Origin of the sequence: Plantibacter sp. CFBP 13570 (assembly GCF_014841395.1) — a bacterium.
Classification (GTDB): domain Bacteria; phylum Actinomycetota; class Actinomycetes; order Actinomycetales; family Microbacteriaceae; genus Plantibacter; species Plantibacter auratus.
Genome location: NZ_JACYTW010000002.1, coordinates 55,928 through 111,544, shown reverse-complemented (window position 1 = coordinate 111,544; position 55,617 = coordinate 55,928). Strand labels below are relative to the sequence as shown.

General features: G+C 69.0%; 56 protein-coding genes, 1 tRNA gene and 1 riboswitch (2 of these 58 only partly in view). Of the genes, 29 read left to right on the top strand and 28 right to left on the bottom strand.

Going from position 1 to position 55,617, the window contains the following annotated elements; translation table 11 throughout:
- Nucleotides 1–788, top strand: partial view of a sensor histidine kinase gene (locus IFT89_RS01570; RefSeq protein ID WP_202938024.1) — the 3' end only. 991 nt of this gene lie to the left of the window's left edge; 788 of the gene's 1,779 nt are visible here — the last part of the coding sequence; its start codon lies off the left edge, out of view; its stop codon occupies nt 786–788.
- Nucleotides 789–804: 16 nt separating this feature from the next.
- Here the strand turns inward: IFT89_RS01570 and IFT89_RS01565 are convergent, their stop codons facing one another.
- Both IFT89_RS01565 and IFT89_RS01560 read right to left on the bottom strand, forming a co-directional pair.
- On the bottom strand, nt 805–1,125 hold the full coding sequence (locus tag IFT89_RS01565; RefSeq protein ID WP_064296644.1) for an MGMT family protein: 321 nt from the start codon (nt 1,123–1,125) through the stop codon (nt 805–807).
- 4 nt (nt 1,126–1,129) lie between these two features.
- A complete protein-coding gene (locus IFT89_RS01560) occupies nt 1,130–1,582 on the bottom strand; it encodes a GNAT family N-acetyltransferase (protein WP_079705295.1) in 453 nt (150 codons plus the stop codon).
- Nucleotides 1,583–1,863: 281 nt separating this feature from the next.
- On the opposite strand from IFT89_RS01560, the gene IFT89_RS01555 reads away from it, so the two are divergent.
- The 4 genes from IFT89_RS01555 (at nt 1,864) to IFT89_RS01540 (ending at nt 6,429) form a co-directional block, all read left to right on the top strand.
- Nucleotides 1,864–3,078 carry an NADP-dependent isocitrate dehydrogenase gene (locus tag IFT89_RS01555; RefSeq protein ID WP_079705296.1) on the top strand — a complete coding sequence of 405 codons (1,215 nt, stop codon included), beginning with the start codon at nt 1,864–1,866 and terminating at the stop codon, nt 3,076–3,078.
- A gap of 149 nt (nt 3,079–3,227) precedes the next feature.
- Nucleotides 3,228–4,565: an ABC transporter substrate-binding protein gene (locus tag IFT89_RS01550; protein ID WP_202938022.1), complete on the top strand. Its 1,338-nt coding sequence runs from the start codon at nt 3,228–3,230 to the stop codon at nt 4,563–4,565.
- Nucleotides 4,562–5,515 (top strand): carbohydrate ABC transporter permease, encoded by a 954-nt coding sequence (locus tag IFT89_RS01545; protein ID WP_371742722.1) that lies wholly within the window; start codon nt 4,562–4,564, stop codon nt 5,513–5,515. The genes IFT89_RS01550 and IFT89_RS01545 overlap by 4 nt, the downstream gene beginning before the upstream one ends.
- 89 nt (nt 5,516–5,604) lie before the next feature.
- Nucleotides 5,605–6,429 (top strand): carbohydrate ABC transporter permease, encoded by an 825-nt coding sequence (locus IFT89_RS01540; protein ID WP_244650533.1) that lies wholly within the window; start codon nt 5,605–5,607, stop codon nt 6,427–6,429.
- 68 nt (nt 6,430–6,497) lie between these two features.
- On the opposite strand, the gene IFT89_RS01535 is transcribed toward IFT89_RS01540, so the two are convergent.
- Nucleotides 6,498–6,911, bottom strand: coding sequence for a hypothetical protein (locus IFT89_RS01535; protein WP_191940654.1), 414 nt, complete (start codon nt 6,909–6,911; stop codon nt 6,498–6,500).
- A 259-nt stretch (nt 6,912–7,170) separates the two neighbouring features.
- On the opposite strand from IFT89_RS01535, the gene IFT89_RS01530 reads away from it, so the two are divergent.
- Together IFT89_RS01530 and IFT89_RS01525 are read left to right on the top strand one after the other, a co-directional pair.
- On the top strand, nt 7,171–8,082 hold the full coding sequence (locus IFT89_RS01530) for an ROK family protein (RefSeq protein WP_202938020.1): 912 nt from the start codon (nt 7,171–7,173) through the stop codon (nt 8,080–8,082).
- Entirely contained in the window at nt 8,075–8,854 is a 780-nt protein-coding gene (locus IFT89_RS01525) for a glucosamine-6-phosphate deaminase (RefSeq protein WP_202938019.1), read from the top strand. The genes IFT89_RS01530 and IFT89_RS01525 overlap by 8 nt, the downstream gene beginning before the upstream one ends.
- Before the next feature lie 4 nt (nt 8,855–8,858).
- On the opposite strand, the gene IFT89_RS01520 is transcribed toward IFT89_RS01525, so the two are convergent.
- Both IFT89_RS01520 and IFT89_RS01515 read right to left on the bottom strand, forming a co-directional pair.
- Entirely contained in the window at nt 8,859–9,182 is a 324-nt protein-coding gene (locus IFT89_RS01520; RefSeq protein WP_202938018.1) for an AzlD domain-containing protein, read from the bottom strand.
- Nucleotides 9,179–9,868 (bottom strand): AzlC family ABC transporter permease, encoded by a 690-nt coding sequence (locus tag IFT89_RS01515; RefSeq protein ID WP_202938017.1) that lies wholly within the window; start codon nt 9,866–9,868, stop codon nt 9,179–9,181. The genes IFT89_RS01520 and IFT89_RS01515 overlap by 4 nt, the downstream gene beginning before the upstream one ends.
- A gap of 66 nt (nt 9,869–9,934) precedes the next feature.
- On the opposite strand from IFT89_RS01515, the gene IFT89_RS01510 reads away from it, so the two are divergent.
- Nucleotides 9,935–10,507 carry a helix-turn-helix domain-containing protein gene (locus IFT89_RS01510; protein ID WP_071259444.1) on the top strand — a complete coding sequence of 191 codons (573 nt, stop codon included), beginning with the start codon at nt 9,935–9,937 and terminating at the stop codon, nt 10,505–10,507.
- A gap of 26 nt (nt 10,508–10,533) precedes the next feature.
- On the opposite strand, the gene IFT89_RS01505 is transcribed toward IFT89_RS01510, so the two are convergent.
- Nucleotides 10,534–11,316 carry a hypothetical protein gene (locus IFT89_RS01505; RefSeq protein ID WP_202938016.1) on the bottom strand — a complete coding sequence of 261 codons (783 nt, stop codon included), beginning with the start codon at nt 11,314–11,316 and terminating at the stop codon, nt 10,534–10,536.
- 79 nt (nt 11,317–11,395) lie between these two features.
- Nucleotides 11,396–13,318, bottom strand: coding sequence for a BglG family transcription antiterminator (locus IFT89_RS01500; protein ID WP_307783375.1), 1,923 nt, complete (start codon nt 13,316–13,318; stop codon nt 11,396–11,398).
- Nucleotides 13,319–13,505: 187 nt separating this feature from the next.
- On the opposite strand from IFT89_RS01500, the gene IFT89_RS01495 reads away from it, so the two are divergent.
- The 6 genes from IFT89_RS01495 (at nt 13,506) to IFT89_RS01470 (ending at nt 19,083) form a co-directional block, all read left to right on the top strand.
- Nucleotides 13,506–13,829: a PTS sugar transporter subunit IIB gene (locus IFT89_RS01495; RefSeq protein WP_202938015.1), complete on the top strand. Its 324-nt coding sequence runs from the start codon at nt 13,506–13,508 to the stop codon at nt 13,827–13,829.
- A 4-nt stretch (nt 13,830–13,833) separates the two neighbouring features.
- Nucleotides 13,834–14,109 (top strand): HPr family phosphocarrier protein, encoded by a 276-nt coding sequence (locus tag IFT89_RS01490; protein WP_064296634.1) that lies wholly within the window; start codon nt 13,834–13,836, stop codon nt 14,107–14,109.
- A 4-nt stretch (nt 14,110–14,113) separates the two neighbouring features.
- On the top strand, nt 14,114–15,793 hold the full coding sequence (gene ptsP / locus IFT89_RS01485; RefSeq protein ID WP_202938014.1) for a phosphoenolpyruvate--protein phosphotransferase: 1,680 nt from the start codon (nt 14,114–14,116) through the stop codon (nt 15,791–15,793).
- On the top strand, nt 15,790–17,376 hold the full coding sequence (locus tag IFT89_RS01480) for a PTS mannitol transporter subunit IICB (RefSeq protein WP_137242126.1): 1,587 nt from the start codon (nt 15,790–15,792) through the stop codon (nt 17,374–17,376). Before ptsP ends, IFT89_RS01480 begins: the two co-directional genes overlap by 4 nt.
- A 118-nt stretch (nt 17,377–17,494) precedes the next feature.
- On the top strand, nt 17,495–17,929 hold the full coding sequence (locus IFT89_RS01475; protein ID WP_064296632.1) for a PTS sugar transporter subunit IIA: 435 nt from the start codon (nt 17,495–17,497) through the stop codon (nt 17,927–17,929).
- On the top strand, nt 17,929–19,083 hold the full coding sequence (locus tag IFT89_RS01470) for a mannitol-1-phosphate 5-dehydrogenase (RefSeq protein ID WP_202938013.1): 1,155 nt from the start codon (nt 17,929–17,931) through the stop codon (nt 19,081–19,083). Before IFT89_RS01475 ends, IFT89_RS01470 begins: the two co-directional genes overlap by 1 nt.
- 132 nt (nt 19,084–19,215) lie before the next feature.
- Here the strand turns inward: IFT89_RS01470 and IFT89_RS01465 are convergent, their stop codons facing one another.
- The 5 genes from IFT89_RS01465 to IFT89_RS01445 are packed head-to-tail and all read right to left on the bottom strand — an operon-like array spanning nt 19,216 to nt 23,438.
- On the bottom strand, nt 19,216–20,577 hold the full coding sequence (locus IFT89_RS01465) for an FAD-binding oxidoreductase (protein ID WP_192018315.1): 1,362 nt from the start codon (nt 20,575–20,577) through the stop codon (nt 19,216–19,218).
- Entirely contained in the window at nt 20,574–21,728 is a 1,155-nt protein-coding gene (nagA, locus tag IFT89_RS01460) for an N-acetylglucosamine-6-phosphate deacetylase (protein ID WP_202938012.1), read from the bottom strand. The genes IFT89_RS01465 and nagA overlap by 4 nt, the downstream gene beginning before the upstream one ends.
- Nucleotides 21,725–22,081 (bottom strand): YrdB family protein, encoded by a 357-nt coding sequence (locus IFT89_RS01455; RefSeq protein WP_234993927.1) that lies wholly within the window; start codon nt 22,079–22,081, stop codon nt 21,725–21,727. The genes nagA and IFT89_RS01455 overlap by 4 nt, the downstream gene beginning before the upstream one ends.
- A 40-nt stretch (nt 22,082–22,121) precedes the next feature.
- Nucleotides 22,122–23,018, bottom strand: a complete 897-nt coding sequence (gene purU / locus IFT89_RS01450) for a formyltetrahydrofolate deformylase (protein ID WP_370582583.1) — start codon at nt 23,016–23,018, stop codon at nt 22,122–22,124.
- Nucleotides 23,019–23,045: 27 nt separating this feature from the next.
- Nucleotides 23,046–23,438 (bottom strand): MerR family transcriptional regulator, encoded by a 393-nt coding sequence (locus tag IFT89_RS01445; protein WP_191940665.1) that lies wholly within the window; start codon nt 23,436–23,438, stop codon nt 23,046–23,048.
- Between the two features lie 184 nt (nt 23,439–23,622).
- On the opposite strand from IFT89_RS01445, the gene IFT89_RS01440 reads away from it, so the two are divergent.
- Nucleotides 23,623–24,849, top strand: a complete 1,227-nt coding sequence (locus tag IFT89_RS01440) for an MFS transporter (protein ID WP_202938011.1) — start codon at nt 23,623–23,625, stop codon at nt 24,847–24,849.
- Nucleotides 24,850–24,888: 39 nt separating this feature from the next.
- On the opposite strand, the gene IFT89_RS01435 is transcribed toward IFT89_RS01440, so the two are convergent.
- Complete coding sequence (locus IFT89_RS01435) at nt 24,889–27,126, bottom strand: sigma-70 family RNA polymerase sigma factor (protein ID WP_202938010.1); 2,238 nt, start codon at nt 27,124–27,126, stop codon at nt 24,889–24,891.
- 404 nt (nt 27,127–27,530) lie between these two features.
- The gene (locus IFT89_RS01430; RefSeq protein WP_202938009.1) at nt 27,531–29,033 is read right to left on the bottom strand and encodes a family 20 glycosylhydrolase; all 1,503 of its coding nucleotides are present in this window, start codon (nt 29,031–29,033) and stop codon (nt 27,531–27,533) included.
- A 158-nt stretch (nt 29,034–29,191) separates the two neighbouring features.
- Nucleotides 29,192–29,310, top strand: a riboswitch (ZMP/ZTP riboswitch).
- 42 nt (nt 29,311–29,352) lie between these two features.
- On the opposite strand from IFT89_RS01430, the gene glyA reads away from it, so the two are divergent.
- The gene (glyA, locus tag IFT89_RS01425) at nt 29,353–30,624 is read left to right on the top strand and encodes a serine hydroxymethyltransferase (protein WP_064296623.1); all 1,272 of its coding nucleotides are present in this window, start codon (nt 29,353–29,355) and stop codon (nt 30,622–30,624) included.
- An 11-nt stretch (nt 30,625–30,635) separates the two neighbouring features.
- Entirely contained in the window at nt 30,636–31,508 is an 873-nt protein-coding gene (locus tag IFT89_RS01420; RefSeq protein WP_071259424.1) for a bifunctional methylenetetrahydrofolate dehydrogenase/methenyltetrahydrofolate cyclohydrolase, read from the top strand.
- A gap of 46 nt (nt 31,509–31,554) precedes the next feature.
- Here the strand turns inward: IFT89_RS01420 and IFT89_RS01415 are convergent, their stop codons facing one another.
- The 3 genes from IFT89_RS01415 to galT all read right to left on the bottom strand — a co-directional run bounded on the left by IFT89_RS01415 (nt 31,555) and on the right by galT (nt 34,906).
- On the bottom strand, nt 31,555–32,295 hold the full coding sequence (locus IFT89_RS01415; protein ID WP_202938008.1) for an endonuclease domain-containing protein: 741 nt from the start codon (nt 32,293–32,295) through the stop codon (nt 31,555–31,557).
- Between the two features lie 302 nt (nt 32,296–32,597).
- On the bottom strand, nt 32,598–33,758 hold the full coding sequence (gene galK / locus IFT89_RS01410; protein ID WP_202938007.1) for a galactokinase: 1,161 nt from the start codon (nt 33,756–33,758) through the stop codon (nt 32,598–32,600).
- Entirely contained in the window at nt 33,755–34,906 is a 1,152-nt protein-coding gene (gene galT, locus IFT89_RS01405; protein ID WP_202938006.1) for a galactose-1-phosphate uridylyltransferase, read from the bottom strand. Before galT ends, galK begins: the two co-directional genes overlap by 4 nt.
- Before the next feature lie 83 nt (nt 34,907–34,989).
- Between galT and IFT89_RS01400 the strand changes: the two genes are divergently transcribed.
- Both IFT89_RS01400 and IFT89_RS01395 read left to right on the top strand, forming a co-directional pair.
- Entirely contained in the window at nt 34,990–35,802 is an 813-nt protein-coding gene (locus IFT89_RS01400) for a DeoR/GlpR family DNA-binding transcription regulator (protein ID WP_192018307.1), read from the top strand.
- A 67-nt stretch (nt 35,803–35,869) separates the two neighbouring features.
- Nucleotides 35,870–36,385 carry a YbaK/EbsC family protein gene (locus tag IFT89_RS01395; RefSeq protein ID WP_202938005.1) on the top strand — a complete coding sequence of 172 codons (516 nt, stop codon included), beginning with the start codon at nt 35,870–35,872 and terminating at the stop codon, nt 36,383–36,385.
- On the opposite strand, the gene IFT89_RS01390 is transcribed toward IFT89_RS01395, so the two are convergent.
- Complete coding sequence (locus IFT89_RS01390; protein WP_202938004.1) at nt 36,327–37,445, bottom strand: CPBP family intramembrane glutamic endopeptidase; 1,119 nt, start codon at nt 37,443–37,445, stop codon at nt 36,327–36,329. The two genes, IFT89_RS01395 and IFT89_RS01390, sit on opposite strands and share 59 nt — an antisense overlap.
- Before the next feature lie 117 nt (nt 37,446–37,562).
- Between IFT89_RS01390 and IFT89_RS01385 the strand changes: the two genes are divergently transcribed.
- Entirely contained in the window at nt 37,563–37,919 is a 357-nt protein-coding gene (locus IFT89_RS01385) for a DUF2200 domain-containing protein (RefSeq protein ID WP_202938003.1), read from the top strand.
- 81 nt (nt 37,920–38,000) lie between these two features.
- On the opposite strand, the gene IFT89_RS01380 is transcribed toward IFT89_RS01385, so the two are convergent.
- The gene (locus IFT89_RS01380) at nt 38,001–39,497 is read right to left on the bottom strand and encodes an MFS transporter (RefSeq protein ID WP_244650529.1); all 1,497 of its coding nucleotides are present in this window, start codon (nt 39,495–39,497) and stop codon (nt 38,001–38,003) included.
- A 106-nt stretch (nt 39,498–39,603) separates the two neighbouring features.
- On the opposite strand from IFT89_RS01380, the gene IFT89_RS01375 reads away from it, so the two are divergent.
- The 3 genes from IFT89_RS01375 to IFT89_RS01365 all read left to right on the top strand — a co-directional run bounded on the left by IFT89_RS01375 (nt 39,604) and on the right by IFT89_RS01365 (nt 42,017).
- Nucleotides 39,604–40,215, top strand: coding sequence for a TetR/AcrR family transcriptional regulator (locus IFT89_RS01375; protein WP_202938001.1), 612 nt, complete (start codon nt 39,604–39,606; stop codon nt 40,213–40,215).
- Nucleotides 40,216–40,219: 4 nt separating this feature from the next.
- Entirely contained in the window at nt 40,220–41,023 is an 804-nt protein-coding gene (locus IFT89_RS01370) for a hypothetical protein (RefSeq protein ID WP_202938000.1), read from the top strand.
- A gap of 301 nt (nt 41,024–41,324) precedes the next feature.
- A complete protein-coding gene (locus tag IFT89_RS01365; protein ID WP_202937999.1) occupies nt 41,325–42,017 on the top strand; it encodes a ScbR family autoregulator-binding transcription factor in 693 nt (230 codons plus the stop codon).
- Nucleotides 42,018–42,087: 70 nt separating this feature from the next.
- Here IFT89_RS01365 and IFT89_RS01360 read toward each other — a convergent pair.
- A tRNA-Lys gene (locus tag IFT89_RS01360) sits at nt 42,088–42,163 on the bottom strand.
- 130 nt (nt 42,164–42,293) lie between these two features.
- Between IFT89_RS01360 and IFT89_RS01355 the strand changes: the two genes are divergently transcribed.
- The 3 genes from IFT89_RS01355 (at nt 42,294) to IFT89_RS01345 (ending at nt 44,707) form a co-directional block, all read left to right on the top strand.
- On the top strand, nt 42,294–42,923 hold the full coding sequence (locus tag IFT89_RS01355) for a DNA-directed RNA polymerase subunit beta (protein ID WP_086474394.1): 630 nt from the start codon (nt 42,294–42,296) through the stop codon (nt 42,921–42,923).
- A gap of 348 nt (nt 42,924–43,271) precedes the next feature.
- On the top strand, nt 43,272–43,862 hold the full coding sequence (sigK, locus tag IFT89_RS01350; protein ID WP_229940357.1) for an ECF RNA polymerase sigma factor SigK: 591 nt from the start codon (nt 43,272–43,274) through the stop codon (nt 43,860–43,862).
- Nucleotides 43,859–44,707, top strand: a complete 849-nt coding sequence (locus tag IFT89_RS01345) for an anti-sigma factor (protein ID WP_137242106.1) — start codon at nt 43,859–43,861, stop codon at nt 44,705–44,707. The genes sigK and IFT89_RS01345 overlap by 4 nt, the downstream gene beginning before the upstream one ends.
- Before the next feature lie 128 nt (nt 44,708–44,835).
- Here IFT89_RS01345 and pstB read toward each other — a convergent pair whose 3' ends face one another.
- The 8 genes from pstB to IFT89_RS01305 all read right to left on the bottom strand — a co-directional run bounded on the left by pstB (nt 44,836) and on the right by IFT89_RS01305 (nt 53,939).
- Nucleotides 44,836–45,615, bottom strand: coding sequence for a phosphate ABC transporter ATP-binding protein PstB (gene pstB / locus IFT89_RS01340; protein ID WP_056007815.1), 780 nt, complete (start codon nt 45,613–45,615; stop codon nt 44,836–44,838).
- 20 nt (nt 45,616–45,635) lie between these two features.
- Nucleotides 45,636–46,736, bottom strand: a complete 1,101-nt coding sequence (pstA, locus tag IFT89_RS01335) for a phosphate ABC transporter permease PstA (protein WP_086474391.1) — start codon at nt 46,734–46,736, stop codon at nt 45,636–45,638.
- Nucleotides 46,736–47,680, bottom strand: a complete 945-nt coding sequence (pstC, locus tag IFT89_RS01330) for a phosphate ABC transporter permease subunit PstC (RefSeq protein WP_079705344.1) — start codon at nt 47,678–47,680, stop codon at nt 46,736–46,738. The genes pstA and pstC overlap by 1 nt, the downstream gene beginning before the upstream one ends.
- 130 nt (nt 47,681–47,810) lie before the next feature.
- Complete coding sequence (pstS, locus tag IFT89_RS01325; protein WP_079706246.1) at nt 47,811–48,902, bottom strand: phosphate ABC transporter substrate-binding protein PstS; 1,092 nt, start codon at nt 48,900–48,902, stop codon at nt 47,811–47,813.
- 193 nt (nt 48,903–49,095) lie between these two features.
- Nucleotides 49,096–50,034, bottom strand: coding sequence for an NUDIX hydrolase (locus IFT89_RS01320; protein WP_202937998.1), 939 nt, complete (start codon nt 50,032–50,034; stop codon nt 49,096–49,098).
- A gap of 52 nt (nt 50,035–50,086) precedes the next feature.
- Nucleotides 50,087–52,282, bottom strand: coding sequence for an RNA degradosome polyphosphate kinase (locus IFT89_RS01315; RefSeq protein WP_079705346.1), 2,196 nt, complete (start codon nt 52,280–52,282; stop codon nt 50,087–50,089).
- A gap of 90 nt (nt 52,283–52,372) precedes the next feature.
- Nucleotides 52,373–53,278 (bottom strand): mycothiol synthase, encoded by a 906-nt coding sequence (gene mshD / locus IFT89_RS01310; RefSeq protein WP_202937997.1) that lies wholly within the window; start codon nt 53,276–53,278, stop codon nt 52,373–52,375.
- Entirely contained in the window at nt 53,250–53,939 is a 690-nt protein-coding gene (locus IFT89_RS01305; protein WP_175116223.1) for a response regulator transcription factor, read from the bottom strand. The genes mshD and IFT89_RS01305 overlap by 29 nt, the downstream gene beginning before the upstream one ends.
- Before the next feature lie 110 nt (nt 53,940–54,049).
- On the opposite strand from IFT89_RS01305, the gene IFT89_RS01300 reads away from it, so the two are divergent.
- The 3 genes from IFT89_RS01300 to ygfZ form a co-directional block, all read left to right on the top strand.
- The gene (locus IFT89_RS01300) at nt 54,050–54,340 is read left to right on the top strand and encodes a hypothetical protein (protein ID WP_064296602.1); all 291 of its coding nucleotides are present in this window, start codon (nt 54,050–54,052) and stop codon (nt 54,338–54,340) included.
- A 133-nt stretch (nt 54,341–54,473) separates the two neighbouring features.
- Nucleotides 54,474–55,178, top strand: coding sequence for an FABP family protein (locus IFT89_RS01295; protein WP_194644225.1), 705 nt, complete (start codon nt 54,474–54,476; stop codon nt 55,176–55,178).
- A 1-nt stretch (nt 55,179) separates the two neighbouring features.
- Nucleotides 55,180–55,617, top strand: the 5' portion of a protein-coding gene (ygfZ, locus tag IFT89_RS01290) for a CAF17-like 4Fe-4S cluster assembly/insertion protein YgfZ (protein WP_370582587.1). It continues 729 nt past the right edge of the window; the window shows 438 of its 1,167 coding nt (coding positions 1–438); it begins with the start codon at nt 55,180–55,182; the stop codon falls past the right edge of the window.

Below are 55,617 nucleotides of genomic sequence, written 5' to 3'. Positions count from 1 at the left end.
GCGGTCGGGCGATGTCGAGCGTCGGCGATGCGGACGCGCCGCTCGTGTACATCGAGCACGACGCGGCACTGCTCGACAACCCGCAGTTGCTCCGGTCGGTGTCGGCGTCGCTGCGCATCATGATCGACAACGAACGACTCACCGCTGAACTCCGCCACTCGTTGCGGGAGGTGAGCCGATCGCGGTTGCGCATCGTGCAGGCGGCCGACGAAGCGCGACGGCGGGCGGAGCGAGACTTGCACGACGGCTCGCAGCAGCAGCTGTTCTCCGTCGCCCTGCGACTCCGGATGGCGAGCGACGCGGCACGCGCCGACGGCCAACTCGCCCTGGCCGACGGCCTCGAGACCACCATCGATCAGCTCGCGAGCGCCATCAAGGAGCTCCGCGAGCTCGCCCGAGGACTGCATCCGGCGCTCCTGGCCGAGGGGGGACTGGTGCCGGCGATCGCCGAACTCGGGCGCCGGTGCACCGTCGTCACCAGGGTCACCGTCGAGCTGCGCGAGCGGCCCGGGCAACTCATCGAGGCGACCGTCTACTACGTCGTCTCGGAGTGCCTGGCCAACGTCACGAAGTACTCCGGGGCGTCCAGCTGCGAGGTGGTCGTCTCCGACGACCCCGACGGCGGGCTCCGGGTCGTCGTTGCGGACGACGGGGTCGGCGGTGCCGATCCTGCGCGGGGGAGTGGGTTGCGCGGCCTCGCGGACCGGGTCGACGCCGTGGGCGGGACGATGCGCGTCGAGAGCCCGGTCGGTGCCGGGACGGTCGTCTCGATCCACCTTCCCGGCTGATCGGACGCGAATCCGGTCAGTACAGCAGCGCCTCGCGGCCCAGGCGGTATCGCCCGCCGCTCATCGGGACGATCGGTGTGCCTTCGGCCTCGTAGTGCTCGAGCGCGCGATCCTCGTGCCCCGTCGGAGGGAGACCGCCCGACCGGACGACTCGCCACCAGGGCACGGCATGCCCGTACTGCGCCATCACGCGACCGACGCCACGAGCCGACTTCGACCCGATGATCGACGCGACCTGGCCGTAGCTCAAGGCGCAACCCTCGGGGATGTCGGCGACGACGGCCAGTACGGCCTCGGCGAACGCCTCAGCCGAGTCCGTCGGTGACGACCCGCTCACGGCCTCAGAGACTGATGCTGCCGATGGTCTCGCCATACTGGGTCTCGCCGACGGGGGTGAACCCGACGCGGAGGAAGAACGCCTCGGGACCGAGATCACCGGGCTCGTAGATGACGTTGACGTGGTCGAAGTCACGCTGCTTGGCCTCCTCGATGAGCGAGGCCACCGCGAACCGGCCGACGCCCCGGCCCTGGTCGTCGGCGTCGACGTTGATGCGCCACAGGGCGGAGCGGAACTCCTCCTGCGTCGACTCGTGGTCGAAGTTGGCGGAGATGAAGCCGACGACCTCGTCGCCGTCGAGGATGACGCGCTGCCAGGAGGTGGCGGGGTTCACGACCGCGGCGGCGACCGCGTAGGACACCGGGGCGATGAACTGCTCCTGCCCGGGTTTCATGGTGAGCGCGTTGACCGCCACGATCGTCGATGCGGACAGTTCTTCCAGACGCAGCTCAGCCATGTCCTTAGGCTAACCGGTCGAGCCGACCGCGGATAGTCCGGCCCCCGGGCGACACGCGGTGACCGCCGACTTCCACGGCCGACCCACAGCTGGGGTCGGGGACGGAACCAGGCCATCCGCAACTGTCTCGATGTCAAGAGACCTGGCGGGTCTTGTAAGCTAGGGCGTGGCCGTGCCGTCCACCTTTCGGATGCGGTCTCCTCCATGCCATGCGGAGCACTCCACCGCGTGCGCACCTCCGTAGGCCGCTCGGCTCAGGGCGGCATCAGAAAGGACAACCAGTGTCGAAGATCAAGGTCGAAGGCACCGTCGTCGAACTCGACGGCGATGAGATGACTCGCATCATCTGGCAGTTCATCAAGGACTCGCTCATCCACCCCTACCTCGATGTGAACCTCGAGTACTACGACCTCGGCATCGAGAAGCGTGACGAGACGGACGACCAGATCACGATCGACGCCGCACACGCCATCCAGAAGCACGGCGTCGGCGTCAAGTGCGCGACCATCACCCCCGACGAGGCCCGTGTCGAGGAGTTCGGTCTCAAGAAGATGTGGCGGAGCCCGAACGGCACCATCCGCAACATCCTCGGCGGCGTCATCTTCCGCGAGCCCATCATCATCTCGAACATCCCGCGTCTCGTGCCCGGATGGAACAAGCCGATCATCATCGGCCGCCACGCCTTCGGCGACCAGTACCGCGCGACCGACTTCCTGTTCAAGGGCGAGGGCAAGCTCACGGTCGAGTTCACGCCCGACGACGGCTCGGAGCCGCAGAAGTTCGAGGTCTTCCAGTCGCCCGGCGACGGCATCGCACAGGTGCAGTACAACCTCGACGCCTCGATCCGCGACTTCGCGCGTGCCAGCCTCAACTACGGCCTGAACCGCAACTACCCGGTGTACCTCTCCACGAAGAACACCATTCTCAAGGCCTACGACGGCCGGTTCAAGGACATCTTCCAGGAGATCTTCGACGCGGAGTTCAAGGAGCAGTTCGAGGCTGCCGGCATCACCTACGAGCACCGACTCATCGACGACATGGTCGCCTCGGCCATGAAGTGGGAGGGCGGTTACGTCTGGGCCTGCAAGAACTACGACGGCGACGTGCAGTCCGACACCGTGGCGCAGGGCTTCGGCTCGCTCGGTCTCATGACGAGCGTGCTGGCCACGCCCGACGGCAAGATCGTCGAGGCTGAGGCCGCACACGGCACCGTCACGCGCCACTACCGCCAGCACCAGCAGGGCAAGCCCACGTCGACGAACCCGATCGCCTCGATCTTCGCGTGGACCCGTGGCCTGCAGCACCGAGGTGTGCTCGACGGCAACCAGGAGCTCATCGAGTTCGCGGCGACCCTCGAGGACGTCGTCATCAAGACGGTCGAGTCCGGTGCCATGACGAAGGACCTCGCGCTCCTCGTCGGCCCCGACCAGGCCTACCAGACGACCGAAGAGTTCCTCGAGACCATCTCGGCGAACCTCAAGGCGCGCCTGGCCTGATGACGTCGGCCTGACCGACACCAGCACCACACGGACGGGGTCCGGGAGCACACGCTCCCGGGCCCCGTCCGTCGTTCGGGTCTCGACGCCGGTGCGAACGGTCGTGTTAGCGTCGATGGACCACCTCGACGACGAAGTGAGGACCATCGATGTCACCGATGACGAGAAGACAGTTGCTCGCCTGGGCTGCAGCGGGTGGTGCGACCGCACTCCTGGCGGGCTGTTCCACCCCGGGGACGGTGTCGCCGAACACCGGTCCGACGATCGCCCCGGCCGCCGCCGGCGAACGGATCACGCTCACGTACTGGGCCTGGTTGAAAGACCTCCAGAAGGTCGCCGACGTCTGGAACGCCGACCACCCGAACGTGCAGGTCGAGGCCGTGTGGATCCCCGGAGGCAACGACGGCGGGTATCAGAAGCTCTACTCGGCGCTCGCCGCGGGCGGTGGTCCGGACCTCGCGCAGGTCGAGATGCGGACGCTTCCCGAGTTCCTGCTCGTGAACGGGTTGGTCGATCTCCGGCGCTACGGCGCGGACGAGGTCGCGTCGCGGTACAACGAGACCCTTTGGAATCAGGTCTCCTACGTCGACGGGGTCTACGGGATCCCGCAGGACTCCGGTCCGATGGCGCTCTACTACCGTCCGGACCTGCTCGACCGGGTGGGCGCGAAGCCACCGACCACCTGGGACGAGTGGTTCCAGGTGGCGGGGGCGGTGCGCGAGGCCGACATGTACCTGGATTGCTTCGCCCTCGACGACGCGTCGTGGTTCGCGGCGATGGCGACCCAGGCCGGCGCGTCCTGGTTCCGCGTCGACGGCGACCGGTGGATCGTCGACATGACGGACGACGCGACCCTGGAGACGGCCAGGTTCTTCGACCGGGCCATCGACGAGGGTGTCATGACCACCTCCTACAGCCAGTTCTCTCCGGCCTGGTTCGCCGCTGCGGCGAAGGACTCGATCGCATCACTCGCCGGGGCCAGCTGGGGAGACGCCCTCCTCCAGGGCGTCTCAGGGGCCGAGGGCAAGTGGCGGGTCGCGCCGTTGCCGCGGTGGGGGAGCGAGGGGTACGGCTCGACCTTCCAGGGCGGGTCCACGGCTGCCGTCCTGGCGAACAGCGCCCACCCGAGGGAGGCGCTCGAGTTCGCCGTGTGGATGACCACGAGCGACGCCGGCATCGACGCCATGATCGAGCACTCCGGCATCGGGTGGTCGCCGAACGACGCCTACATCGGTGCCCGCCGACAGCAACCGAGCGAGTTCTTCGGTGGCCAGAACTACAACGAGGAGGTCTTCGTGCCGGCGGCCAAGGAACAGAACAACGAGTGGCAGTGGTGGCCACTCACCCAGCAGACCTTCAACATCCTCGCCGACGGGTTCCGGGCCAAGGCCTCGGGCGGCACCCTCGTGGACGCCGTGGTCCAGGGACAGCGCGACGTCATCACCGCCTTCCGCAATAAGGGCCTCCGGATCGAGGCGGCGTCGTGAGCGCCGTCACGGAACGCCCGGCTCGTGGCGTGGCGGACGACCCGTCGCGGTCGGGAGCGCAACGCCGACGCCGGACCTCGGTCGCGGCTCCGTGGGTGCTCCTCGGACCGTTCCTGGCGCTCTTCGTCCTCACCTTCATCCTGCCGATCATCGTCGCGATCGGCAGCAGCTTCCTCCGCGTCTCACGGAAGGGCGTCTTCGGCGAGGAGGGCGTCACGACCGAGTTCGCGTGGTTCTCCAACTACGCCCAGGCCCTGGAGAACGGCAACTTCATCGCCTCGATCGGCCGGATGCTCCTCTTCGGCGTCGTGCAGGTCACGGTCATGATCGCCCTGTGCACCCTGCTGGCGCTCCTCCTCGAGTCCGCCTCCGCGAAGTGGCCCGGGTTCTTCCGCGCCGTGTACTTCTTGCCCTACGGCATCCCCGGCGTGATCGCGACGATCCTCTGGTCGTTCCTCTACGTCCCGGGACTCAGCCCGATCATCGACCTCGCCGGGGCGATGGGGATCGAACTCGACTTCCTCGGCGCAGGCACCGTGCTCTGGTCCATCGCCAACATCGTGACGTGGACCTACACCGGCTACAACATGATGATCATCGTCGCCCAGTTGAAGGCCATCCCCGGCGAGGTGTACGAAGCCGCGAAGGTCGACGGCGCCGGGCCGTTCCGCGTCGCGATGAGCATCCAGCTCCCGCTCATCCGGCCGGCGCTCATCCTCACGACCGTGTTCTCCATCATCGGCACGCTCCAGCTCTTCGCCGAGCCCCAGGTGCTGCAGACCGTGTCGCCCGCGATCGACAACGAGTACACGCCGAACCTCAGCGCCTACACGACCGCGTTCGCCTACAACGACTACAACGTCGCCGCAGCGCAGGCGGTGCTCATCGCCGTGGTCGCGTTCGCGCTGTCGTTCATCTTCCTGCGTCTGACGTCGAGGAGGGCATCATGAGCGAGACCCGGAGCATCACGACCGCGACCTCGTCGAAGCGAGCCCGGCGGCTGAGCGATCAGCAGGGACGCCCAGGTGGATCCAGGGCGATGCGGGTGCTCGTGACGGGCGTCCTCGTCGTCGTCGCGGTCTACTTCCTGGTGCCGGTGTACTGGGTGGTGATCGCTGCGACCAAGAGCACCGAGGATCTGTTCGGCAGCAACGGCTTCCTCCTCGGCTCCGAGTTCTCATTGTGGTCGAACCTCCACGAGGTGCTCACCTACGACGGCGGCATCTTCGTCCGCTGGTTCGGCAACTCGGTGCTGTACGCGGGCGTGGGAGCCCTCATCGCGACGTACCTCGCCGCCGCAGGGGGGTACGCGCTCGCGAAGTACCGGTTCCGCGGGCGCAACCTCGTCTTCGGCGCCATCCTCGGCGGGGTCCTCGTGCCGGGGACGGCCACCGCGCTCCCGCTGTTCCTGCTCTTCAGCCAGATGGGGCTCGCGAACACGTACTGGTCGGTGCTCCTGCCGTCGCTCGTCTCGCCGTTCGGGTTGTTCCTCTGCCGGATCTACGCCGACGCGACGATCGACGACTCGCTCATCGAGGCGGCACGGATCGACGGCGCGAGCGAGCTGCGGATCTTCCACACCGTGGGGCTGAAAATCCTCACGCCCGCGCTCGTGACCGTCTTCCTCTTCCAGCTGGTCGGCATCTGGAACAACTACTTCCTGCCGCTCGTCATGCTGTCCGACAGCACGCTGTACCCGATCACCTTGGGCCTCAACAACTGGCGGAGCCAGGTCGATCGCCTGCCCGAGTTCTACGAGCTGACGACCGGCGGCGCGCTGTTGTCGATCATCCCGTTGGCGATCGCGATGATCGTGCTGCAACGCTTCTGGCGTGGCGGGCTCACCGAGGGATCCGTGAAGTAGCCGTCGGCCCGGAGACGGCGACGGGCCCCGGATCAGTCGATCCGGGGCCCGTCGTCAGTCGTGTCGAGCTAGAGGCTGCAGGTGTTGCCGAGCGTCGTGAACTCGTCCTGGAGCTTCGTGAGTGAATCGGTGAGCCCGGTCTGGTCGACGTTCTGCGGGTCGTCGACAGCCGTCTTCGCGACATCGATGAAGTCGTTGAGCGCCTTCACCGAGTCGTTCGCCGCGGTCTTGACCTCCTCGTTCGTGACCTTGTCGGCCGCCGCCTTGAACGTTCCGGAGAAGTCGTCGAGCTGGGTGACGGCCGCCTCAGGGTCGGAGGACAGCGAGCTCAGGCCCGACTGCAGCTGCGAAGCCGACTCCGTCACCTCGGACTGGATGAGCTTGCACGCATCCTCTTTGCTCTGGGCGCCGCCGGCACAGCCGGTGAGGAGCAGGCCCGAGACGGCGATCGCGCCGAGGAATGCTGCTGCGTTCTTCTTCATGGTGGTGTGATTCCCCCGTGTTCGGTGCCCGTGGCGGGCCCGCCCGCGCGCTGCGGGTCGGCCTCCAGGCTACCCGGTGGAGCCCGCCACCCGCAGGCGTGCGCGGCCCGATCATCGTGTGCGGTCGTCGTCGGCATGGACGCGAGCCCCGTTTATTTGTAAGCTTGGCGAACAAACCGGTGGTGCGAGCGGGTCGCACCACGGATCGAAGGAACCACAGCATGCAGACGCGCCACGACGCCCTCCGGAGACGAACCGCGTGAGGGTGGGACTCGACATCGGCGGCACGAAGACCGATGCCGTCGTCGTGACGGATGATGGCGCTCTCCTGCACCGGCTCAGGCTGGTCACCGGACGCGGGCCCGACGCGGTCGTCGAGACCGCCGTCGAGGCCGTCAGCCGGCTCGCCGACGCCGTCGCGCGCCCGATCGACGCCTTCACCTCGGTCGGGGTCGGCATCCCCGGTCTCATCGTCCCCGGCACCGGCCGCGTGACCCACGCTGTCAACCTCGACGTGGAGGAACTCGAGCTCGGCGCGATCCTCGCCCAGCGACTCAGGGTCCCCGTCGCCGTGGAGAACGATGTGAAGGCGGCCGCCCTCGGCGCCTGGCAGCTGCTCGACGGTTCCGGCACGATGGCCTACCTCAACCTCGGCACGGGCGTCGCCGCCGGCATCGTCACGGACGGTCGGCTCTGGCAGGGCTCGAGCGGGGTCGCCGGCGAGGTCGGGCATCTGTCGGTCGATCCGCTCGGCGACCGCTGCGGGTGCGGACAGCGCGGGTGCGTCGAGACCATGGCCGCCGGTGGTGCGGTCTCCGCCGCCTGGGGAGCCGACGTGGCGCTGCCGGTGCTCGACCTCTTCGACCACGCCGACGCCGGGGACCCGCGGGCCATCGCCCTCCGCGCACGCCTCGGTCGCGGTGCGGCCGCGGCCGTCCGCATACTGACCCTCACCGTCGACGCCGACGACATCGTCCTCGGAGGAGGACTCACCGCTCTCGGCGAGCGACTGCTCGTCGTCATCCGCGAGGCTCTGGCCGAATCCGCCGCCGGGTCTCGATTCGTCGCATCATTGCAATTGGAACAGCGTGTGCGCCTCGTGCCGACGGGATCCCCCGTCGCGGCGATCGGCGCAGCGCTCGTGGGAAGAGGAGAACCGTCGCATGGCTGAAGTCGTGATCGTGGGGGACAGCGGTGCCGCAGGCGCCCTCGTCGCGGAGGCGATCGTCTCCCTGATCGAGGACCGTCCAGACGCCGTCCTCGGGCTGGCGACGGGTTCGACACCGCTCCCCGTCTACGAGGCGCTCGCGACCCGGTCCCGCGGCGTCGACCTCTCGCAGGTGCGCGGGTTCGCCCTGGACGAGTACGTCGGCCTGCCGGCCGGGCATCCCGAGTCGTACCGTTCCGTCATCACGCGTCAGGTCGTCGAGCCGCTCGGCCTCGCGCCCGAGCGCATCCAGGTGCCGAACGGTGCGGCCGAGACCATCCAGCACGCCGGCGCCGACTACGAAGCGGCGATCCAGGCCGCCGGCGGCGTCGACCTGCAGATCCTCGGCATCGGGACCGACGGCCACATCGGGTTCAACGAGCCGGGCTCGTCGTTCGCCTCGCTCACCCGCGTGAAGACCCTGACGGAGCAGACCCGCCGGGACAACGCACGGTTCTTCGACTCGATCGACGACGTACCCATGCACTGCATCACCCAGGGGCTCGGCACCATTCTCCGTGCGAGGCACCTCGTCCTCCTCGCCTTCGGTGCGGGCAAGGCCGCTGCGATCGCCGCCGCGCTCGAGGGGCCGCTCTCAGCGAACCTCCCCGGTTCGGCGGTGCAGCTGCACCCGCGCGCCACGGTGGTCCTCGACGAAGCGGCGGCGTCCGAGTTGCAGCACGCCGACTACTACCGCTACGCGTACGCCAACAAGCCCGCCTGGCAGGGCATCTGACGGCTCAGGCGACGCCTGCCAGGCGGAGGAGCGCCGTGGTGAGGGCTGCCACGAGGACGATGACGACGAATGGCGCGTTCCTCCAGGCGAGGACGCCGGCCACCAGGACGCCCGAGAGTCGCGCGAATCCCGCGAACTGCTGGTCCTGGGTCAGGGCCGTGGTCGTGAGCACCGCCATGAGCAGGACGATGGCGGCGTCCGCGAGCAGCGTCTCGACCCGTTCTGAGACCTCGGTGCGGGTCCGCAGGAGTGGCCCGGCCAGGCGGAACGTGTAGGTGCCCACCGCGAGGATCAGGATCCCGACCAGCACGAGCATCGACTGGTTCATGCGGTGACCTTCGGCTTCGGCTGCTTCCGGCCGAAGCCGAACAGGAGACCGACGAGCGACAACAGGACGGGGATCCCCGCCGGGAGGAACGGCGTCGCGGCGACGGCGACGACAGCGCCGACGAGCGCGGCTCGGCGCGTCCGGCGCTCGCGGAGGGCGGGGAAGATGAGGGCGAGCAGGACGGCGGGGAACATCACGTCGAGTCCGAAGGCGTCCGTGTCCTCGATCACGGTGCCGGCGAAGGCTCCGAGTGCGGCGCCCGCCGGCCAGCAGAGGAGGATGCCGAGGCCACACGCCCAGAACGCGGCGCGCTTCCGCTCCAGGGTGTCCTGGTCGAGCGCGAAGACGACGGACTCGTCGTTGAGGAGGTGCGTCCCGAGCACGCGACGCCAGCCCGTACCGACGACCTCGTGGATCGCGAGGCCGAACGGCAGGTGACGGGCGTTCACGAGCAGCCCTGCCAGGGCGGCGGTGAGCGGACTCCCGCCGGCCGCGACGATCCCGACGAACAGGATCTCCGATGCGCCGGCGAGGACGAGCAGGGCGAGCGACAGCACGACCCAGGGCTGGATGCCCGAGTGCACGGCGACGGCTCCGTAGGAGATGCCGACCAGCCCGTCGGCGATACAGACCAGCGCGATGGCCCGCGTGGTCGGCCGGCCGAGGTGACTCCATATCGAACGCACGTACACTATATTGAACGCCGATCAAGCGTTCGTCAAATCGAACGCGTAACACTTTGGAGCGAACGCATGACGCAGGTCGAACCATCCGACGATGGAGCACCGCACGCCGCGGTCGCGGCGGCGCTGACCCGCGAGCGGCAGCGCACCGGCCTGTCACTCGCGGAGGTGGCCCGTCGAGCCGGGATTGCGAAGTCGACCCTCTCGCAGCTGGAGGCGGGTCTCGGGAACCCGAGTCTCGAGACCCTCTGGGCACTCAGCGTCACCCTCGACGTCCCGTTCGCCCGCCTGGTCGAGCCGGTGCGACGGCCGGTCCAGGTCATCCGTGCCGGTGAGGGACCGACCCTCGCCGCGTCCGGGGCGGACTATGTCGCGACGGTGCTGTCGGCCTGCCCGCCGAACGCCCGACGGGACATCTACCGGATCGTCGTCGAACCGGGGGAGCCGAGGCGCTCGGAGCCGCACATGCCGGGCGTCGTCGAGCATTGGATCCTCAGCACCGGTCGCGCGTCCATCGGGCCCGTCGGCGAGGAGGTCGAACTCGGCCCGGGGGACTACCTCGCCCACGCCGGAGACGTGCCGCACGTCTTCGAGGCGCTCGAGCCGGGCACGACCGCCGTGGTGGTCACTGAGCACGTCTGAAGCGGGACGGCGAGCCGGGCTGACCGTCACCGCTGACACGCTGGGGCCGACGGGTCGCCCTTCGCTCCTCCGGTTGGATCGTTCAAGGTGAAGTCGGGCTTGATGACCTGGACGCGCCAGCTGCCGTCGTTCTGGATGACCTTGGTGAAGTTGTACCTGCGATTGACCACGACGCGGCACCATCGGACCTCCCAGGTGCCGTCGGCCTCGACCGTCGTGCGGCCGAGGAAGGAGCCCCAGTCCCCCTGTACCTCGATCCGCGCCCCGGGTGTGCCGGTGCCGGACATGAGGGGAGGGTTCTCGGTCGTCGTGACGCCGTCGGTCATGCCGCCGCCCAGCGTGAACGGCATGCCGAGCGTGTCGACGACCGTGAAATCGTACTGATCGGTGGAGATGGTCCTCCCGTCGTTATGGGTGACGTGGCCACCTGAGTACTGTCCGGGCATGACCACTTTGTTCCAGGTGATGGACCAGGTGGAATCGGGCTCCACCGTCGTCCGTCCGAGCTGGGAGCCCCAGGCGCCATCGATCGCGACGGCGGCACCCGGCGTTCCGGTCCCGGTGAACACCGGGGGATTGGAGGTGGTCGTCCCACCCTGCGTGAGCTCGCCGTCGACGGAGAACTCCGGGGAGGGCTCGGGCTCGGCGGCGGGGGTGTCGACCGGGGTGGGTTCGTCCCCTGGCGCCGCGGCGCTGGAGGGGGTGCCGAGGGCGGCTGTCGACGGACCGGAGACGAGGACGATGCACCCGACCAGCAGGGCGGCGGCGCGGAGCGTGGAGCGCGGGACGCGAAGGCGTGAGGGGGCCATGGGACTCTTCCTGTCGATGAGATCCCAGCCTACTGAAATATGAGTAGATGACCGAGAGGTGCTCGCGCCCGTGGAGCACTCAGCCGTCGATGACGTGTACGAGCTCGTCGATGAAGCCGGCGAAGTCCTCGGAACGGCGGATGATGCGGGCGACGCTCGAGCGCTCCGAGAACACCTCGACGAACTGGTCGAACACCGTCTGGAACGCGGCACGACCCGATTCGCTGAACGCCACGAGTGCGACGACGCTCACCCGGGCGCCGCCCCACTCCATCGGCGTCTCGTTCACGGCGATCGCGATGGCCGTCGAGTGCGCGGTCATCGCCATGGCGTGCGGGACGGCCAAGGTGTCGGTGAACGCCGTCGACGACATGCGCTCCCGCTCGATCGCCGCGGTGAGGTAGCTCTCGTCGATGATCCCCCGGGCGATCATGCGCTCGCCGAGCAAGCGGATCATGCCCTCCTCGTCCTCGGCATGCGCGTTCCGGAGGAAGAGGTCCGGGTGGAAGTACTGCAGCAGTTCGTCGGTGATCTCAGACAAGCGGGACGATCGACGGACGCGGCTGACCGCGGTGCGGACGCGCTCCACGTCGGCCGCGGTGAGGAACGGTTGGATGACGACGATGCCGTCGGCAGGGGCCGGTGGCTCGATCGTCGTGAGCACGAGGTCGGTGTCGATTGCGGCCCAGTCGACGTCGGTGCGGGTGATGACGGACCGGACGTCGAGGACGTCGCCCAGCTGCGATTCGACGCGTCGGCGCAGCACCTCGTGCATGTCGTAGTAGCCGGCGGACACGATCGTGGAGCCGAGCAGGGCCTCCTTACGGGCCTTCTGCTCGAGCTGGGCGCCGACGTGCATCGCGATGTAGGCGATCTCGTCGTCGTTGATGATGATCGAGCCGTGCCGCTGCAGTTGGCTGGCGATGAAGACCGCGAGCTCGTAGATCATCGGGTACGAGGTCTTGATCGAGCGGGTCAGCGGATTGCGTGAGTAGGACTGGTCCTGTGCCCGACGTATGAGGTTCTGCACGTGGAGGGTGAGCCGGACGATGAAGTCCTCGTCGGAGAGGTCGACGAGGTACTCGCGGCCGGCACGGTCGACGGCCTGACGGACGGCGGCGAGGTCGTCCTGGTTGACGTAGTCGTCGACGAGGACCTCGGCGGGAGCCCCGCTGCCCGGCGTCACCACCCGCGTCACGAGCAGGTAGCTGAGGTACACGAGGTCACCCTCGCCGAGCGTGACGTGGAAGTGGGCGTCGACGAGCCGCGCGAGATCCTCCGCGACCGCCTCGACCTCCGGGGTGCGCGGAGCATGGTCTGCGGGCTCCGCCGGACGGTCCTTCGTGACCCGGTCGATGGCGATCGCGATGTGGAGGAGGACGTTCGCGATGCCGTACTCGTTCACGTAGTACCCGCGCGCGGTCAACGCCTCGAGCAGCTCGCCCTTGAACGGGCTGAACTCGTTCGGCGCGAACGCGCGTTGGAGCGCCTCGAGTTCGACGATGCCGCGATCGGTCTCGTCGCGGAACATCCGGCTGAGGAGACGTCTCCGCTCGGTCTCACCGCCCGCCATCGTCACCGTCGATCCGGAACGGTCGAGCGTGAGGGCGGTGTCGGCGAGCATGGCGCGGACCCGGCCCAGGTCGCCCTCGACGGTCGACTCGCTGACGTGGAGCCGCTGTGCCGTCTCGTGCACGTCGATTCCCGAGGGGGCGCTGATGAGCAGCCGGACGAGCCCGTACAGCCGATCCCGGGGCGTCTCCGATTCGAACGCCGATGCGGCTCGCCGTCGGTAGACCGCGTAGCCGTCGGCGTTCAGGCGATACCCGTTCGGCCCGGACTCGACGACGTCGTGCGGTGCCGTGCGGGTGTTGACCGCCGTGACGTAGCTGCGGACGCTGCGCGGTGTGACGCCGAGCACCTCCGCGACCTCCGTGGCCGTCGTCCAGCCGTCCCGTCCCGCGAGGTAGCCGAGCATGCGGTCGTGTTTCTCGCGTGCCACGATGCCCTCTCCGTCGGTCGGCCGTCGCGCGGTCCGGGCGAACCGCTCCACCGAGTCAACCACCTTCCCGGCTGCTTCCGCGCGTTCGACGACCTTTCCGCCCCGGCGGAAGAGCTTCTGGTGGAGCCGCGAGAGGCGCGACGGAATGATGGGTTGGTAGGCAATCGGCGGTTCTGGAGAAGGTTCGATGAAGATCCTGGTGATTTGCGGCGCGGGTGCGTCGAGCACGTTCATGGCCCAACGCCTGCGTCGCGCAGCAGCCGACCGATCGATCGACGTCTCCGTCGCGGCCGGTGCCGAATCGCAGGTCCTCAGCGGCACGATCGCCCTCGACGGTGTCGACGTCCTGCTCGTCGGCGCCCACCTCGCCGACCACGAGGCCGCGCTGCGCACAGCGGCCGAGCCCACCGGCACCGCGGTCGCCGTCCTGCCCGGCGACGTCTTCGGCGTCGAGGGTGGCGCGCGAGCCCTCGAACTCGTCCTCTCGATCCAATCACCAACCAGGAGGTAACCCCATGGCAACTCGAACCGTCCGCATCGGCTCGTCGCACGGCCTGCATGCCAGGCCCGCGAAGCTGTTCACGCAGGCTGCGAAGGACGCCGGGGTCCCGGTGACGATCGCGAAGGGCAGCGGCAAGCCCGTCAACGCGGCGAGCATCCTCGGCGTGATCGCGCTCGCCGTCGAGCACGGCGACTACGTGACCCTGTCCGTCGACGGCGAGGGCGCCGCAGCCGAGGGCACCCTCGACACGCTCTCCGAGCTCCTGGTGACCGACCATGACGAGCAGTAGTCCGATGACCGCGTTCCAGGGCATCGGTATCGGCCAGGGCGTCGCCGTCGGCCCGGTAGCCCGCATGGCCGACCCGCTCCCCGCGCCCGCCGACGTCGCCAGCACCCTCGACCTCGCGACCGAGACCGAGCGCGCGAACACCTCCCTCGCCGCGGTCGCCCGCGAGCTCGAGGCCCGAGGCGCCGCCGCCGGTGGTGCCGCTCGTGACGTCCTCGAGGCCCAGGCGATGATGGCGGAGGACCCGACCCTCGCCGAGGAGATCGCCACGCGGCTCGCGGACGGCAAGACCGCCGAGTGGGCCGTCCACGCGGCCTTCGCCTCGTTCCGCGACCAGCTCGCCGCGATGGGCGGCTACCTCGGGGAGCGCGCCGCCGACCTCGACGACGTGTCGCAGCGGGTCATCGCCGACCTCATGGGCGTGCCGGCCCCCGGCGTCCCCTCGCCCGGCCACCCGTTCATCCTCGTCGCCCGCGACCTCGCGCCGGCCGACACCGCACTGCTCGACCTCGACCTGGTCCTCGGCCTCGTCACCAGCGACGGCGGCCCGACCTCGCACACGGCGATCCTCGCCCGCGAGAAGTCGATCGTCGCGATCGTCGGCGTCGTCGGGGCAGCCGAACTGACCGACGGCACGACCCTCGTCGTCGACGCGGCAGCCGGTGAGGTCACGGTCGATCCGACCCCCGAGCTCGTCGCCGCCACGGAGCAGCGCATCGCCGACCGCCTCGCGCTCGTGAACGCACCGGTCGTCCCCGGTGCGTTGGCCGACGGCACCCCCGTGCCGCTGCTCGCGAACCTGGGCTCGGCCGAGCACGCCGACGCCGCCGCAGAGCTCGGCGCCGAGGGCGTCGGTCTGTTCCGCACCGAGTTCCTCTTCCTCGACCAGGCGCTCGCGCCGACGGTCGAGCAGCAGCGTGCGCACTACGAGAAGCTCCTGAACGCCTTCCCCGGCAAGAAGGTCGTCGTGCGCGTCCTCGACGCCGGTGCCGACAAGCCGTTGGCGTTCCTGAACGACGCGCACGAGGACAACCCGGCGCTCGGACTCCGCGGCCTCCGTGCACTGCGGGCGAGCGAGGACATCCTGCGCGAGCAGCTCACGGCGCTCGCCCAGGCCGACGCCGCGACGGACGCCGACCTCTGGGTCATGGCCCCGATGGTGTCGACCGTCGAGGAGACGAAGTACTTCATGGCGATCGCCGCTGAGTACGGCCTGAAGACGCCCGGCGTCATGGTGGAGGTGCCGTCGAGCGCCCTCCTCGCCGACCGCGTCCTCGCCCACGCCGGATTCGCGTCGATCGGGACCAACGACCTCACGCAGTACACGCTCGCCGCGGACCGCCTGCTTGGTTCCGTCGGCGCGTTCCAGGACCCGTGGCACCCGGCGGTCCTCCGTCTCGTGCAGCTCGTCGGCGAAGCCGGCCAGCACCACGGCAAGCCGGTCGGCATCTGCGGCGAAGCAGCCGCCGACCCGCTCCTCGCCGTCGTCCTCGTCGGACTCGGCGCCACCACCCTGTCCATGTCACCGTCGGCGCTCGCCGACGTCCGTCACTCCCTCCAGCAGTACACGCTCGACGATGCACGGCGCATCGCGGCAGCAGCACTGGCCGCCGACGGTGCGGCCGAAGCCAGGGCAGCGGCCACCGCTGCAACGACTCCCGAAATGAAAGAGGCAACATCATCATGACAACGACGTCTACTCCCAAGAAGCCGGGAGGTGCACGAGTTGGCGTACAGCGATTCGGCACCTTCCTCTCCGGCATGGTCATGCCGAACATCGCGGCCTTCATCGCCTGGGGCCTCATCACCGCGTTCTTCATCGCGACCGGCTGGTTCCCGAACGGGATCCTCGGCGGCTTCGGCAACGCCGACCTCATCGGCTGGCAGGGTGCCGCGACGGCGCTCGCGCAGGCCGACGACGGTACGACCTTCCCGCAGTACGTCGGCCTCGTCGGCCCGATGATCACGTACCTGCTCCCGCTGCTCATCGCGAACACCGGTGGCCGCATGATCTACGGTGAGCGTGGCGGCGTCGTCGCGTCCATCGCGACCATGGGTGTCATCGTCGGCAGTGCGATCCCGATGTTCATCGGTGCGATGATCATGGGCCCGCTCGCCGCGTGGCTCATGAAGCAGGTGGACCGGATCTGGGACGGCAAGATCAAGGCCGGCTTCGAGATGCTGGTCAACAACTTCTCCGCGGGTATCCTCGGAGCCCTCCTCGCCATCGGCGGGTTCTTCGGTATCGCACCGATCGTCACCGCGCTCAGCAGCTTCCTCGAGGGCATCGTCGACTGGCTCGTCGCCAACTCGCTCCTGCCGATCGCGAGCATCTTCATCGAGCCCGGCAAGATCCTCTTCCTCAACAACGCCATCAACCACGGTGTGCTGACCCCGCTCGGTGTCCAGCAGTCCGAGGAGACCGGCAAGTCGATCCTGTTCCTCCTCGAGGCGAACCCCGGCCCGGGCCTCGGCATCCTGCTCGCGTTCTGCTTCTTCGGCATCGGTCTCGCGAAGGCGTCGGCCCCCGGCGCGGTCATCATCCAGTTCTTCGGTGGCATCCACGAGATCTACTTCCCGTACGTGCTCATGAAGCCGATGCTGGTCCTGGCTGCGATCGGCGGCGGCATGGCCGGTGTCGCGACGAACGTCGCGTTCAACACGGGTCTCCGTGCCCCGGCCTCGCCCGGCAGCATCATCGCCGTGCTCATCCAGACCGCACCCGACAGCTACTTCGGCGTGATCCTGTCGGTCATCGTCGCAGCAGCCGTCTCGTTCGCGATCTCCGCGATCATCCTGCGGGCCAGCCGGAAGCGCGACCTCGAGAACGAGAACGCCGGCGACCTCTCGGCCGCCGTCGCCGCGACCGAAGCCGCCAAGGGGAAGAAGTCGAGCGTGCTCGGCAACCTCTCCGCCGGAAGCGCCGCAGCCGGTGCCGACGTCGTCGATGAGGGCGTCGTCACGACGCTCGAGCGCGGCCCGATCCGCAACATCGTCTTCGCCTGCGACGCCGGTATGGGTTCGAGTGCGATGGGCGCCTCGGTGCTCCGCAACAAGATCAAGAAGGCCGGCATCGACGAGATCACCGTCACCAACAAAGCGATCGCGAACCTCGCCGACGACGTCGACCTCGTCATCACCCAGCGCGAGCTGACGGAGCGTGCGAAGGAGAAGACCCCGAGTGCCGTGCACATGTCGGTCGACAACTTCATGAACTCTCCGAAGTACGACGAAGTGGTGGAGTTGCTCCGCGGAGAGGGAGCACACTAGCAACGGAACGATCCCGGGGCGCACGCGAAGGGCGTGCGCCCCGGGGCTCCATCCACCGCCCTTCACCCGGCTCCGGACCGCACCGGCGGAGCCCCGCACGACGAATGCAGAGGAAGACATGTCGCAGGTACTGACCCAGGATCGGATCACCATCGTCACCGGGACGGTGACGCAGGAGGAGGCCATCCGCCGCGCTGCCGACGCCCTCGAAGCAGCCGGAGCCGTGACCGACGAGTACTTCGAGGCCATGCTCGCCCGCGAGCAGTCCGTGTCGACCTACATGGGCAACCTCCTCGCCATCCCGCACGGGACGAACGACGCGAAGGAGGCGGTCCGCGATTCCGCCCTGTCGTTCACCCGCTACGAGACCCCCATCGACTGGGACGGCGACGAGGTCCGCTTCGTCGTCGGCATCGCCGGCAAGGACGGCGGGCACATGGAGATCCTCTCCAAGATCGCCATCATCTTCTCCGAGGACGACGAGGTCGCCAAGCTGCTCGCAGCCGAGACGCCTGAGGAGCTCTACGCGCTCCTGAGCGAGGTCAACGAGTGATGCGAGCCGTCCACTTCGGCGCCGGCAACATCGGGCGCGGCTTCGTCGGCCTGCTCCTCCACGAGGGTGGCTACGAGGTCGTCTTCGCGGACGTCAACGCCGAGCTCATCGATGCGATCGCCGCGGCCGACAGCTACACGGTGCACGAGGTGGGCGACGGCGCGAAGGACACGGTCGTCACCGGGTTCCGCGCGATCAACAGTGCCACCGACGAGGAGGCCCTCGTCCAGGAGATCGCAACCGCCGAGGTGGTGACCACCGCCGTCGGGCCGACCATCCTGCGCTTCGTCGCTCCGGTCATCGCGCGTGGGATCGCCGCCCGTCCGGCCGACGCCGCTCCGCTCGCCGTCATGGCCTGCGAGAACGCGATCAACGCCACCGACCTCCTCGCCACCGAGGTGCGCCAGGCGGTCGGCGACGAGGCCTGGGCGTCGCTGTCGACCCGGGCCGTGTTCGCGAACACGGCCGTTGACCGCATCGTCCCGGGCCAGCCCGCCGGGCAGGGCATCGACGTGACCGTCGAGACCTTCTACGAGTGGGCCATCGAGACCCCGGCGTTCAACGGCTCCCTGCCGTCGATCCCCGGTGCCCACTTCGTCGAGGAGCTCGCGCCGTACATCGAGCGGAAGCTCTTCACCGTGAACACCGGCCACGCCTCCGTCGCCTACTTCGGTGCGCGCGCCGGTATCGGGACGATCGCCGAAGCGCTCGCCGAGCCGTCGATCGCCGCGGCCGTCGGCGCGGTGCTGGAGGAGACCTCCGCGCTGCTCGTCGCCAAGCACGGGCTCGACGTCGACGCGCAACGCGAGTACCGCGAGACGATCCTCCGTCGCTTCTCGAACGTGCATCTGCCCGACACCGTGGAGCGCGTCGGTCGGCAGCCGTTGCGCAAACTGAGCCGGACCGAGCGGTTCATCGGGCCCGCCGCAGAGCTGGCGGAGCGCGGGATGGCCCACGACGCACTCGTCTCGGCGATCGGAGCTGCGCTCGAGTTCGACGTCGCCGACGACGAGCAGAGCGTCCACCTGCAGGCGAAGCTCCACGAGCTCGCGCCGGGCACCTTCGTCGAGGAGGTCACCGGCCTCGCGCCCGAGCACCCGCTGGCTCCCGCGGTGCTCGCGCAGGTCGTCGCCCGACAGGCATCGCTCGCGTAACGCCCGTCGACAGGCTCAGGGACCGGATCCGTCCGGACCCTGGGCCTGTCGCCGTTTTCGGAGCCCGTTCCGGTCCCTGAGCCAGCCTCCGGTCCCCGAGCCTGTTCCGGTCCCTGAGCCTGTCGAAGGGCCTCAGAACATCTTGCCCGGGTTGAGGAGGTTCTCGGGGTCGAAGAGCCGCTTGATCCCGTGCTGGAGCGCCAGCTGATCCTCGCCGAGCTCGTCGCCGAGCCAGCGCTTCTTGAGCAGGCCGATGCCGTGCTCGCCGGTGAGGGTACCGCCGAGCCGCAGCGCGGTGGTGAAGAGGTCGTCGGCGGCCTGCCAGATGAGGTCGGGTACCTCGACACCCTCGAAGACGAAGTTCGGGTGGAGGTTGCCGTCGCCCGCGTGCGCGACCGTCGGGATGGAGATGCCGTACCGGCGCTCGATCTCGCCGATCGCCGTGAACATCGCCGCCAATTGGCTGCGGGGGACCGACACGTCCTCGATGAGCGGGGTGCCGAACTGCTCGAGCGAGGGGTGCAGGGCACGGCGGACGGCCAACAGATGCTCACCCGTCGCGTGGTCGGTGGACATCTCGGCACGCCCGCCGCCGGCGTGGAGCACATCGAGGATCGCGGCGGCCTCCGCCTCGGCGTTCGGGCCGTCGGTCTGGATCACGACGTGCGCCTCGCCGCTGGTCGGGGTCGGCAGCTGCAGGTAGCGATGCACGGCGACGAGCGCGACGGGGTCGAGCAGTTCCATGATCGACGGCTGGACACCGGACGCGGTGACGGCGGCGGTGGCCTCCGCTGCCGAGACCACGCTCGGGAAGTAGCCGGCGATGGTCGCGACGGTGCCCGGCGTCACGCGCCGGATGCGGACGGTCGCCTCGACGATGACGCCGAGGACGCCCTCGGAGCCGACCATGAGACTCGTGAGGTCGAGGCCGGTGACCCCCTTCACGCTCCGGTGCCCGACGCTGATGAGCCGACCGTCGGCCAGGACGACCTTGAGCGCGAGCACTGCGTCGCGCGTCACGCCGTACTTGGCGCAGAGCAGGCCGCCGGCACCGGTCGCGATGTTCCCACCGACGGTCGAGATCGCGCGGCTCGCCGGGTCGGGAGCGAACCAGAGCCCCCTGGCGAGCAGGAGGTCGTTGAAGGCGCCGTTGATGATGCCCGGTTCGACCACCGCGAGGAGGTCGGGTTCGTTGATCTCCAGGACGCGCTGCATCTCGAGCGTCGACAGGACGATCTCGCCCGCGCCGCCGAGCGCGCCGCCGGCCAGTCCGGTACCGGCTCCGCGCGTCACGACCGGCGTCCCGGTCGCGGTGGCGATGCGCATGACCGTCTGGACGTCCTCGATGGAACGCGCGGAGACCACGGCGAGGGGCGGGGCGTCCGACATGTGTCCGGACTTGTCGGACCGTGCGTCCGCGAGGACGGCGTCCGTCGTTGAGACTGCGTCGCCGAGGGCGTCACGGAGGGCGTCGAGGACGGGAGGCGTCGTCATCGCGGCAGGGCTGATCCGTCGGCCCAGACCGCCTGGACGTTCCACTGGTGGTCGAGGAGGACGGCGTCCGCGGCGTATCCCGGGGCCAGCCGTCCGAAGCGGTCGGCCATGCCGAGGACGCGGGCCGGGGTGCTCGTGAGGGCACCGACCGCGGCGTCCGCCGCGACACCGCTCGCGACGGCGAGTCGGAGCGCCCGGTCGAGCGTCAGCGTGGAGCCGGCGATCGAGTCGCCTTCCACGAGCCGCGCCAAACCGTCCGTCACCTGGACCTCGAGGGCTCCCAGGAGGTAACGGCCGTCGGAGGACCCTGCTGCGGCCATCGCGTCGGTGATGAGTGCGACACGGCCCGGTGCCTGCTCGAAGGCGAGCTTGGCGACGTCGGGGTGCACGTGTTCGCCGTCGAGGATGAGCTCGACCGTGACCCGCTCGTCGGCGAAGGAGGCGATGATCGGTCCGGGCGCGCGGTGGTGGATCCCGTTCATCGCGTTGAACACGTGGGTGACGAGCCGGGCGCCGAGATCGAACGCCGTCTTCGTCAGTGCCTCGTCGGCGTCGGTGTGACCCACGGCGACGATGACGCCGGCCTCGACGAGGACCTGGATCGCCTCGAGGGCGTTCGGCAGCTCAGGGGCGATCGTGATCTGCCGGAGCGTACCTCGGCTCGCGTCGATGAGGCGTTCGACGACCGCCGGGCTCGGGTCGATGAGCGCCCCGGGGTCGTGCGCGCCCTTCTTGGCCGGTGAGAGGAACGGACCTTCGAGGTGGGCTCCGAGGACCAGGGGATCCTCGGCGACGAGGTCGGCGATCCCCTCGAGACTCGCGACGAGGGCGTCGACCGGGTTCGAGACGAGACTGATGAGTGTCCTCGTGGTCCCGTGCGCCCGGTGCACCGCGAGTGCGCGTCCGATAGCGTCGCGTCCGTCGTCGAAGGACGACCCGCCGCCACCGTGGACGTGGAGGTCGATGAACCCCGGCGTGAGGTGGCCGCCGTGTGCGTCGAGGACGGATGCGCCGTCGCCGACGGGGATGGACCGCCAGTCGTCGCCGGTGCCGGTGGAGCGGATGACCCCGTCGACCGCGTGCAGCCAGAAGGCGTCCTGGTGGCCGTCGACGTCGACCTTGGTGGCGGAGTGGATCAGGAGCTCGTTCATGCGAGCTGCTTCCGTCCGCGGACGACACCACTGGCGACGGCGACCACGGCGAAGACGGTCGCGATGATCGGTTGCCCGAGGTGCAACCAGGCGAGCGCCGCCGCCGCGAAGATGAGGAGCTCGACGACCGCCTGGCCGTAGAGGTCGATGCGGATCACGGCGCGCGGTGAGAGGAACAGCGCCCAGAGGATGATCGCCACGACCGGCGCGGCGATCCCGACGACCACGTTCAGCGGGAACGGCCACACCGCGACGCCCCAGAAGCCGAGCGAGAAGAAGGCGAAGAGTTCGAGGAAGAACCGCAGGATCTCGTTGGGGCCGATCTTCACGTCGGCGGGAGTTCGTTCAGACACCACACGATTCTACGGCGCGTGGCAGCGAGCCCGCTCCGGGTCAGCGGAAGATGATCGTGCGCGCACCGTCGAGGAGGACGCGGTCCTCGGCGAACCACTTCACCGCCTGGGTGAGGGTGCGGCTCTCCTCGTCCTGGCCGATGGCGACGAGCTCCGCGGGGGAGCGGGAGTGGTCCACGCGGACGACGTTCTGCTCGATGATCGGTCCCTCGTCGAGGTCGCTCGTCACGAAGTGCGCCGTCGCACCGATGAGCTTGACGCCGCGCGCATGCGCCTGCTTGTAGGGGTTCGCGCCCTTGAAACCGGGCAGGAAGGAGTGGTGGATGTTGATGGCGCGACCGGCGAGGCGCTCGCAGAGCTCGGGGGAGAGGATCTGCATGTACCTGGCGAGGACGACGAGCTCGATGTCGTGCTCCTCGACGGCCTCGACGACCCTGGCCTCGAACGCCGCCTTCGAGGCGGCGTCCGTCACGGGCAGCGCCTCGAAGGGCACGCCGTAGAAGGAGGCGAGATCGCGGAGTGAACCGTGGTTGCTGAGCACGAGGGGGATCTCGACCGGGAGCTGGCCGGCCCGTTGACGGAAGAGGAGGTCGTTGACGCAGTGTGCCGCCGTCGAGGCCAGGACGAGCGTCCGGAGCGGACGACCGACGACGTCGAGCCGCCACTGGAGGGCGTACCGCTCGACGACCGGTGCGATGGCCGCCTCGAAGCGCTCGCGCGAGACCGCCGCCTCGACCTGGAGCCGCATGAAGAACCGCCCGGTGTCATCGCTCGAGAACTGCTGGCTCTCGGTGATGTTGCCGTCGGCCTCGACGATCGCACCGCTGATCGCGTGCACGATGCCGGGCCGGTCCTCGCAGATGATCGAGAGCACCCAGTGGACGGAGCGCTCGTGCGTGGTCGATGGCACAGCGGAGGGATCGGTCGAGTTCGTCACCGACTCAGGTTACCGGGACCCGACGGCTCAAGCCGCAGGGACGGACCGCTCGTCGACGAGGTCGGCGTGGGAGGACTGCCGCAGGTACGACCGCACCGTCTCGCGGCTCTGTCGCAGGCAGTCGATGCGGGCGTCGATCGAGGCGATCTGCGCGTGGAGCGACTCGGCCGTCGCGCGGGAGCAGTCGGGCACGGCACGCGAGGTGCGTGCGTCGTCGAGATCGAGGACCACGCGCACGAGACGGGTCGTGAGCCCCGCGTCGAACAGGTTGTCGACCGTGACGACGTGGTCGATCGCGGACGGTTCGTACTCCTCGGGCGCGTGCGACGCGCGCACGGGCGCCAGGAGTCCCTCCTCCTCGTAGGAGCGGAGCCGGGTGGCCGGGACACCCGTTCGTTCAGCGAGTTCTGCAATGCGCATGAGCGGCCTCTCTGTCACCTTCACGTCAGCTGCAACGTCGGATCGAGCCCTCCGCATTCCCGCCCTCGGGTAGACTCGTCCGCGGTCGCCGGATGTCGGTTGACCCTGGGCGCGCACATCAGCGCGTAGACGAACTCGTCCGCCACGTCAGCCGACGAGTGAACGCCATCGTTGGAGCAATCCGATGACCTCCTCTTCGCCCTCCTCGGCGCGCGCCGCCGAACCCTCCAAGCCGACGTCACCGCTGTCCCCCTGGGTCGGCCTGATCGCGCTCGCGGCGGGCACCTTCCTCTCCGTCACCGGCGAGATGATCCCGACCGGCCTCCTCCCGGAGATGAGCACCTCGCTCGGCGTCACCGAGTCGCAGATCGGGCTCCTTGTCAGCGTGTTCGCGTTCACGGTGGTGCTGTCGAGCACCGCGCTCATCCACCTCACCAGGCGTGTCCCGCGACACGCGTTGCTCGTGGCCGTCATCGTGGTCCTCGGCGTGAGCACCGGTCTCGGCGCGCTCGCCCCGAACTACGAGCTCCTCGTCGCCACCCGGGTGCTCGGCGGGCTCGCCCATGGCGTCTTCTGGGCGGTCGTCGGCGCGTACGCCGGTCACCTGGTCCCGAAGGAGCAGCTCGCGCGCGCCGTGTCCGTGACGATCGCGGGAGGCACGCTCGCCTTCGTCCTCGGCGTCCCGCTCAGCACCGCGCTCGGGCACGCGCTCGGCTGGCGACTCGCGTTCGGCGTCCTCGCCGCGGCGATGCTCCTCGGCGCCGTCGTCGTGTGGTGGAAGCTGCCGCCCGTCGGTCGGGAGGAGTCGCACGCGGCAGCCTCGGGTGCCACGGGCCGTGATCCGAGCATCGTCCCGGTCGCGATCGTCTGCATCGCGGTCGGCGTCATCATGGCGGGCCATTACGCGTTCTACACCTACATCGCACCGTTCCTCATCGGCGAGGTCGGTGTCCCGGCCGGCCAGCTCAGCATCCTCCTCCTCGTCTACGGCGTCGCGGGCGCGATCGGCCTCATCCTCACCGGCAGCGTCTTCGCGAGGCGTGCGACCACGGGGCTGTTCGTCGCCCTGACCGTGTCTGCCGCCATGGTGAGCGCGCTCGCCCTCTCGGCAGGCTGGCTTCCGGGCGCGCTCGTCGCGTTCTTCCTCTGGGGGACGGCCTTCGGCATGCTGCCGCCGCTCATGCAGACGCGCCTCCTGCACGCGGCGAGCCCGCGCATCCGCGACACCGCGAACGCGTTCTACACGACGGCGTTCAACACGGGTATCGGTGGCGGCTCGGCGCTCGGCGCGTTGCTCCTCGCCGAGATCGGTCTCGGCGTGCTGCCGTGGGTGTACGTGTGCCTCGCCGTGGTCGCGACCTCACTCCTCGCGGCGGACGTGCTGCGCACCCGCAAGCGCGAGTCCGTCTGATCGAGCACGAGCCGTTGCGGACGCGCTGAGCGGGACCGCTTACGGTACAACCGGTTCGTCCGTCGTCGGCGCCGGTGAGGCGTCTGCACCATCGGTCGGCGCGGTGACGTCGGGCGCGGTCGCCACCGGCGTCTCCGTCGCGGGATCCGGCTCGGTCGTACTCGGCACGTCCGGCTCCGTCGCGGGAGCCGCTTCCACCGGGGTCTGATCCGCGATCGGGTCGACGACGGCCTGAACCGGGACCGGAGCGGGAACCGCCTCCGGTGCGGTGTCCAGAACCGCTTCCGGGAGCGGGGCCGTCGCCGGATCGACGGCGGCGTCGGTACTCAGGAGTCCGGTCAGCGAGAGGTACTCGACGGAGGTCGCAGGTCCCACGCGCGATGGGTCGGACGGGTCGACGCTCCAGACGCTGAGCTCGTGGAACCCGACGGCAACGGCGGCGCCGGTGAGCGTCGCTCGACCGTCGGCGTCGAGCGCGACGCGTTGCTCGTCACCACCGTCGACCGTGTATCCGACCGCGCCGTTCGGAGCACCGACGACCACGAGCGGGCCGGTCGGATCGAGGAACTGCACCGACAGGACCGTCCGGAGCCCGGTGACGGCCGGCCCGCTGATCGACATGGTGGCCGGTTCGGCGGACACGGAGACCTCGTCGCCCAGGGTCTGGCGGACGGTCAGGACGAAGGTGCCCGTGCGGCCGAGGTCGACCGGGCCGGTCGACCAGGTCCCGGTCTCGGGAGGGGCTGTGGCGGACGCCCGCCGAGCGGAGGCCGGCACGACCGTCGACGCGACGACCACGTCTCCGTCGAGGATGTCGACGGTGGCGCCGGCCGCGGCGGTACCGCTAAAGGCGGGCCACAGGAAGCCGCCACCGGTGTCGGCGGCCATCGTCGGCGCCGGGAGCTCCTCGGGGTCCGTCGGATCCACGGGGTCCACCGGGTCGACGGGATCGACGGGAGGGGCGACGGGCGGAGCCGTCGGCGACGGCACCTGGGGGTCGGCCACCGGAGGCGGCGTCGCACCCGTGCCGGGCGTCGGCCGGGGAGTGGGCACCGGTGCCGAGGGTGTCGGGGTCGTCGGCGCGGACGGCGACGTCGTCGGACCCGTGGTCGGAGTCGCGCCCGGTGTCGGCACGGCGACGGGGTCGCTGGTCTCGTCGGCCGAGACAGAGGTCGCCGAGTCTGCTCCGGGCGGGAACACCACCGGACCCAGGACGAGCGCGGCTGCGGTCACCACCGCGACGACGCCGATGCCGATCGCGGCGATGATCCCACCGGAGAGACCCGCCGTCGCAGCACCCGCGACGCCCGCACCCGACGCGACACCGGCGCCGGACGCGGCGCCACTGGAACCGGCTGCGCCGGAAGTCGCTGCTCCGCCGGAGGCCGCCACCGAGGTGCTCAGGTGCGCCGTCAGTGCGACCCCGCCGGTGACGCCGGCCGGCATCGCGGCGACCGCGGTCGTCGACGCACCGTTCGTCTGCAACCACGCGGTGTAGCCGGCCGCACCGGCGGCGCCTGCGACGAGGGGGAGGAGGACGAGCGCCATGCGCGAGCCGACCTCCTTCGCCTCAGCGGCCACGATGGTGCACCGCTGACAGGCGTCCAGGTGCGACTCGACCTTGGCGGTGTCCCGCGCGGAGAGGTTCCCGCGCGCGTACGATCCGAGCCTGCTGATCGTGAAGGCGTGCTCCGAATCGTCGTCGACGGCCTGCAGGTGCGCCTGGATCCACGCTTCGCGCAGACCCTCGCGTGCTCGGTAGGCGAGCGCGGACACCGAGTTGGCCTTCATCCCGAGGAGCGGCGCGACCTCCGCAGGCGTCATCGCCTCGATCTCCGTGTACCAGAGCACCTCCTGCCACCGGGTCGGCAGGCTCCGGAACGCTCGGGCACTCAGGCTGCGATCGAGGGCCTCGATCGAGGAGGCCTCGTTCGTGTCCGGGTCCTCGAAGGAGTCCAGGGTGTCGAGCGAGGTCTCCCGACGCGATCGGCCCCACGCGGCCGCCGTGTTCCGGATGGTGGTGAACAGGTACGGGCGGAAGGCGCCGGTGGGTCCCTTCCCACGACGGACCGCCTGATAGATGCGGGCGAAGGACTCCGAGACGAGGTCGTCGGGATCGAGGCTCGAGGTGACGGACCGGGCGACGGTCCGTCCGGCGTTCGAGTGCCGTCGCCACAGCTCCGCATAGGCGTCCTGCGAGCCCGTGCGGGTGTGCTCGATGAGCTCGGCATCCGATCGCTCGGTGAGCGATGAAGCCGGGGATGTATCCAGGCTCATGATGCCTCCGTCTGCGAGCTGCGCACTACCGGGCACCGTGCCCGCCCAAGAGAGTCGGGTGGAGCGGGATCATGACGCCGATTCCTCATCTTGGCACGAGGTGCCTCGCGGACAGCCGCTGGCGACGAGGAAGATCCGTTTCGATTGTTCTGGGAAACCGCGTCATGACCTGCTCGGGATGCACTCTCTCAGGATGAACAGCAGGATTCCCGGCGACGGGGACCCGGCTGGGTCGTCCTCGGACGGCCACGATGCGCGCCACGGCCGGTGTGCATCGGGCAACGGACCCGAAACGTTGCAGATCTCGACGGGAGGGGGCGCCTTCGTGCGTACCCGTCGACAGGCCGGGAGTGGTGCTCGGGGGCGAGCATCGCTCCCGGCCGCCTTTCCGACCGTCGCTCGGATCAGTCGAGCCAGCTGACCTCGGGGGAGCGGTGGAAGGCGATGCCCGCTGCCGACCATCCCTGAGCAAGTTCGGCCAGCCGGACCCGGAAGTCGCTCCAGTCCGGCGCGCGTCGCTCCGACCATCCGATCTCCGCGATGGACGCGACACGAGGGAAGACGAGGAACTCGAGCGTCTGCACGTCGGCCACGGTCTCCGTCCAGAGCGGGGCCTCGACGCCGAGGATGTCCTGCTCACCGACGCCTTCGACGATCTCGGTCGGCTCCCAGACGGCGGAGCGTTCGACACTCGTGGGGCCGTCCGCCCAGGTGAGGCCTGCCGTCGCGACGTCGGGGTACTGCATGTCGAGGTAGGCGGCGTCCGCCGGAGACATGATGACCTGCCCGCCCTGATCCACGAACGAGCGCAGCTTGTCGGCGTGACCGTCCTCGGGGGAGACGTAGTTCCAGTACTGGCCGATGGTGCCGGGGTCGAGGTCGCGTGACGCGCCGAACTCGTGCCAGGCGATGGCGGTCTTCCCCGTCGTGGCGACCAACTCGGAGACCCGACGGGCGAAGTGGAGGAAGTCCTCCTCAGTGGTGGCGAGCGCTTCATCGCCGCCCAGGTGGAGATAGGGGCCCGGGGTCATCGCAGCGAGCTGGGTGAACACGTCCTCGAGGAACGTGTAGGTGGACTCGGCATGGATGTCGAGGCTCGAGAAGCCGACCTCCGTGCCGGTGTACGGCTCGCGGGCGACGCCGTCCGGGTTGAGTTCGGGATACGCCGAGAGGACCGCGTTCGTGTGTCCGGGGACGTCGATCTCGGGGACGATCGTGATGCGGCGGTCGGCGGCGTACTCGATGATCGCCCGGTAGTCGTCGGCGCTGTACGAGCCGCCCGTACCACCACCGACGGCGGTCGCCGCACCGATCCCGGTGAGCTCCGGCCACCCGGCGATCTCGAGGCGCCACCCCTGGTCGTCGGTGAGATGCAGATGCAGGTGGTTGAGCTTGAGTGCGGCGATCTGGTCGATGAACCGCTGCACCTGCGCGACCGTGAAGAAGTGCCTCGCGACGTCGAGCATCGCGCCGCGGTAGGCGAAGCGCGGAGCGTCATCGATGAAGGTCGCAGAGACGATCCAGTCCTGTGCGCCGGCCGTCGGTGCCCAGTTGGCCGGCGGGAGGAGCTGCCTGAGCGTCTGCGTGCCGTGGTGGACCCCGTCGGCGTCCGCGCCGACGATCTCGACACCGGAGGCCGCGGCGGTCAATCGATAGGCCCCGCTCGTCGTCGACAGGCTGGGGTCGATCGACAGCGTGATGTCCGTACCCGCGGAGGCCACGACCTCCTCCGTGCCGGTGGTCTCGACCGGGAGGGCGAACCCCGTCGAGGTGCGCAAGGCGTGGGCGAGGATCCGAGCTGTGGTCGCAACCGACGGGTCGGTACGGATCACCGACTCCGCCGACAACCGGAACGGGGGAGCGGAGGCGTCGGTGGTCTGCGAGACGGGGCGGGGCAGCAGGCTCATGGGCGGTTCCTTCGGCGTCGGCGACGCGGGATCGTGGGGCTGGAACGGGGTTTGTTCGGATTATGAACAAGCGTCGGGCCATCCTGACACACCGGCCTCCACCGCTGCCCGGCCTCTCCACAGGACGGTGCGCGTCGGGCGTCCCGTTGCTATGCTGCTAGCAGTCGCAACTGGCGTATAGACGGAGTTCCGCTCCGCCTCAGATGGTTCACCATCGGGGAGCGACCCTGCACCTTGAAGACAAGGGCGGATTCGGCCGCACGCCTGGGCCGAAACGGCACATCACCGACATCCGTTCTGTCACAAAAGGGAGCCAGTCTTGTCCGACACCTTCAACGCGCCACTCTCCGAGGTCGATCCCGAGATCGCAGCGGTCCTCGAGCAGGAGCTCGGTCGCCAGCGCAACACCCTCGAGATGATCGCGAGCGAGAACTTCGTGCCCGTCTCCGTCCTGCAGTCGCAGGGCAGTGTCCTCACCAACAAGTACGCCGAGGGCTACCCGGGTCGTCGCTACTACGGCGGCTGCGAGTTCGTCGACATCGCCGAGTCCCTCGCGATCGAGCGGGCCAAGAGCCTCTTCGGCGCCGCGTACGCGAACGTCCAGCCGCACTCGGGCGCCACGGCCAACGCCGCGGTCCTGTCGGCGATCGCCACCCCCGGCGACACCATCCTCGGTCTCGAGCTCGCCCACGGCGGTCACCTCACCCACGGCATGAAGCTCAACTTCTCCGGCAAGCTCTACAACGCCGTCTCCTACGGCGTCGACCCCGAGACCTTCCTCGTCGACATGGACGTCGTCCGCGACAAGGCACTCGAGCACAAGCCGCAGGTCATCATCGCCGGTTGGTCCGCCTACCCGCGCCAGCTCGACTTCGCCGCGTTCCGCGCGATCGCCGACGAGGTCGGCGCGAAGCTCTGGGTCGACATGGCGCACTTCGCCGGCCTCGTCGCCGCAGGTGTCCACCCGTCGCCCGTGCCGTTCGCCGACGTCGTGTCCTCCACCGTGCACAAGACCATCGGCGGCCCGCGCTCCGGCTTCATCGTGAGCCGCGACATGGAGCTCGCCAAGAAGCTCAACTCGAACGTGTTCCCCGGCCAGCAGGGCGGACCACTCATGCACGTCATCGCCGCCAAAGCGACGGCGTTCAAGCTCGCCGCCACGGCTGAGTTCAAGGACCGTCAGGAGCGGACGCTCCGCGGTGCCAAGCTCCTCGCCGAGGCGCTCACCTCCGAGGCGTCGAAGGCCGCCGGCATCGACGTCCTCACCGGCGGCACCGACGTGCACCTCGTGCTCGCCGACCTCCGCACCTCCGAGCTCGACGGCCAGCAGGCCGAAGACCTCCTCCACGAGGTCGGCATCACGGTCAACCGCAACTCGGTGCCGTTCGACCCGCGCCCGCCGATGGTCACCTCCGGTCTGCGGATCGGTACGCCGGCGCTCGCGACGCGTGGCTTCGGCGACACCGAGTTCGCCGAGGTCGCCGACATCATCGCCCTCGCGCTGCGCAACGGTGCCGAGGCCGGAGCCCTCCGGGAGCGCGTCACCGCGCTCGCCGAGCGCTTCCCGCTCTACCCCGGCCTCCAGCAGTAGGGCGCGGGCGCATGACCGCACAGATCCTCGACGGCAAGGCCACCGCCGCGGCCATCAAGTCCGAACTCGCGATCGAGGTGGCCGCGCTCAAGGAGCGCGGCATCTCGGTCGGGCTGGGCACTGTCCTCGTCGGGTCCGACCCGGGTTCGCAGTGGTACGTCGCCGGGAAGCACCGCGACTGTGCCGAGGTCGGCATGGAGTCGATCCGACGCGACCTGCCCGAGACGGTCTCGCAGGAGGAGCTCGAGGCCGTCCTCGACGAGCTCAACGCCGACGAGAGCTGCACCGGCTACATCGTGCAGCTGCCGTTGCCGAAGCACATCGACACCGACGCGATCCTCGAGCGCATCGATCCCGAGAAGGACGCCGACGGGCTCCACCCGACCAACCTCGGTCGTCTCGTGCTCAACGTGAACCGCCCGATCCACACGCCGCTGCCGTGCACGCCGAAGGGCGTCATCGAGCTGGTGGAACGCCATGGGATCAGCTGGGCGGGCAAGCACGTCGTCGTCGTGGGCCGCGGGGTCACCGTCGGTCGCGCGATCGGCCCGCTGCTCACCCGTCGTGAATACAACGCGACGGTCACGCTGACGCACACCGGAACGGTCGGACTCGACGACATCCTCCGCACCGCCGACGTGATCGTCGCCGCGGCGGGCGTCCCCGGGATCGTCACGCGCGATGCCGTGAAGCCCGGCGTGATCGTCCTCGACGTCGGTGTGAGCCGCGAGACCGACCCCGAGACCGGCAAGTCCCGGGTCGTCGGCGACGTCGCCCCTGACGTGGCCGAGGTCGCCTCGTGGATCAGCCCGAACCCCGGTGGTGTCGGCCCCATGACCCGCGTCGGTCTCCTCGCCAACGTCGTCCGCATGGCCACCCCCTAACCCAGCCCGCGAGGGGTCCCGTTTGGTTGGTGCGCGCGGCGTGCCGCTAGCCATTCGGGACCCCTCGTGAGCGCAGGGCCTGGGCCACACGGTCGGCGATGAGCGACGGAGTGCCGAGGTGCGATCGGTTCACGCGGATGACTCGCCAACCGGCGGCCATCAGGCGGTCCAGCCGGTCGATGTCCCGGAACGCCTGGCTTTCCGTCGCGAAGTGGACGGCTCCGTCGTACTCGACGAGCACTCGGTGCTCGGGATACACCAGGTCTCCGAGCGCCAGGAAGGCGCCGTCGTCATCGACGATGACGCGATTCACCTGCGGTTCGGGAAGACCAGCTTGAACGAGCGACAGCCGGAGCTTGGTCTCCTGCGGTGAGTCCGTTCCCGGACGGATCGACAGGAGCGCCTCCCTGAGCCGCTTCGCGCCGCGTCGCCCGTTCATGCGTGCGAGCCCACGGATGAGTTGCGGCATCGTCGCGAGCGGGTCCTGGCGCCCGACCAGTGCATCGCCGATCATGATGAGTTGACCGAGCGACAGCGTGTTGCCGAGCTGACACCAGACATCGACAGCGGTGGAAACCGGAACCCCGCCCAGTATCGCGGTCTCCCAGTGTGACCCGTCGAGCTTGTGCCCGACGACCGCCGCTCCCTTCGGCGCTCGCTGTGGAGCCGCTGCCGAAACATGGATGGGACCGTTCTCCAGCGGCAGCGGCAGCGGGAGTTCCCAGAGCGAGGCCGCGAACGTGTGGCTGAAGAACTGACCAGGTAACAAGAGCGGGGCGTACGTCAATGCCCGTTCGTGCGCCGATTTCGCATCATGAGCGACGTGAACGCCGTGATGCGGATGTCGGAGATCGCCAGCTCGCAGACGGGCCCTGGTCACGCCCAGGGTGCGGGCTTCGTGAGCCGTGAAGGCTCGCTGGGCAAGGGGTTCGGGCAACGAGTCGCGGACAGCCATCCCCTCAGCCTGACCACTGAAAGGACCCCGCCGCCGAAGTTCCTCACAAGCTGCCCGCGAGGGGTCCCGAATGGCTAGTGGTCAGGCTGTTCGACCAGCCATTCGGGACCCCTCGCGGGCAGGGGAGGGGAAGGTCAGGATTCTCGGGTGGCTCCGGCGGCGGGGCGGACGGGGAAGATGGTCGGGGCGGTGAAGGACGCCTGGGCGAACGCCGCCGTGACCGCCTCCGCCACGGCCGACGCCAGGGCGACGGGGACCAGGGCGATCGCCGCACCCCCGAAGCCACCACCGGTCATGCGCGAACCGATCGCACCCGCGGCCATCGACGTCTCGACGGCCAGGTCGAGTTCCGGCACGGAGATCTCGAAATCGTCACGCATCGACGCGTGCGAGGCCACGAGCAGCTCGCCGATCGACGTCGGGCCGTGCTCGCGCAGGGTCCGGACGGTGTCGAGGACCCGCTGGTTCTCGGTCACGACGTGACGAACACGGCGGAAGGTCTCGTCGTCGAGCAGCTCACGAGCGCGGTCGAGGTCGCCGACCGTGACGTCGCGGAGTGAGTCGGCGCCGAGCGCTGCGGCACCCGCCTCGCAGGACGCCCGACGTGCGGCGTACCCGCCCGACACGTGGGCGTGCTCGACGCGCGTGTCGATGACGAGCAGCTCGAGGTCGTGCTCCTCGAAGCCGAGGGGGATGACGTCGGTCTCGAGCGAGCGGCAGTCGAGGAAGACGCCGCAGTCACGCCGGCCGAGGAGCGACGCCGACTGGTCCATGATGCCGGTCGGTGCGCCGACCGCCCGGTTCTCGGCGAGCTGGCAGATCTTCGCGAGCGTCCGGCGGTCGTGGTCGAGGTGCCAGATCTCGTTCAGTGCGACGGCGACCGAGGCCTCGATGGCCGCGGAGGAGGAGAGGCCGGCCCCGACCGGGACGTCGGAGTCGATGTAGATGTCGACCCCGGGCACCTCCTGCAAGGGTGCCCCGAACTGGCCGAGCGCCCATGCGACGCCGAGCGGGTAGGCAGACCAGCCGTGCAAGGCGTCGGGATCGAGCGCGCGCACCGAGACCTCGACGATCTCGGGCGAGAAGCTGCTCGACACGCGGATGCGGTCGTCGTCACGGCGCCGGACGGCTGCGACGGTGCGGCGGTCGATCGCCATCGGGAACACGAAGCCGTCGTTGTAGTCGGTGTGCTCGCCGATGATGTTCACGCGGCCGGGCGCGGTCCAGAGGCCGTGCGGTTCGCTGCCGAAGGCGTTCTCGAATCCGCTCGTGGCGGTGCGCTGCAGGTCGGTCATACGGGGTTCTCCTCGTCGGCTGCGGCGATCGCGGCGCGCAGGGCGGTGGCGGTGGTCTCGGGCGGGACGTCGCCGATCCAGGCGCCCATGGCGGCCTCGGAGCCGGCCAGGTACTTCAGGCGGTCGGCTCCACGACGTGGGGAGGTGAGCTGCAGGTGGAGTCGGAGCTCGTCGCGGTGGACGCGGGTCGGCGCCTGGTGCCAGGCGGCGATGTACGGGGTCGGGGTGTCGTACAGGGCGTCGACTCCCCGCAGCAACCGCAGGTAGAGACCGGCGAGCTCATCCCGTTCTTCGAGCGAGGTCGCGGCGAAGTCGGGCACGTGCCGGTGGGGGAGCAGGTGTACCTCGATGGGCCAGCGCGCGGCGAACGGGACGAACGCCGTCCAGTGCTCGCCGGCGAGGACGACGCGCTCGTCAGCCTGCTCCGCGGCGAGGATGTCGGCGAAGAGTCCGGGACCGTAGGCCTCGCTCGCGGCGATGAGCCGCTGCGTGCGCGGGGTCACGTAGGGGTAGGAGTAGATCTGTCCGTGCGGGTGGTGGAGGGTGACACCGATCTGCTCGCCACGGTTCTCGAAGGGGAACACCTGCTGGATCGAGTCGATCTGCGACAGTGCGTGCGTCCGGCGGGCCCACGCTTCGATCACCGTGCGCGCCCGGGTGCGGGACAGCGAGCCGAAGGAACCGGTGCTCGACGGGCTGAAGCTCACGACCTCGCATCGGCCGACCGAGGTGCGCGTCCGGCCGATTCCGACCGTCTCGAGGTCGGCGAGGTCGACCGGTGCGTTCTCGTCTTCGAGCAGCGGTCCGAAGGACGGCGACTTGTTCTCGAAGACCGCGACGTCGTACTGGTCGGGGATCTCGGAGGGGTTCGAGGGGCTCGCGGGCGCGAGCGGGTCGAGGTTCGCGGGTGGCAGCATCACGCGGTTCTGGCGGGCGGCGGCGATCGAGATCCACTCACCTGTGAGCGGGTCCTGGCGCATGGATGCGGTCGGCGGTCGTGGGGCGAGTTCGCGTGCGTCGGGCAGGCGCTCCGCAGGCAGCGTCGTGTAGACGTCGTCGAAGTAGATGAGTTCGCGACCGTCGGCGAGGCGCTGGGTCGAGCTCGCGATCGCCGGGTCGATGACGAAGGTGTCGTCGAGTGGGGGCATGGGGATCCTCAGAATGGGTTGTCGAAAGGAAACGTACAACGTTTCGCCTTGAAAAGTATAGGCAAGTCAGCGAAGATTCAAGCATGTCCGACGACGAGCCGATGCAGTTGCCCGCCCCACTGCGACGCGACCGCATCCGCGAGCTCCTCGATGAGCGCGGCTTCGTGCGCGTCGCCGACATCTCCGACGACTTCGGCGTCTCCCGGGTGACCGCCCGGACGGACCTCGACACCCTCGTCGACCAGGGCGAGGCCGTCCGCGTGCACGGAGGTGCGATGCCCGTGCAGGGACGCGGCGCCGTGGAGTCGCCGATCGAACTCGCGACCGCGACCTCGGCCCACGCGAAGCAGCGGATCGGTGAGGCGGCGGCCGCGATGGTGCGCTCCGGTCAGAGCGTGATCGTCGACGTCGGCAGCACCGGCCTCGCCCTCGCCCGCGCGCTCAAGGCTCGCCGCGACCTCGCCGACGTCGTGGTCATCACGAACGGCCTGACCATCGCGCTCGAGCTCGAGTCGGAGATCCCGAGGTTCTCGGTGATCGTCACTGGTGGATCGCTTCGGCCGCTCCAGCATTCGCTCGTCGATCCGCTCGCCGGTTCGCTGCTCGGCCAGGTCCACGCCGATCTCGCCTTCATCGGGTGCAACGGTGTCGACGCAGGCCATGGCGTGACCAACGTCAACCTGCCCGAGGCCGAGGTGAAAGCCAGGATGGTTCGCGCGGCCGAGCGGGTGGTCGTGGTCGCCGATGCCTCGAAGCTCGGTGTGCGGCAGCTCGGCCGGATCGCCGGGCTCGAGGCCTTCGACGCCCTCCTGACCGACGACGAGGCGGCACCCGAGACCATCGCACTCCTCCGGGAAGCGGGACTCGCGGTGACGCTGGTCCCACTCGGCGACTGACCTCGCGCCGCGTCCCGCGGCGTCCCGGCACTCGCGCGCCGACGGCCCGATGCGGCAGCATGGTCGCATGAGTGATCGAGCGCATCCTGCCGTGTCCATCGTCGAGCAGACGCTGCGCGATCGCGGGGCTCAGGGCGAGGTCACCTGGCTCGACGACGCTGCGCGCACGGCCGCGCTCGCAGCGGAGGCCTTGGGGATCGAGGTCGGGGCGATCGCGAACTCCCTCGTGTTCACGCTCGACGGCGAGCCGACGCTGATCCTCACGAGCGGCGCCCACCGTGTCGACACCGCCTGGGTCGGCGAGCGGCTCGGTGGACGGCTGAAGCGTGCTGACGCCGAGGTCGTCAAGGCGGCGACGGGACAGGTGATCGGTGGCGTCGCGCCCGTCGGTCACCCGGAACCGATCCGCACCTATGTGGACGAGGCGCTCGCCGCCTACCCGGAGGTCTGGGCCGCAGCCGGGCATGCGCACACGGTGTTCCCGACGACCTTCGAGGAGCTCGTGCGAGTGACCGGCGGGCAGGTCATCGCGGTGGAGCCGCCGACGGATCCTGCGGGGTCGTCGGCAGCTGCGTCGGTGTAGCCACCGGAGCGGCCTTGGCGGCCGGCGGCGTCCCCTGCTGCTTCGTCACCCGGCTCGGCGGCAGCGGAGCCGTCGCGGTCACGCCGTTCCTGCGCCCCCACCAGGTGCTCACGACGGCTGCGGCGACGCAGAGCGCCATCGGGATGAGCATGAACGGTCCGCCAGCGCCCTCGCCTCGCTCGAAGACCTGGTCGGTCTGCGACATGAGGGCCGTGGGGACGAGGAGCAGGACGTTGTTCGTCGCATGGATGAGCACCGGCGCCTCGAGGCCACCGGTCCCGCGGGCGGCGAAGGACATCGAGGCGCCGAACACGAAGTAGTAAGCGATGAGCCAGGGGTCGCCGGCGAAGTGCACCGAGGCGAAGACCGCGCCGGAGACGACCGTGCCGACGAGGAACGCCGTGATCGGTCGACTGAACCAGGATCCGACGGAACGTTGGATGAGGCCGCGCGCCCCGTACTCCTCGCCGGCCGACTGCAGCGGCGTCGTGAGGATCACGACGGCGAGCATCGCGATCATGGTGCCGTCGACGACGATGGGCTCGAGCGGGGAGAGCAGGACGGACGCGCCGACGTACACGATCCACACCGGGACGATGATGAGCGCAAGGCGCCCGAGCCAGCGCCAACGGAAGCGCCCCTCCACCGAGGACAGCCACCGTGGACGGACGCCGAAGATCGCCCACTGGATGAGCATCGACACCGGGATGAGCGCGGCGAGCGACAGGTTGTTCGCGAGCATCGTCACCGGCGTCAGGGTCATGAGGCCGTTCGCGACGTCGTCGAGCGTGTACGCCCCGGTGGCCACGTCCACGATGAGCGCGATGCCGCCGAGCGCGATCGAGAGGATCAGGAACCCCACGACGAGCAGGAGGAGCGCGAGTGCGCCGCGCCACCAGGCCGGTGCGGCGCGAAGGGCGTGGTCGTACGTCGCGAGCTGCCGCTGGGGCGCGGCTGGATCGACGGGCGTCGAGGCCGGCATCGACGCCGGTGTCGTCGAGGCCGGTGTCGTCGAGGGTGATGGCGAAGGCGTCTGCGGGTGCTGTCCGGGATTCGTCATGCTGCCAGGGTAGGCAGCCGTCGCGGCAGGACGCGTCCCCCGAGCGATGGACGACGAGCGACGGATAGCCGGCGATCGGCCTGGTCCCGAACGCGCGACGGTGGGAGACTGCCAGGTATGGCCGGACACCGCATCTTCACGACGAGCTTCGCCAGTGTGTACCCGCTCTACGTCGCGAAGGCGGAGCGGAAGGGCCACACGAAGGACGAGGTGGACCAGGTCATCACCTGGCTCACGGGCTACGACGACGCCGCGATCGAACGGGTGCTCGCCGACGGTACCGACTTCGAGACCTTCTTCGCCGAAGCGCCAGCGATGCACCCCAATGCGTCTCTCATCACGGGCCTCATCTGCGGCATCCGCGTCGAGGAGATCGAGGATCCTCTCATGCAGCGCGTCCGTCAGCTCGACAAGCTCGTGGACGAGGTCGCGAAGGGGAAGAAGATGACGTCGATCCTCCGCGTCTCCGCCTGACCGCGGACCGCGTGGCTCTTCGATGACGCAGACGGCCGCCGCGCGCGTGCGCGACGGCCGTGTGCTCGGGACCCGATTGGATCAGTGCGCGAGCACCGGTTCTGCGGACGCCTCCGGGGCGTGGTGCAGGGCGAGTCCCTGGTTGCGTCGGCGGAACAGCAGTGCCGCCGTCACCGCGCCGACCGCGAAGAACCCGGCACCCCAGAAGTAGGCGGTCTGGTAGCTCTGGATCGCGGCCTGCGCGAGCACCTCGGGGGTGGGCGGCGTGTTGTCGGTCACGTAGGCCGTGGCGGCGCTCGCCGCGAGGGTGTTGAGCAGCGCCACACCGATCGACCCGCCGACCTGCTGGCTGGTGTTGACCGTCGCCGAGGCGACCCCGGCGAACGCCCGGTCGACACCGAGCGTCGCGGTCTGCATCGAGGCGGGCATGATCGATCCCATCGCGAAGCCGAGCACCATGAGCGCCGGCATGACGTTGCCGACATAGGAACTGTCGAGGTCGAGTCGGGTGAGGAGGAGCATGCCGATCGCCCCGAGCGTCATGCCGAACGGCACCATGACCTTCGGCCCGAACCGCGGGACGAGGAGGTTGGTCCCCAGCTGTGCGGCGAGTACGAGCATCGCGATCATCGGGAGGAAGGCGAAGCCCGTCTGCTGCGGTGAGTAGCCGAGCGAGGCCTGCAGGTAGTAGGTCACGAAGAGGAAGATGCCGAACATCCCGGCTCCGGCGATCATGACCGAGATGAACGCGGCACCGCGGTTGCGGTCGAGGATGATCGACAAGGGCAGGAGCGGATGTGCGGCCCGACGCTGCCAGAGGACGAACACGACGAGGAGCACGGCTGCCGCGGCCAGGAAGGTCCAGCTGAGCGGCGAGTCCCAGCCGTCGGTCTCGGCATTGGCGAAGCCGTAGACGAGGCTGAACAACGCACCTGAGACGAGGACGGTGCCCGGAACGTCGAGCTTGGGGCGGGGGCCGGTCGTCTTCGGGGTGGTGATGAAGAGGACCGCCCCGACGATGGCGACCACGGCGATCACGACGTTGATGTACAGGTTCCAACGCCAGTCGAACTGCTCGGTGAGGAATCCGCCGAGGAGGAGTCCGACCGCGCCACCTGCGCCGGCGATCGCACCGAAGACGCCGAACGCGCGGGCGCGCTCCTTCGGGATCGTGAAGGTGGTCGTGAGCATCGCGAGCGCGGTCGGTGCGAGGAGGGCGGCGAAGACGCCCTGGAGTGCCCGCGCGGCGACGAGGGTGCCGAACGAGTCCGCGGCGCCTCCGAGGGCCGAGGCGATCGCGAACCCGACGAGCCCGATGATGAACGCCCGCTTCCGGCCCATGAGGTCGGACAGGCGTCCGCCGAGCAGCAGCAGGCTGCCGAAGGCGAGGGAGTAGGCGGTGACGATCCACTGGCGGTCGCCGTCGGAGAATCCGAGGTCGGCCTGGGCGGCGGGCATCGCGATGTTCACGACGGTGGCGTCGAGCACGACCATGAGCTGGGCGAGGCCGACGGTGACGAGCGTCCACCAGCGGCGTGAGGAGACGGCCGGGGTTCCGGCAGTACTGTTCGAAGTCATGAGCAGGAGCATATACGGAACCGAGGAGTTTCGAAACCAAACAGTTCCAGAACTATGAAGTTCCTGAACTATGCTGTTCCGGGAGACGAAAGGGAGGTGAGCCGCGATGACGCAGCTCGAGACCCCACCCGCAGCGCCGAAGCTCGGCCGGAAGCGCGACCACACGCGGGACGCCGAGATCCTCGACGCCGCGCTCGACGTCCTCGCTGACACGGGCTACGCCGGGATGACGGTCGACATGGTCGCCGCGCGGGCGAAGGCCGGCAAGGCGACGCTCTACCGCCGATGGGCGTCGAAGTCCGAACTTGTGATCGACGCGGTCGCCTGCATGAAGCAGATCGATCCCGACTTCTCGAAGCTGCCCGACACCGGCTCACTCCGCGGCGACCTCGTGGCGATGATCAAGGCGCCGTCCATCGCCGAGGGCGAGCGCAAGATGCGCGTGTTCGCTGGCGTGATGTCGATGATCTCGGATGCCCCGGAGCTCACCGAGTCCATCCATGCGGCGATCGTGGAGCCGCGCATGGCGGTCAACCGCTTCCTGCTGCAGCGCGCGATCGACCGCGGTGAGATCCGCGCGGACGCCGATGTGGAGACCCTTGCGCTGATCAGCCAGGCGATGGTGAGCTATCGCGTCCTCATGCTGCGGGAGCCGGTGACACGTGACTTCCTCATCTCGGTGATCGACGGCGTCATCATCCCGGCCGTCCGGAGGTAGCTCGATGACCGACGGACCCGCCCGATCTCGAACCGGGCTGCTCGATCGCGCGGCTCCGGTCCACCTCGGGACACCGGACGCCCCACTGCGCTTCACTGGTTTCCGCGAGCCCGGTGGGCGCCACCTCATCGTCGATGGCGCGGAGGCGTTCGAGTTGAGCTTCCCGTGCGGAAGCTGCGCGCTGCTGTTCCGTCGTCTGGACGAGGGTGCTCGGGCGCTCGCCGCAGACGTACTGCACGATCACCTGGACGAGGGCGTGCCCGCGATCGATGATCCGTCGTTACGCGACCTCGTGTCGACGATCCTGCCTGAGGGGACCTATCTGCCGCTCCTGCTGTCCATCGAGCCCGTCCTGGTTGCTCCGGGTGACGATCACGACTACTTCTCGCGGGAACAGGTCGCGCACCGCGGCATCGACCCCACGCTGGGTGCACCGGAGGACCCGGCGACCGGCTACTACCGCGGCCCGACCCGGACGACCGGCGATCACGAGACCCTCTTCGAGTTCCTGGTGCCGATGGTGCCGCCCGGTTGGAACGACCGCGAGCGCGTGACCTCGTACGAGGAGCGGCTTCGGGCCGGGGGAGCGGCGACCGTGCTCGCGGTCTCCGTGCTGGACCGGACGCAGCCGTTCGACAGCTTTGACGCCCACACGGGTCTCGTGCACTTCGTCCTGGACGGCCACCACAAGCTGCAGGCGGCCGCGCACCTCGGCGTTCCCGTCACGGTCCTGTCGTTCGTCTCGATCGACGCGAGCCTCGCGGACGAGGCGACGGTGACCGGCCTCCCGGAGCCGCTCGCGCGCTGATCACGGCGCGTGTGTGACCGGGTGGATCACGCAGTGCTGGATCCCCCGATCCCTGCGTGACCCACCGGTCGAGGCGGTGAGCGTCGCAAACCCCCGTCGCGAATACACAGTCCACTGAGGCGTGGACTGCGGCGGCATCACCTCCACCAGTGTGTCACGAATAAGTCGTTCGTACCAGTTATCAAAAAAAGGTCGGCTGTGCGAGCTCCGAGCCTCTAGGCTGAGGCCCCGACCGGCCACGGTCGACGGATACGGCGCCGATGGATCGGAGCCGGAACACAGGCTGCCCGAGGAGGCCAGGATGCCGGGGACGCGACGAACGCCCACGCAGGAACGCGGACAGGTGACGCAGGACGCGATCGTCGAGGGTGCCGCGACCGTCTTCGACCGCATCGGCTACGGGAACGCGAGTCTGTCGATGATCGCGGAAGCGTCTGGGATCTCGCAGGGGTCCATGTACTTCCACTTCAAGTCGAAGGAGCAGATCGCCCTCGCGGTCATCCACGAGCAGCACGACCGGTCGATGCCCCTGATGGAACGGGTGTCGGAACAGTATGACGGGGTCCTCGAGCGGCTCATCCGGGTTTCGCGCGCCATCGTCGATCAACTCGAGAACGACCCGGTGGTCCGTGCCGGGATCAGACTCACGCTCGATGAGGGTTCGCTGAGCCAACCGGCCGGCGCGTTCTACGAGGACTGGATCTCGGGGACGGCCGCTCAGCTCGACGTGGCGCTGCAGGCCGGGGACCTGGAGAGTTCGATGTCGGCACCGGAGCTGGCCCGCACGCTGATCGGATTCTTCACCGGTGTCCAGCTCACCGCCCAGGCGACGGTCGGGCGCTCGGACATCGGAGCGTCGGTGGACCGCATGTGGCGGCTCGCGATCGACGCCATCGTCCCCGAGACGCGGCGGTCAGCGGCGACGCGCGTCCGGGAGGACGCATTCGGCGCTGCGGGCGATGTGCGCCCGACACGACCTGCCACGTCGATGTAGCGACCCACGCCGGGGGATGGGCGGGCGACGACCGTCTATCCCGATGTGACGCGTTCGAGTACCGCGTCTGTGGTGGGCCCGGTGGGGCTCGAACCCACGACCCGCGGATTAAAAGTCCGATGCTCTGCCAACTGAGCTACAGGCCCATACGCGCTCTACTCTACGAGATTTCGACGGCACCCGTTGACGCGCAGGTCGGGGCCACAGGGGGAGTATCGCCCAACGAGGCGAGTACCGTTGTCGGGTGCGCGAAGCGCGTCGCGGGGAGGAGCAGGCATGACCGAGGGATTCCATCGTCCGACGAAGCTGCCGCCGTCGATGCTCGAAGCCATCCAGGGCGGTCTCGACCCGGAAGCCGTGTCGAGGATCACGCACGAGACGGCCGTCGCACTCCTCACCCGGGTGCGGGCGGATCCGGACCCTGCCGTGGTCGACCGCCTCGTGACGTACACCGACGAGCACGGGATCGACGCGATCGCCGAACTCTGGTCGCACGCCAGTCCGCGGAGCCTTCCCGGAGCCCTCTGGCGGATCTACCTGCTACGCCTGCTCATCCGGCAGGACCCGGTGGGGACGAGCTTCAGCTTCCAGCGGGGCACCGAGCTCATCACCACCGTCGACCCCGTGATCGCCGGCGCGGCCGAGCCGACCGGGCCGGAGGAGATCATCGTGCTCGCCGACCAGATCCTCCGTGGGCTGTACACCGGCGACTTCGCGATCGCCCTCGAGCGGGCGGCGTCCTTCTGCCGGATCAACGCGGTCGGCTGCACCTCGCTCGCGAACGACCGGGACGCGGTCGACCCCGCCGACGCCGCGAGACTCACCACGAAGGCCGCACGGTTCAGCACCATCGCCGAGGAGCTCGCCGGCTGCGCCCGACTGTGGCGCACCGACTCCCTCGACTGATCCAGGCGCCCTGGTCAAGGCCTTCGACCTGGGAATGTCCACAGGTGATCCCTTGCTACACTGTTCTAGCCGGGCCGCAGTAACCCCGGGCTCCAAAAATCGCCGCTTCGAGCGGCCTTGCGCCGAGAGGCGTTCCTGCGGCCTGGCACTTACTTTGTGCGGATGTCTTCAGCCGCCTGCCGCCCGTTCCGTGATGACACCGGAACTGGGGTGTCGAATTGCGTCGATTCCTCCAATCGGATCCCGGGTCGGCACCGAACTCCGTGTATGACCGCCGCACTGTACACGCAGACCCGACCTCGGGTGGGCGTCGCGCAAACAGCCGGTGTCCGTGAGAAGCTAAGACTTGTGACCACGGGACCGGAAGCCGACGCTGCACCGCAGGTGTCTTTAGCGAACGTGCTCGATGCGCTGCTCATCCGCGTGGCCGGCGGCGACCAGGTCGCCTTCAGCGAGCTGTACGACCACATCGCGCCGCGGGTCCTCGGACTCGTCAAGCGGGTGCTCGTCGACCACGCGCAGTCCGAAGAGGTCACCCAGGAGGTGTTCCTCGAGGTCTGGCAGAACGCCCAGAAGTTCGAGGCGGGCAAGGGCACGGCCACGACCTGGGTGCTCACCATGGCCCACCGTCGTGCGATCGACCGCGTGCGGGCCTCACAGGCCGGACGTGACCGCGATCTCAAGATCGGCATCCGCGACTTCGACGAGCGTGTCGACAACGTGCAGGAGACGGTCGAGATCCGGATCGAGCACGAACGCGTCAAGCGGGCCTTCGTCCGGTTGAGCGAGCTGCAACGCGAAGCTGTTTCGCTCGCCTACTACGGCGGCTACAGTCACAGCGAGATCTCGAACCTGCTCGGCGTGCCCATCGGCACGGTGAAGACCAGGTTGCGAGACGGAATGATCAGACTTCGAGACGAGTTGGGGGTGCGTACATGACCGAGCGAGACGATGCAACAGACCTGGCAGCCGGAAACGCGCTGCACACCCTGACCCCGCGCGAGCAGGAGCGGTTCGACCGCCTGCGCGCCGAACACGAGTCCGTCCGCGAGGAAGCGGCGGAATTCGAGGAGACCGTCGCCATGCTCGACCTCGCAGCACCTCCCGTGCAGCCGTCGGCAGCGCTCAAGAACTCGCTCATGGCTGCGATCCAGAACCTGCCGCAGCTGCCCGCTGACGCCCCCGTCGACACTCCTGTCGCCGAGGTGCAGCCGCTCCCGACCGCGCTCCCAGAGGTCGACGAGACGCCGGTGTCGACACCGACCGCCATGCCGGCCCCCGCAGCAGCGACCACCCCGGTGGCCGGTGCGGCGGAGCGCAAGGCCGCCTCGCGGTGGCGTCGCAGCGCCGTCGGCATGGTGGTCGGCGCCGCAGCCGCGGTCGGCCTCATCTTCGGCGGTGTCGGACTCGCGAACACGTTCGGTGGCGGATCCCTCACGCAGACGGTCGCGCTCGCGGAGATCAACGCGGCATCCGACGTCCAGCGCGCGAAGGTGTCCATGGACGATGCGACGGCGACCCTCGTCTGGTCGGGCGAGCTCGGCAAGTCCGCCCTGCTCGTCGACGGACTCGGCTCCCTGCCGTCCGACAAGGTCTATGAACTCTGGTACATCGGCGAGGGAGGTCCGGTCTCGGCCGGCACCTTCTCCGCAGCGAACGGCACCACCTGGCGGGTCCTCGACGGCGCCATGAGCGCAGGCGACAAGGTCGGCGTGACGGTCGAGCCGCAGGGTGGCTCCAAGCAGCCCACCACCGACCCGATCATGGTCATCGAGACGGCGTAGTCCGTTCTCTCCGGCCCGAGAGGGTCCGTCGGCAGGCCCTTTGCCTCGACAGACTCGCGGACCCGCTTCAGATCACGACAGCCCCGCCCGGGATTCCCGGGCGGGGCTGTCGTGATGCCGGCGTCAGATCAACCGAAGCGACCCGAGACGTAGTCCTCGGTCGCCTGGACGGACGGCTTCGAGAACATCGTGGTGGTGTCGTCGTACTCGATGAGCTTGCCCGGCTTGCCGGTGCCCGCGATGTTGAAGAACGCGGTCTTGTCGCTGACGCGGCTCGCCTGCTGCATGTTGTGCGTCACGATCACGATCGTGTACTCCTGCTTGAGTTCCTCGATGAGGTCTTCGATGGCGAGCGTGGAGATCGGGTCGAGGGCCGAGCACGGCTCGTCCATCAGCACGACGTCGGGGGAGACGGCGATGGCGCGGGCGATGCAGAGACGCTGCTGCTGACCACCGGAGAGACCGGAGCCCGGCTTGTCGAGGCGGTCCTTCACCTCGTTCCAGAGGTTGGCGCCCTGGAGCGAACGCTCGACGAGCGCGTCCTGGTCGGACTTCGACATCTTCCGGTTGTTGAGCTTGACGCCCGCGAGCACGTTCTCCTTGATGCTCATCGTCGGAAACGGGTTCGGGCGCTGGAAGACCATGCCGACCTGGCGGCGGACGAGGACCGGGTCGACGCCCGGGCCGTAGAGGTTGTTGCCGTCGATCAGGACCTCACCCTCGACGCGTGCGCCGGGGATGACCTCGTGCATGCGGTTCAGGGTGCGGAGGAAGGTCGACTTCCCGCAGCCGGAGGGGCCGATGAACGCGGTGACCGTGCGGGGCTGGATCTGGAGGGAGACGCCCTCGACAGCCATGAAGCTGCCGTAGAAGACGTTGAGGTCGTTGACTTCGATGCTCTTGGACACGGGGTTCCTTTGCTCGCGGCCTAGCGGCCGAACTTGGGGGCGAAGATCTTGGCGATGAGTCGGGCGATGAGGTTCAGCGCCATGACGATGAGGATGAGGACGAGGGCGCCGGTCCAGGCGCGGTCCACGTAGGCGGCCCCGTCGGTGCCCTGGTTCGCGTACTGGGTGTACACGAACACGGGGAGGGTCATCATCGGGCCGTCGAACAGGTTGTAGTTCATGCTCTGGGTGAAGCCGGCGATGATCAGGAGGGGCGCGGTCTCACCGATGACACGGGCGACGGCGAGCGTCACGCCGGTGATGATGCCGGCGATCGAGGTGGGGAGGACGATCTTGAGGATGGTCAGCCACTTCGGCACACCGAGGGCGTAGGAGGCTTCACGCAGCTCGTTCGGCACGAGCTTCAGCATCTCCTCGCTGGAGCGGACCACGACGGGGATCATGAGCAGCGACAGCGCGATGGCGCCGCCGATGCCGAGCCGGACGCCCGGGCCGAAGAAGATCGCCAGCAGGGCGAAGGCGAACAGTCCGGCGACGATGGACGGGATACCGGTCATCACGTCGACGAGGAAGGTGATGCCCTGGGAGAGCTTGCCGCGACCGTACTCGACGAGGTAGATCGCCGTCAGGATCCCGATCGGGATGGAGATGACCGACGTGGCCAGGGTGATGAGCAGCGTGCCGGTGATGGCGTGCAGTGCTCCACCGCCCTCACCGACGACGTTCCGCATCGACAGGGAGAAGAACTCGATGTCGAAGCGGGCGGCACCAGCCGAGATCACCGTGATGGCGACCGAGACGAGCGGCAGGAGGGCGACGACGAAGGCCGCGGTCACCAGGGTGGTGAGCAGGCGGTCCTTGGCCTTCCGGCGTCCCTCCACCATGAGCGACGAGACGTACACGGTCACCGCGTAGAGCGCGGCACCGAGCACGACGGCTCCGGGGACGTTGTAGCTCTTGTCGGCCGTCGACTGCTGCAACAGCAGGAAGATGACACCGCTGACGATGAGGCTGCCCGCGAGGATCGTGAGCGGCGCGAACTTCGGCAGCTTGCCCGCGGTGAGCGAGTTGGAGAACGGCGTGGCGATGGACGCCTGGCGGCGGTCGGTCGTGGCGGTCATCAGTTCGCTCCCGAGAATTCTTTACGACGGTTGACGATGAGTCTGGCGATGAAGTTCACCACGAAGGTGATGATGAACAGGATCAGGCCGGTGGCGATGAGCTTGTTCACATCGATGCCGAAGGACTCGGGGAAGTTCAGGGCGATGTTCGCCGCGATGGTGTTCGGGTTGCTCGAGGTGAGCAGGAAGAACGAGTAGACGGCGGCGGGGGAGAGCACGAGCGCGACGGCCATCGTCTCGCCGAGGGCGCGTCCGAGGCCGAGCATGGAGGCGGACACGATTCCTGGGCGTCCGAACGGCAGGACCGCCATCTGGATCATCTCCCAGCGCGTGGCGCCGAGCGCGAGTGCGGCCTCCTCGTGGAGCTTCGGGGTCTGGAGGAAGATCTCCCGGGAGATGGCCGTGATGATCGGGATGATCATGACCGCGAGCACGAGGGCGACGGTGAGGATCGTGCGACCGGTGCCGGACACCGTGCCTCCGAAGAGCGGGATCCAGCCGAGGTTCTCGGACAGCCAGGCGAAGAAGGGCTGGACGAACGGCGCGAGGACGAGCGCGCCCCAGAGGCCGTAGACGACCGACGGCACGGCGGCCAGGAGGTCGATGACGTAGCCGAGGGCGACCGCGAGTCGGCGCGGCGCGTAGTGGGTGATGAAGAGTGCGATCCCGAGCGAGAGCGGCACGGCGATCGCGAGGGCGAGGATGGCCGCCCAGATGGTGCCGAAGACGAACGGGCCGACGTAGGCCCAGAAGCTCGTCGGAGCACCGGTGAACGACGAGGAGTCGGCCGTGAGGGCCGGGAACGCCTGGACGATGAGGAAGATCGCGACCGCCGCCAGGATGACGAGGATGAGCGATCCGGAGACGACGGAGAGCGTCGAGAAGACGCGGTCGCCGACTCGTTGCTTGGCTTTGGGTCTCGCAGCTAGGGCCTCGACAGCCATGGGTTCCCGTTCTCTCGATGCGATGGTGGTGCCCCTCGACAGACTCGGGGAGCGGGTACTGCGGGTATTGCGAGTGCTGGTGACGCAGGTCGAGCGTGCCGGGCAGGACCCGGCACGCTCGACCGTTGGATTACTTGATGGACGCGATCGCGTCCTGAACCTTCTTGGCGAGGTCTGCGGAGAGCGGCGCAGCACCGGCCGACTTCGCAGCCTCTTCCTGGCCGGCGTCGCTGGCGATGTAGCCGGCGTAGGCCTTGACGAGGTCGGCGACCTTCGGGTCGGCGTACTCCTGGCAGGCGATGAGGTAGCTCACGAGCACGATCGGGTAGTGGGTCGCGTCCGTGGTCTCGCGGTCGAGCTTGATCGCGATGTCGTTCGCCTCGCGGCCTTCGACGAGCGGCGAGCCCTCGACGACGGCGGCAGCACCCTCGGCGCTGTACTCGACGAACTCCTCGCCGACCTTGATCTTCGCGACACCGAGGTCGCCGGCCTTCGACGCGTCGGCGTAGCCGATGGTGCCGGTGCCACCCTTGACGGTGTCGACGACGCCGGAGGTGCCCTTGGCACCCTCACCCGACTGGAACGGGAAGGTGTCGGCCGGCTCAGCGGTCCAGACGTCCGGAGCGTTCTTGTTCAGGTAGTCGGCGAAGTTCTTCGTCGTTCCCGAGTCGTCCGAGCGGTGGACGGCGGTGATGGGGGTCGAGGGGAGCTTGGCCTCGGGGTTCAGCGCGACGATCGCCGGGTCGTCCCAGCTGGTGATCTGACCGGCGAAGATCTTCGCGATGGTCGCTGCGTCGAGGTTGAGCTCGTCGACGCCCTCGACGTTGAAGATGACCGCGATCGGGGAGATGTAGACCGGGAGGTCGATCGCCTTGGTGTCGGCTGCACATGCGGCGAAGGTGCTCGAGAGCTCTTCGTCGGAGAGGGCCGAGTCCGAACCGGCGAACTGCACGCCGCCGGCGATGAACGCCTTGCGGCCGGCGCCGGAGCCGTCGGGGGAGTAGTTGATGGTAACGTCCGGGTTCGACGTCTGGAAGGCGGCGACCCAGGCTTCCTGGGCGCTGCCCTGCGACGATGCGCCGCTACCGGCCAGGCTGCCCTTGAGGTCGCTGGCGGCTGCGCTTGTGGCGGTGGCGCCGCCTTCGTTGGCCGCACAGGAGGTCAGTGCGACGGCTGCGACTGCTGCTACGACCGCGACGCGGCCGAAACGTGAGAACTTCACAGGGATGTCCATTCATTGGTGTGGGTGCGAGCCGGTGCTGGCTCGTCAGTGACGCTAACCACGTGGCATGACGAGCATCCCCCGTGATGGTAAACAACGGGTGAACGGATATCGACGGCTTCATGGCGGCCGACGTGGCAACGCCGCGAATGCACCACGAACGGCCCCTGTTCAGGGGGTTCGCGCGGATGGGTCAGACGCGGGGTTCGTGCGTCTCGATCGCGATGATGCCGGAGCTCGGGTTCGTCCGGGAGAGGTGCACGATGGAGAACGCCCCGGTCTCGAGTGCGGCGGCGCTTCCGAGGTAGGAGCCTCGGGTGGACCCGGTGGCGAGCGCGATCTCGTGCAGGATCTCGGGGAGGACCGGCCCGTGGCTGCAGAGGATCGCCGTCTTGAGCGCCCGGACGCGGCGGCCGACGACCCGGCGGACGTCCGATTCACCGCGCTCGTAGGCGTCCTGGCTGATGAGGTCGGAGCGTTTCGGCTCGATGCCCGCGGCCGCGGCGATCGAGCTGACGGTGCTGACGCAGCGCACGGCCGTGCTCGTCACGATCTTGCGAGGACCGAAGGCGAGCAGGGTCGCGACGTTCCCCGCGGCCTGCTTGACGCCGCGTGGCGCCAGCGGCCTGGTTGCGTCCTCGCCAGGCCATTCGGAGGGGGACGTGGCCTTCCCGTGGCGCATCGCGATGAGGGCGAAGGTCGCTGTGACTCCCTCGTCGACCAGTGCGGCGAAGGCGTCGAGGATCTCCACGTCGCGCTCGTAGCTGAGGTAGCTCCGTGCCCGCTTGATGGTGACCCACTCCAGGGCGGCGACCTCGCCGTTCGGGATGAACGTGCTCTCGCGGACAGCCTGGTCGGTTACCTCGGCCGACCAGTAGTGGACGATCTTCTCGCGACCGCTCGACAGGGGGTACGTGGAGACACCGAGCGGCACACCGAGGTGGACGCTCAGGCCGGTCTCCTCCTTGATCTCCCGCACGGCCGTCTGCGCGAGGGTCTCTCCGGGATCGACCTTGCCCTTGGGGATGGTGACGTCGCCGTACACCGTGCGGTGGATGACGAGGAGGTGGACCTTGCCGTCGATGAGACGCCAGCACACGGCACCGGCTGCGTAGATTGCCGTCGTCGTCATAGTCACTGCCTCGTCGTGTCGTGGTGCTCGGGTGGGTCGCGGTGCGAAGTCGTCAGCGACGGTTCCTCGGCCGGCGGCGCGCCGCGGTCTCGAGCATGAGGGAGTCTTGCAGATCCGTGAGCGGTCGTCCGTCAGCGTCGACCGCGTGGCGCGTCCAGACGCCGTCGGCGTCGAGCCACCAGGACGACGTCTGCTCGTCGAGAGCCTGCTCGAACATCGCGGCGGTCGCCTCGAGGTGCTTCGGGTCGGTGAGCCTGACGAGCGCCTCGACGCGGCGGTCGAGGTTGCGGTGCATCATGTCGGCGCTGCCGATGAACACGTGCGGGTCGCCGTCGTTGTGGAACGAGAAGATGCGCGAGTGCTCGAGGTACCGCCCGAGGATGGAGCGCACGCGGATCGTCTCGCTCATCCCCGGCTGGCCTGGCTTCAGCGCGCAGATCCCGCGAACCCACAGGTCGACCGGGACCCCCGCCTGGCTGGCCCGGTAGAGCGCGTCGATGATCGACTCGTCCACCATCGAGTTGACCTTGATGCGGATCCCGGAGGGCTTGCCCTCCTCGGCGTTCGTGCGCTCCTGCTCGATGTGCTTGAGGAGGCCCTTGCGCAGGTGGCGCGGCGCGACCAGGAGTCGCTTGAACTTCTTCTCGATCGCGTACCCGGACAGCTCGTTGAAGAGGCGGGTGAGGTCTTTGCCGACCTGGTCGTCGGCCGTGAACAGACCGAGGTCCTCGTAGATGCGGCTCGTCTTCGGGTTGTAGTTACCCGTGCCGATGTGGCTGTAGTGGCGCAGCACGCCGCGCTCCTGCCGCACGACGAGCGCGAGCTTGCAGTGCGTCTTCAGCCCGACGAGCCCGTAGACGACGTGGACGCCGGCCTTCTCGAGCTTCCTGGCCCAGGAGATGTTGTTCTGCTCGTCGAACCGGGCCTTGATCTCGACCAGCGCGAGGACCTGCTTGCCGGCCTCGGCCGCGTCGATGAGTGCTTCAACGATGGGGCTGTCGCCCGAGGTCCGGTAGAGGGTCTGCTTGATCGCGAGCACGTGCGGGTCGGCGGCGGCCTGCTCGATGAACGCCTGCACGCTCGTGGCGAAGGACTCGTAGGGGTGGTGGACCAGGACGTCCTCACGGGCGATCGACCGGAAGAGGTCGGGCTTGCCGTTGGGCTCGTCGGGCTGGAACTGCAGCGCCGTGGTCGGGACGCGTTTCGGGTACTGGAGATCCGGGCGGTCGATGCCGGCGAGGCTGAAGAGGCCACCGAGGTCGAGCGGCGAGGGCAGGCGGTAGACCTCCTGCTCGGTGATGTCGAGTTCGCGGACGAGGAGTCCGAGGGTGACATCGTCCATGTCGTCGGTGATCTCGAGCCGGATGGGCGGCCCGAACCGGCGGCGCAGCAGCTCCTTCTCGAGGGCCTGGATGAGGTTCTCGGTCTCGTCCTCCTCGATCACCATGTCCTCGTTGCGCGTGACGCGGAAGACGTGGTGGTCGACGATCTCCATGCCGGGGAAGAGGTGGCCGAGGTGGTTGGCGATGACCTCCTCGAGGGCGATGTAGCGAACGCTGGGAGCGGTGTCCAGCGACGCGGAACGGCGCTCCGCCGGACCGACGCGGACGAAGCGCGGCATCATCTGCGGGACCTTGAGCCGGGCGAACTCCTCGCGTCCCGTGCGGGTGTTCCGCACTCGGACCGCGAGGTTCAACGAGAGGCCGGAGATGTAGGGGAACGGGTGCGCCGGGTCGACTGCGAGCGGCATGAGCACCGGGAAGACCTGGTTGCTGAAGTACTCGCTGAGGTACTCGCGGTCGGCTGCGTCGAGTGAGTCCCAGGTGACGACCGTGACGCCGCGTTCGGCGAGGTCGGGACGGACGAGGTCGTGCCAGGCGCGCGCGTGCCGTTCCTGCAGGACGTGCGCCTGCTGCGAGATCTCGGACAGGACGTCGGCCGGAGCGTTGCCGACGTTGGTCGGCACAGCCAGTCCGGTGAGGATGCGGCGCTTCAGGCCGGCGACCCGCACCATGAAGAACTCGTCGAGGTTCGAGGCGAAGATCGCGAGGAAGTTGGCGCGTTCGAGGACGGGCAGCGCCGGGTCTTCGGCGAGCTCGAGGACACGCTGGTTGAAGGCGAGCCAGCTGAGTTCGCGGTCGAGGTAGCGGTGTTCGGGCAGCGCGGGATCGTTCCGCTCGAAGGCGGGGTCGAAGTCCTCTTCGTCTCCATCGAGGCCGACATCGAGCACGGTTGGGTCTGCTGGCATGTCTTCATCATGACACCGTGGCGGGGGTGGTCGCGACGACTGCGGTGAACACTGTGTAAATGCCGCAGCGCCGCGCCGCTGTGGAGGGGATCAGGCGTCGGTTCTCGCGTACTGCACGTCGATCGTGTGGTCGGTGAATCCGAGCGAGCGGTACAGCGACACCGCAGGGAGGTTGTCGGCTTCGACGTAGAGCGTGACCGCCTCGACGCGTCGATCCCGCAGGCGGGCGAGGCCGGCCTCCATCAGGAGTCGCCCGAGCCCTTGGCCACTTGCCGCAGGGTGCACGCCGACCGCGTAGACCTCGCCGACCGTGTCCTCGACCTTCAACCAGATGAATCCGAGGAGGTCGCCGTCGGAGCCTCGTGCGAGCAGGAAGTCGTCGGCGTCGAACCAGGGCTCGGCTTCCCGGGCGCGGAGATCGTCGAGGGTCATGCGTCCCTGCTCGGGGTGGTCGGCGAAGGCGAGCGCGTTGACCTCGAGCCACTCCTGCTCGTCGACTCCCGGCCGGAACGTGCCGACCGTGACATCAGCGTGCCCGGCGGTGGCCGGTCGCGTGCGGCTCGCCGGTGCCTTGGTCAGGCGGAGCTGCAGCAGCGTCCTGATCGGCGAGAAGCCGAACTCCTGTGCGAGCACCCGGGAGGCGGGGTGGTCGCCGTGTGCCCAGATGCGCACCTGTGGGGGACAGTTGGCGAGGACGCCGCGCAGTGCGGCGCGACCGTAGCCGTGACCCCGCCACTCGGGCTCGACGACGAACTCGAGCTCGCCATGGCCGAGGATGGCCGCACCCACGACGGCGAAGTCGTCGGGGTCGACCGGCGGGTCCTGTGGTTCGACGGCGAGGATCAGCGTCCGGGCGCCGGAGGCGACGTCGATGAGCGACTGGTCGCTGAACGGCGGCTGGCCGTCGACGAGCGACGCTGTGCGCACGACGCGCTCGAGCGCATCCCGGGTGCGGGCGTCGTCGACGTTACGAACCGACAGCGTCAGCCGGGGCATGATCGTCCTCGTAGACGTTGAAGCGGTAGCCGACGTTGCGCACGGTGCCGATGAGCTGCTCGAGGTCGCCGAGCTTGGCGCGCAACCGGCGGACGTGGACGTCGACGGTTCGCGTGCCACCGAAGTAGTCGTAGCCCCACACCTCGCTCAGCAACTGCTCGCGCGTGAACACCCGGGAGGGGTGGGTCGCGAAGAAGCGGAGCAGTTCGAACTCCTTGAAGGTGAGGTCGAGCGGCTTGCCGTGGACCTTCGCGGAGTAGCTGGCCTCGTCGATGACGACGCCCGACGCCTGGATCTTGCTCGCCGAGTGCTCCTGCGAGGCGCGACCGATGGCGAGCCGGATCCGCGCGTCGACCTCGGCCGGCCCGGCGGATTCGAGGATGACGTCGTTCACGCCCCAGTCGGCGCTGACGGCCGTGAGGCCGCCCTCGGTCAGGATGAGGAGCAGCGGGACCGACAGCCCGGACGCACCGAGGATCTTGCAGAGCGACTTGGCACTCGCGAGATCCTGGCGGGCGTCGACGAGGACGAGGTCCGAACTCGGAGCGTTCACGAGTTGTGCGGGGTCGGCGGGGATCTGCCGGGTGCGGTGGCTCAAGAGCCCGAGGGATGGGAGGACCTCGGTGCCGACCATGGAGGTCAAGACCAAAATTTGCGCCACGCGCATCCTCCCGACTGAGTTTGGAACCATATTAGGCGAACGACCGCACCCCACGTCGCACCGGGCTCCGCCTGGTGGTCCGATGGCGTCCGCTCTGTGACAATGGGTCCGTGAGCGAAACCACTCTCTCCCCCCGGCTGCGCTGGATCAGTGTCGTCTCCATCTGGGCGCTCGCGCTCGTCGGCGTCGTCGTGTCCGGCTTGCTCTGGAGCCCGGGGGAGACCTTCTTCGGGCTGTCGGCCACGCTCGGCCTCTGCACCCTGGCCGCGTTCTCGGCACAGCTGCTGACGCGACAGAAGGTGGGATTCGTCGATCGGATGTCGACGAGCGTCACCGGCGCCGTCCTCATCCTCGCCATCGGCGGTGCCGTGTATGGCCTCATCGCCCTGGCCTCGGGGTAGACTTTCCCCATGCTGCTCGCTCTCGAAATCTTCTTCATCGGCTTGCTCGTCCTCGCCAGCCTCGCCATCGCGTTCACCGCGGTGGTCGTGCTGAAGAACCTGTACCGCGGTCAGCGCTAGTCCGGGTCCCTCGATGATCGAGATCCCGAGCGGCCTGCCGAGCGAACTGGTCCCGCTGTCGTGGCTCATCGGCGTCTGGGAGGGCACCGGCGTCATCGACTACCAGGTCGGCGACGAGACCGTGACCCGCGAGTTCGGTCAGCGCGTGAGCTTCAGCCACGACGGCCTGCCGTACTTGAACTACAACTCCTACACCTGGCTCCTGCCCGAGCAGCCCCCGCGCGACGCCGAGGGGGCCTCGTCCACGGACGCGGACGCCCTGTCGGACGACACCGCTGCGGACGTCGCGCCTGACGGAGCCTCGACGGACGAGTCCGGTGTGCCCGAGCCGCTCGTCACCGAGACGGGCTACTGGCGCCTCGAACGCCCGCTGATCGAGGGCGACCCGGGCCCGGGCATGCTCCCAGGGCAAGGCCCCCGCCCGTTCGGCACTGCGCAGTCGGTCGAGACCCTGCGTACGTCGACCGGCGCCTTCCCCCTGCAGGTCTCGATCGTCCACCCGAACGGTGTGAGCGAGCTCTACCTCGGCCAGATCGACGGCCCGCGGATCGACCTCGCGACCGACGCCGTCGTCCGGACCGCTGGAGCCAAGGAGTACGCCGCCGCGACCCGCCTGTACGGTCTCGTCGAGAACCACCTGCTCTGGGCCTGGGACATCGCCGCCCTGGGACAGGACCTCCGGACGCACGCCTCGGCGCGCCTGGCCAAAGCCGACTGACGTGACCATTCCCAACGGAGCGGTCGCACCGGAAACGATTCCGGGCTCGCCCTTCCTCACGCTGCCGGGTGCCGTCGAACAGGCGGATGCCGTCGACCACGGCGTCCCCTCCCATTACGGCAGCCCGAACATCGAGCAGCGCCTCATCGCCAACGGTAAGGCGATCGTCGACCTGTCGAACCGTGGCATCGTGACGGTCACCGGCCCCGATCGGCTGAGCTGGCTCAACTCCATCACGAGCCAGGAGCTGCGCTCGCTGTCGGCCGGCATCTCGACGGAGACCCTCTTCCTCGACCAGAGCGGCCGGATCGAGCACGCGGTCAAGCTGCTCGACGACGGCACGACCACGTGGCTCGTCACCGAGGCAGCCGATGCTGCGCCACTCCACGCCTGGCTCGACCGGATGCGGTTCATGCTGCGCGTCGAGGTGGCCATCGCG

Coding starts and splice junctions, on each gene's coding strand:
- IFT89_RS01560 (WP_079705295.1), bottom strand. CDS start 1,582: ATGGCTGAGCTGCGTCTGGAAGAACTGTCCGCATCGACGATCGTGGCG.
- IFT89_RS01550 (WP_202938022.1), top strand. CDS start 3,228: ATGTCACCGATGACGAGAAGACAGTTGCTCGCCTGGGCTGCAGCGGGT.
- IFT89_RS01540 (WP_244650533.1), top strand. CDS start 5,605: ATGCGGGTGCTCGTGACGGGCGTCCTCGTCGTCGTCGCGGTCTACTTC.
- IFT89_RS01535 (WP_191940654.1), bottom strand. CDS start 6,911: ATGAAGAAGAACGCAGCAGCATTCCTCGGCGCGATCGCCGTCTCGGGC.
- IFT89_RS01525 (WP_202938019.1), top strand. CDS start 8,075: ATGGCTGAAGTCGTGATCGTGGGGGACAGCGGTGCCGCAGGCGCCCTC.
- IFT89_RS01520 (WP_202938018.1), bottom strand. CDS start 9,182: ATGAACCAGTCGATGCTCGTGCTGGTCGGGATCCTGATCCTCGCGGTG.
- IFT89_RS01510 (WP_071259444.1), top strand. CDS start 9,935: ATGACGCAGGTCGAACCATCCGACGATGGAGCACCGCACGCCGCGGTC.
- IFT89_RS01505 (WP_202938016.1), bottom strand. CDS start 11,316: ATGGCCCCCTCACGCCTTCGCGTCCCGCGCTCCACGCTCCGCGCCGCC.
- IFT89_RS01495 (WP_202938015.1), top strand. CDS start 13,506: ATGAAGATCCTGGTGATTTGCGGCGCGGGTGCGTCGAGCACGTTCATG.
- IFT89_RS01490 (WP_064296634.1), top strand. CDS start 13,834: ATGGCAACTCGAACCGTCCGCATCGGCTCGTCGCACGGCCTGCATGCC.
- ptsP (WP_202938014.1), top strand. CDS start 14,114: ATGACCGCGTTCCAGGGCATCGGTATCGGCCAGGGCGTCGCCGTCGGC.
- IFT89_RS01480 (WP_137242126.1), top strand. CDS start 15,790: ATGACAACGACGTCTACTCCCAAGAAGCCGGGAGGTGCACGAGTTGGC.
- IFT89_RS01475 (WP_064296632.1), top strand. CDS start 17,495: ATGTCGCAGGTACTGACCCAGGATCGGATCACCATCGTCACCGGGACG.
- IFT89_RS01470 (WP_202938013.1), top strand. CDS start 17,929: ATGCGAGCCGTCCACTTCGGCGCCGGCAACATCGGGCGCGGCTTCGTC.
- IFT89_RS01465 (WP_192018315.1), bottom strand. CDS start 20,577: ATGACGACGCCTCCCGTCCTCGACGCCCTCCGTGACGCCCTCGGCGAC.
- nagA (WP_202938012.1), bottom strand. CDS start 21,728: ATGAACGAGCTCCTGATCCACTCCGCCACCAAGGTCGACGTCGACGGC.
- IFT89_RS01445 (WP_191940665.1), bottom strand. CDS start 23,438: ATGCGCATTGCAGAACTCGCTGAACGAACGGGTGTCCCGGCCACCCGG.
- IFT89_RS01440 (WP_202938011.1), top strand. CDS start 23,623: ATGACCTCCTCTTCGCCCTCCTCGGCGCGCGCCGCCGAACCCTCCAAG.
- IFT89_RS01435 (WP_202938010.1), bottom strand. CDS start 27,126: ATGAGCCTGGATACATCCCCGGCTTCATCGCTCACCGAGCGATCGGAT.
- IFT89_RS01430 (WP_202938009.1), bottom strand. CDS start 29,033: ATGAGCCTGCTGCCCCGCCCCGTCTCGCAGACCACCGACGCCTCCGCT.
- IFT89_RS01420 (WP_071259424.1), top strand. CDS start 30,636: ATGACCGCACAGATCCTCGACGGCAAGGCCACCGCCGCGGCCATCAAG.
- galK (WP_202938007.1), bottom strand. CDS start 33,758: ATGACCGACCTGCAGCGCACCGCCACGAGCGGATTCGAGAACGCCTTC.
- galT (WP_202938006.1), bottom strand. CDS start 34,906: ATGCCCCCACTCGACGACACCTTCGTCATCGACCCGGCGATCGCGAGC.
- IFT89_RS01400 (WP_192018307.1), top strand. CDS start 34,990: ATGTCCGACGACGAGCCGATGCAGTTGCCCGCCCCACTGCGACGCGAC.
- IFT89_RS01395 (WP_202938005.1), top strand. CDS start 35,870: ATGAGTGATCGAGCGCATCCTGCCGTGTCCATCGTCGAGCAGACGCTG.
- IFT89_RS01390 (WP_202938004.1), bottom strand. CDS start 37,445: ATGACGAATCCCGGACAGCACCCGCAGACGCCTTCGCCATCACCCTCG.
- IFT89_RS01385 (WP_202938003.1), top strand. CDS start 37,563: ATGGCCGGACACCGCATCTTCACGACGAGCTTCGCCAGTGTGTACCCG.
- IFT89_RS01380 (WP_244650529.1), bottom strand. CDS start 39,497: ATGACTTCGAACAGTACTGCCGGAACCCCGGCCGTCTCCTCACGCCGC.
- IFT89_RS01375 (WP_202938001.1), top strand. CDS start 39,604: ATGACGCAGCTCGAGACCCCACCCGCAGCGCCGAAGCTCGGCCGGAAG.
- IFT89_RS01370 (WP_202938000.1), top strand. CDS start 40,220: ATGACCGACGGACCCGCCCGATCTCGAACCGGGCTGCTCGATCGCGCG.
- IFT89_RS01365 (WP_202937999.1), top strand. CDS start 41,325: ATGCCGGGGACGCGACGAACGCCCACGCAGGAACGCGGACAGGTGACG.
- IFT89_RS01355 (WP_086474394.1), top strand. CDS start 42,294: ATGACCGAGGGATTCCATCGTCCGACGAAGCTGCCGCCGTCGATGCTC.
- IFT89_RS01345 (WP_137242106.1), top strand. CDS start 43,859: ATGACCGAGCGAGACGATGCAACAGACCTGGCAGCCGGAAACGCGCTG.
- pstA (WP_086474391.1), bottom strand. CDS start 46,736: ATGACCGCCACGACCGACCGCCGCCAGGCGTCCATCGCCACGCCGTTC.
- pstC (WP_079705344.1), bottom strand. CDS start 47,680: ATGGCTGTCGAGGCCCTAGCTGCGAGACCCAAAGCCAAGCAACGAGTC.
- IFT89_RS01320 (WP_202937998.1), bottom strand. CDS start 50,034: ATGACGACGACGGCAATCTACGCAGCCGGTGCCGTGTGCTGGCGTCTC.
- IFT89_RS01315 (WP_079705346.1), bottom strand. CDS start 52,282: ATGCCAGCAGACCCAACCGTGCTCGATGTCGGCCTCGATGGAGACGAA.
- mshD (WP_202937997.1), bottom strand. CDS start 53,278: ATGCCCCGGCTGACGCTGTCGGTTCGTAACGTCGACGACGCCCGCACC.
- IFT89_RS01295 (WP_194644225.1), top strand. CDS start 54,474: ATGATCGAGATCCCGAGCGGCCTGCCGAGCGAACTGGTCCCGCTGTCG.